42 protein-coding genes and 1 riboswitch (1 of these 43 running past the window's edge) are annotated in these 57,671 nt (G+C 41.9%); of the genes, 17 read left to right on the forward strand and 25 right to left on the reverse strand.

Going from position 1 to position 57,671, the window contains the following annotated elements:
- Nucleotides 1-987: 987 nt before the first annotated feature.
- The 8 genes from A4G13_RS04115 to A4G13_RS04150 form a co-directional block, all read right to left on the reverse strand.
- A complete protein-coding gene (locus A4G13_RS04115) occupies nucleotides 988-2,118 on the reverse strand; it encodes a cation diffusion facilitator family transporter (protein ID WP_157847500.1) in 1,131 nt (376 codons plus the stop codon).
- 114 nt (nucleotides 2,119-2,232) lie between these two features.
- Nucleotides 2,233-2,517: a DUF1294 domain-containing protein gene (locus A4G13_RS04120; protein WP_090653885.1), complete on the reverse strand. Its 285-nt coding sequence runs from the start codon at nucleotides 2,515-2,517 to the stop codon at nucleotides 2,233-2,235.
- Nucleotides 2,517-3,779 (reverse strand): serine hydroxymethyltransferase, encoded by a 1,263-nt coding sequence (gene glyA, locus A4G13_RS04125; RefSeq protein ID WP_011200469.1) that lies wholly within the window; start codon nucleotides 3,777-3,779, stop codon nucleotides 2,517-2,519. The genes A4G13_RS04120 and glyA overlap by 1 nt, the downstream gene beginning before the upstream one ends.
- Nucleotides 3,780-4,076: 297 nt before the next feature.
- Entirely contained in the window at nucleotides 4,077-5,366 is a 1,290-nt protein-coding gene (gene purD, locus A4G13_RS04130) for a phosphoribosylamine--glycine ligase (protein WP_090653888.1), read from the reverse strand.
- 299 nt (nucleotides 5,367-5,665) lie between these two features.
- Nucleotides 5,666-7,264 carry a bifunctional phosphoribosylaminoimidazolecarboxamide formyltransferase/IMP cyclohydrolase gene (gene purH, locus A4G13_RS04135; RefSeq protein ID WP_090653890.1) on the reverse strand — a complete coding sequence of 533 codons (1,599 nt, stop codon included), beginning with the start codon at nucleotides 7,262-7,264 and terminating at the stop codon, nucleotides 5,666-5,668.
- A gap of 196 nt (nucleotides 7,265-7,460) precedes the next feature.
- Entirely contained in the window at nucleotides 7,461-7,949 is a 489-nt protein-coding gene (locus A4G13_RS04140; protein ID WP_083754311.1) for a YbaK/prolyl-tRNA synthetase associated domain-containing protein, read from the reverse strand.
- Nucleotides 7,950-8,557: 608 nt separating this feature from the next.
- Complete coding sequence (locus A4G13_RS04145; protein ID WP_090653892.1) at nucleotides 8,558-10,270, reverse strand: protein-disulfide reductase DsbD; 1,713 nt, start codon at nucleotides 10,268-10,270, stop codon at nucleotides 8,558-8,560.
- A gap of 107 nt (nucleotides 10,271-10,377) precedes the next feature.
- Nucleotides 10,378-10,926, reverse strand: a complete 549-nt coding sequence (locus tag A4G13_RS04150; protein WP_011200474.1) for a TetR/AcrR family transcriptional regulator — start codon at nucleotides 10,924-10,926, stop codon at nucleotides 10,378-10,380.
- A 145-nt stretch (nucleotides 10,927-11,071) separates the two neighbouring features.
- On the opposite strand from A4G13_RS04150, the gene A4G13_RS04155 reads away from it, so the two are divergent.
- The 4 genes from A4G13_RS04155 (at nucleotide 11,072) to A4G13_RS04170 (ending at nucleotide 17,424) form a co-directional block, all read left to right on the forward strand.
- Nucleotides 11,072-12,052, forward strand: coding sequence for an HlyD family secretion protein (locus A4G13_RS04155; protein ID WP_011200475.1), 981 nt, complete (start codon nucleotides 11,072-11,074; stop codon nucleotides 12,050-12,052).
- 2 nt (nucleotides 12,053-12,054) lie between these two features.
- Nucleotides 12,055-14,790 carry a ribosome-associated ATPase/putative transporter RbbA gene (gene rbbA, locus A4G13_RS04160; protein WP_090653895.1) on the forward strand — a complete coding sequence of 912 codons (2,736 nt, stop codon included), beginning with the start codon at nucleotides 12,055-12,057 and terminating at the stop codon, nucleotides 14,788-14,790.
- 1 nt (nucleotide 14,791) lies between these two features.
- Complete coding sequence (locus A4G13_RS04165) at nucleotides 14,792-15,916, forward strand: ABC transporter permease (RefSeq protein ID WP_090653896.1); 1,125 nt, start codon at nucleotides 14,792-14,794, stop codon at nucleotides 15,914-15,916.
- A 104-nt stretch (nucleotides 15,917-16,020) separates the two neighbouring features.
- Entirely contained in the window at nucleotides 16,021-17,424 is a 1,404-nt protein-coding gene (locus tag A4G13_RS04170) for an efflux transporter outer membrane subunit (RefSeq protein ID WP_090653898.1), read from the forward strand.
- Nucleotides 17,425-17,463: 39 nt separating this feature from the next.
- Here the strand turns inward: A4G13_RS04170 and glnD are convergent, their stop codons facing one another.
- Together glnD and map are read right to left on the reverse strand one after the other, a co-directional pair.
- Entirely contained in the window at nucleotides 17,464-20,040 is a 2,577-nt protein-coding gene (gene glnD / locus A4G13_RS04175; RefSeq protein ID WP_090653900.1) for a bifunctional uridylyltransferase/uridylyl-removing protein GlnD, read from the reverse strand.
- A 205-nt stretch (nucleotides 20,041-20,245) separates the two neighbouring features.
- A complete protein-coding gene (map, locus tag A4G13_RS04180) occupies nucleotides 20,246-21,058 on the reverse strand; it encodes a type I methionyl aminopeptidase (protein WP_090653902.1) in 813 nt (270 codons plus the stop codon).
- A 177-nt stretch (nucleotides 21,059-21,235) separates the two neighbouring features.
- Here map and erpA point away from each other — a divergent pair, with 177 nt between their 5' ends.
- The 4 genes from erpA to mrcB all read left to right on the forward strand — a co-directional run bounded on the left by erpA (nucleotide 21,236) and on the right by mrcB (nucleotide 26,075).
- Nucleotides 21,236-21,577 (forward strand): iron-sulfur cluster insertion protein ErpA, encoded by a 342-nt coding sequence (gene erpA / locus A4G13_RS04185; protein WP_011200481.1) that lies wholly within the window; start codon nucleotides 21,236-21,238, stop codon nucleotides 21,575-21,577.
- Nucleotides 21,578-21,579: 2 nt separating this feature from the next.
- Nucleotides 21,580-21,948 (forward strand): YacL family protein, encoded by a 369-nt coding sequence (locus A4G13_RS04190; RefSeq protein WP_090653904.1) that lies wholly within the window; start codon nucleotides 21,580-21,582, stop codon nucleotides 21,946-21,948.
- 230 nt (nucleotides 21,949-22,178) lie between these two features.
- Nucleotides 22,179-23,543, forward strand: a complete 1,365-nt coding sequence (locus tag A4G13_RS04195; protein ID WP_090653906.1) for an L-serine ammonia-lyase — start codon at nucleotides 22,179-22,181, stop codon at nucleotides 23,541-23,543.
- A gap of 192 nt (nucleotides 23,544-23,735) precedes the next feature.
- A complete protein-coding gene (gene mrcB, locus A4G13_RS04200; protein WP_090653907.1) occupies nucleotides 23,736-26,075 on the forward strand; it encodes a penicillin-binding protein 1B in 2,340 nt (779 codons plus the stop codon).
- Between the two features lie 65 nt (nucleotides 26,076-26,140).
- Here the strand turns inward: mrcB and A4G13_RS04205 are convergent, their stop codons facing one another.
- Nucleotides 26,141-26,752, reverse strand: a complete 612-nt coding sequence (locus A4G13_RS04205) for a riboflavin synthase subunit alpha (RefSeq protein ID WP_090653909.1) — start codon at nucleotides 26,750-26,752, stop codon at nucleotides 26,141-26,143.
- A gap of 75 nt (nucleotides 26,753-26,827) precedes the next feature.
- On the opposite strand from A4G13_RS04205, the gene A4G13_RS04210 reads away from it, so the two are divergent.
- The 3 genes from A4G13_RS04210 (at nucleotide 26,828) to A4G13_RS04220 (ending at nucleotide 32,387) form a co-directional block, all read left to right on the forward strand.
- Nucleotides 26,828-28,225 carry an MATE family efflux transporter gene (locus A4G13_RS04210; RefSeq protein WP_011200488.1) on the forward strand — a complete coding sequence of 466 codons (1,398 nt, stop codon included), beginning with the start codon at nucleotides 26,828-26,830 and terminating at the stop codon, nucleotides 28,223-28,225.
- 185 nt (nucleotides 28,226-28,410) lie between these two features.
- The gene (locus tag A4G13_RS04215; protein ID WP_090653911.1) at nucleotides 28,411-30,552 is read left to right on the forward strand and encodes a TonB-dependent receptor; all 2,142 of its coding nucleotides are present in this window, start codon (nucleotides 28,411-28,413) and stop codon (nucleotides 30,550-30,552) included.
- Between the two features lie 59 nt (nucleotides 30,553-30,611).
- Entirely contained in the window at nucleotides 30,612-32,387 is a 1,776-nt protein-coding gene (locus A4G13_RS04220; RefSeq protein ID WP_090653913.1) for an ABC transporter ATP-binding protein/permease, read from the forward strand.
- Between the two features lie 48 nt (nucleotides 32,388-32,435).
- Here A4G13_RS04220 and cra read toward each other — a convergent pair whose 3' ends face one another.
- From cra to A4G13_RS04240, 4 genes are all read right to left on the reverse strand, one after another.
- On the reverse strand, nucleotides 32,436-33,428 hold the full coding sequence (gene cra, locus A4G13_RS04225) for a catabolite repressor/activator (RefSeq protein ID WP_090653915.1): 993 nt from the start codon (nucleotides 33,426-33,428) through the stop codon (nucleotides 32,436-32,438).
- A gap of 214 nt (nucleotides 33,429-33,642) precedes the next feature.
- On the reverse strand, nucleotides 33,643-34,134 hold the full coding sequence (gene ilvN, locus A4G13_RS04230; RefSeq protein ID WP_011200492.1) for an acetolactate synthase small subunit: 492 nt from the start codon (nucleotides 34,132-34,134) through the stop codon (nucleotides 33,643-33,645).
- A gap of 1 nt (nucleotide 34,135) precedes the next feature.
- A complete protein-coding gene (locus A4G13_RS04235; protein WP_090653916.1) occupies nucleotides 34,136-35,854 on the reverse strand; it encodes an acetolactate synthase 3 large subunit in 1,719 nt (572 codons plus the stop codon).
- 269 nt (nucleotides 35,855-36,123) lie between these two features.
- A complete protein-coding gene (locus A4G13_RS04240; RefSeq protein WP_090653919.1) occupies nucleotides 36,124-37,662 on the reverse strand; it encodes a Na+/H+ antiporter NhaC family protein in 1,539 nt (512 codons plus the stop codon).
- A gap of 88 nt (nucleotides 37,663-37,750) precedes the next feature.
- Nucleotides 37,751-37,928: riboswitch (Lysine riboswitch) on the reverse strand.
- A gap of 279 nt (nucleotides 37,929-38,207) precedes the next feature.
- On the opposite strand from A4G13_RS04240, the gene A4G13_RS04245 reads away from it, so the two are divergent.
- Together A4G13_RS04245 and purU are read left to right on the forward strand one after the other, a co-directional pair.
- Nucleotides 38,208-38,612 carry an H-NS family histone-like protein gene (locus A4G13_RS04245; RefSeq protein ID WP_090653921.1) on the forward strand — a complete coding sequence of 135 codons (405 nt, stop codon included), beginning with the start codon at nucleotides 38,208-38,210 and terminating at the stop codon, nucleotides 38,610-38,612.
- 29 nt (nucleotides 38,613-38,641) lie between these two features.
- Entirely contained in the window at nucleotides 38,642-39,481 is an 840-nt protein-coding gene (gene purU / locus A4G13_RS04250; RefSeq protein ID WP_011200497.1) for a formyltetrahydrofolate deformylase, read from the forward strand.
- A 43-nt stretch (nucleotides 39,482-39,524) separates the two neighbouring features.
- Here purU and hemA read toward each other — a convergent pair whose 3' ends face one another.
- The 5 genes from hemA to A4G13_RS04275 all read right to left on the reverse strand — a co-directional run bounded on the left by hemA (nucleotide 39,525) and on the right by A4G13_RS04275 (nucleotide 44,140).
- Nucleotides 39,525-40,859, reverse strand: a complete 1,335-nt coding sequence (gene hemA / locus A4G13_RS04255) for a glutamyl-tRNA reductase (protein ID WP_090653923.1) — start codon at nucleotides 40,857-40,859, stop codon at nucleotides 39,525-39,527.
- A gap of 196 nt (nucleotides 40,860-41,055) precedes the next feature.
- Nucleotides 41,056-42,522, reverse strand: a complete 1,467-nt coding sequence (locus A4G13_RS04260; protein ID WP_243739743.1) for a peptide ABC transporter substrate-binding protein — start codon at nucleotides 42,520-42,522, stop codon at nucleotides 41,056-41,058.
- Between the two features lie 228 nt (nucleotides 42,523-42,750).
- Nucleotides 42,751-43,212 (reverse strand): outer membrane lipoprotein, encoded by a 462-nt coding sequence (locus A4G13_RS04265; RefSeq protein ID WP_011200500.1) that lies wholly within the window; start codon nucleotides 43,210-43,212, stop codon nucleotides 42,751-42,753.
- A gap of 20 nt (nucleotides 43,213-43,232) precedes the next feature.
- Complete coding sequence (locus A4G13_RS04270) at nucleotides 43,233-43,565, reverse strand: hypothetical protein (protein WP_090653927.1); 333 nt, start codon at nucleotides 43,563-43,565, stop codon at nucleotides 43,233-43,235.
- Nucleotides 43,566-43,567: 2 nt separating this feature from the next.
- Entirely contained in the window at nucleotides 43,568-44,140 is a 573-nt protein-coding gene (locus A4G13_RS04275) for a VOC family protein (protein ID WP_041640200.1), read from the reverse strand.
- A 116-nt stretch (nucleotides 44,141-44,256) separates the two neighbouring features.
- Here A4G13_RS04275 and argS point away from each other — a divergent pair, with 116 nt between their 5' ends.
- From argS to A4G13_RS04290, 3 genes are all read left to right on the forward strand, one after another.
- Nucleotides 44,257-45,987 carry an arginine--tRNA ligase gene (argS, locus tag A4G13_RS04280; protein ID WP_090653929.1) on the forward strand — a complete coding sequence of 577 codons (1,731 nt, stop codon included), beginning with the start codon at nucleotides 44,257-44,259 and terminating at the stop codon, nucleotides 45,985-45,987.
- 143 nt (nucleotides 45,988-46,130) lie between these two features.
- The gene (locus A4G13_RS04285) at nucleotides 46,131-47,057 is read left to right on the forward strand and encodes an RsiV family protein (protein WP_011200505.1); all 927 of its coding nucleotides are present in this window, start codon (nucleotides 46,131-46,133) and stop codon (nucleotides 47,055-47,057) included.
- A gap of 19 nt (nucleotides 47,058-47,076) precedes the next feature.
- Nucleotides 47,077-48,081 (forward strand): DUF3298 and DUF4163 domain-containing protein, encoded by a 1,005-nt coding sequence (locus tag A4G13_RS04290; protein WP_050738259.1) that lies wholly within the window; start codon nucleotides 47,077-47,079, stop codon nucleotides 48,079-48,081.
- A 73-nt stretch (nucleotides 48,082-48,154) separates the two neighbouring features.
- Here A4G13_RS04290 and A4G13_RS04295 read toward each other — a convergent pair whose 3' ends face one another.
- The 5 genes from A4G13_RS04295 to A4G13_RS04315 form a co-directional block, all read right to left on the reverse strand.
- Complete coding sequence (locus A4G13_RS04295; RefSeq protein WP_041640202.1) at nucleotides 48,155-48,712, reverse strand: NlpC/P60 family protein; 558 nt, start codon at nucleotides 48,710-48,712, stop codon at nucleotides 48,155-48,157.
- Between the two features lie 191 nt (nucleotides 48,713-48,903).
- Nucleotides 48,904-50,331 carry a dihydrolipoyl dehydrogenase gene (gene lpdA / locus A4G13_RS04300; protein ID WP_090653931.1) on the reverse strand — a complete coding sequence of 476 codons (1,428 nt, stop codon included), beginning with the start codon at nucleotides 50,329-50,331 and terminating at the stop codon, nucleotides 48,904-48,906.
- Between the two features lie 131 nt (nucleotides 50,332-50,462).
- Nucleotides 50,463-52,346 carry a pyruvate dehydrogenase complex dihydrolipoyllysine-residue acetyltransferase gene (gene aceF, locus A4G13_RS04305; RefSeq protein ID WP_090653933.1) on the reverse strand — a complete coding sequence of 628 codons (1,884 nt, stop codon included), beginning with the start codon at nucleotides 52,344-52,346 and terminating at the stop codon, nucleotides 50,463-50,465.
- A gap of 125 nt (nucleotides 52,347-52,471) precedes the next feature.
- Nucleotides 52,472-55,123 carry a pyruvate dehydrogenase (acetyl-transferring), homodimeric type gene (aceE, locus tag A4G13_RS04310; RefSeq protein ID WP_090653935.1) on the reverse strand — a complete coding sequence of 884 codons (2,652 nt, stop codon included), beginning with the start codon at nucleotides 55,121-55,123 and terminating at the stop codon, nucleotides 52,472-52,474.
- Nucleotides 55,124-55,635: 512 nt separating this feature from the next.
- A complete protein-coding gene (locus A4G13_RS04315; protein ID WP_090653937.1) occupies nucleotides 55,636-56,733 on the reverse strand; it encodes a porin in 1,098 nt (365 codons plus the stop codon).
- 402 nt (nucleotides 56,734-57,135) lie between these two features.
- Here A4G13_RS04315 and tehB point away from each other — a divergent pair, with 402 nt between their 5' ends.
- Nucleotides 57,136-57,671, forward strand: partial view of an SAM-dependent methyltransferase TehB gene (gene tehB / locus A4G13_RS04320; protein ID WP_090653939.1) — the 5' portion only. Its footprint extends 328 nt past the window's final position; 536 of the gene's 864 nt are visible here — the first part of the coding sequence; it begins with the start codon at nucleotides 57,136-57,138; its stop codon lies off the right edge, out of view.

Genomic DNA, 57,671 nt, shown 5'->3' on the forward strand with positions numbered 1-57,671 from the left:
TCATCGGCTTTGCGGGGCGTATTATGCGGATATAATCCAGCTTCGTCAACTACTTTTTTCAAAAAATTCAATTTTTTGCATCATTCGCATAGAGATTAAACGATTTGATTCAAATTTAGACTTATTTAACCGTTTACATATGGAAAGATATGTCATTTCACCGAAAAAACAATAAATTAAATTAACTTAAAAAGATTCTAACCTGTTGAATTTTATTTAAATCATTTGAGAAAAAATAAAATTATCATCTTGTAAAAATTATGAATAAAAAATCGAAAATTTTTCAAAGAATTGCAAGTTAACGGAAATGTGCGGAAATTTGTAAAAATAAGCTGAAGAAAACCGAATAATCCTTCCTTAGACAATCCAATTAACTTCAGCCGGTTTGAGTAATAAATGTATATCCGTTTATAATATCACTCGAAATATTTCGTTATCTTTTTGTATTTAATAGCAATTATTTTTGATAATCCGTTACATAAAATATCCAAACAACATTGTTTGCTTTGTTCAGGCTATTAAATGATTCCCTTGCTTAAAAGACAATCGAGATATTGATAAAATTTAGTTGCCGCTATGACTATAAAATCAAATTTTTGATATAAAAACCTAAATTTCCTTCCTTTTGTCAGTCATCCGGCACAACTAAATTTTTTAGAACAAAATCCGTTTATTCTATCTTTCCATGCATTGTGTGACTAATCCCTTAGAATCTAGTCCCTTAGATAGTTAAACAATGCGCACACGCAAAAAAATTTGGTATTAAGAAAGCCGGAGAATGATATATTCAAAATATATTTTTGAAAATAGTTATTATTTATAAATGTGATAATCATCACAAAAAATAAACTTTTTATATTTGTTCGAACGGAAATACGTTTTTAAGTAATCCTAATTTTTCTTTAATCAAAACACAAAAAAGCGAGCCTTTCTGCCCGCTCTTATCAATTAATTTATTAGCATTATGTTACATTCTTTAAGAAAAAACTAAGCGCAGGCGGTTACAAGACCCGTTGAACTAAAATCGGGATCAACCACAATGCTAAACTCAAATTCCGAATAGTCTTTTTTAATTCGCTGAATAATTTCTTCTTTCAAACTCTCTACATTTTTAGTTTCAAAATCAAAAATCAAATCAAAGGTGACTTGTTTTAATTCTCTGTCCACATAAAAGGCATGAAACTCTAAAATTTCCTGATAACTGTGTAAAATACGCAGTAAATCGGCTTTCAATTTTGCTACATAAGGTTCCGAATCATTTGCCGCATAAACGCCGATAGTCATTTCAATACTGAAATCTCTCATAATATCCGCTTTTATACTACGCGTTAGGCGATGAATTTCCCGTGCGGTCATATCGTCAGGCACTTCAATATGCACTGAACCGATAATTTCTGTCGGACCGTAATTGTGCAAAATCAAATCATAAGCGCCGACAACCCCCTGATAACGGCGGATATGGCATTTTATTTTTGACGTAAGCGCTTCATCGGCTCTGACACCGATAATGTTGTCTAAAGTTTCCTTTAAGCGGTCAAAGCCGGATTTCATAATACCTAATGCGATAACAGCCCCAAGAAACGCGTCAATGGTGATATTCCAGAAAAAACTTAAAATAGCGCAAAATAACGTACCTATGGCTAATACACTGTCAAATAAGGCTTCCGTACCGGATGCGATTAAGGCTTGTGAACCAAGCTCTTCACCGGAATTTTTAACAAATCGTCCTAACCCATATTTGACGACAATACCGATGCTGATAATAACAATTGCGGTAATATTATAGTTTGTTTCTTCCGGCGTAATAATTTTCGCAATGGACTCTTTTAAGGCTGTTGCCCCAGCAAGAAAGATAATGGCGCCGATAACAATTGCCGTGATATATTCGATCCGTCCGTAGCCGTAAGGATGTTTTTTATCCGGTGCCCGAGTAGCTAATTTGGTACCTACAATAGTCACCAACGAAGATAAAGAATCACTTAAATTGTTTAACGCATCAAGCATTACGGCTAAGGAATTAGTGAAAAAACCAATTGTGACCTTTACCGCAACAAGGATGATGTTGGTGAAGATGCTAATAAAACTAACATTGATAATTTGACGACTTCTACTAACCACATTAAACCCCATATAAAGATTATTTTCCGTTATTCTAACAAAGTATAAATGATAAGTATTCCTATTAATTTGAATGGTTATTACTATTTAAGCAAGAAAACAAAACTTAAAGAACTAGTGTGAATTTATTCGAATCAAAAAAACGACCGGCAAAATTACGATAAAAAGTACCGCACTTAGCATAACCGCCGCATGAAACCGCCAGTTTTTCGTCTTATGACGAAAATGCACCATACCTAAATGAATACCGATAAAACCGCCCATAAAACAAAAACTGAAAAATAAAATTTCCTCTATTCGCCATTCCTTGTTTTTTGCCCGTTTTTTATCAATTTTCATCAAAAAATAAGCGGCGATATTTACCGCCGCTAAATAAATAACTAAAACGTTGATAACCATTAGTCGCCGTAAACCGGTAAGCGTTTGCAAATTTCCAATACTTTCGCTCTGGTTTCCGCAATCACTTGGTCATAGTTGTCTTTACCGATGCTTTCTAACACATCGCACATCCAGCCAGCTAAAGTTGAGGCGTCAGCTTCATTGAAACCGCGACGGGTAATAGACGGAGACCCCACGCGAATCCCAGAAGTGATAAATGGTTTTTGCGGGTCGTTCGGCACAGAGTTTTTATTTACCGTAATATTTGCCTCTCCCAGCGCCGCATCCGCCGCTTTACCCGTCAAGCCTTGTTTTACAAAACTTACCAGAAATAAATGGTTTTCGGTACCCTTTGATACCACTTCAAAACCGCGTTGTTTAAATACTTCAACCATGGCTTTTGCATTTTTTAACACTTGAGCCTGATAAGCTTTAAATTCCGGTTGTAACGCTTCTTTGAAACATACAGCTTTTGCCGCGATCACATGCATTAACGGACCGCCTTGGTTTGCCGGAAATACGGAACTGTTTAGTTTTTTGTAGATTTCTTCATCTCCGCAGGCTGATAAAATCAAACCGCCGCGGGGACCTGCTAATGTTTTATGGGTTGTAGTAGTAACCACATGAGCGTGAGGTAACGGATTCGGATATAAGCCGGCTGCGATTAAACCCGCGACATGTGCCATATCAACGAACAAATATGCACCCACTTCGTCCGCGATTTCACGCATTTTTGCCCAATCCACCACTTGAGAATAAGCGGAGAAACCTGCAACGATCATTTTCGGTTTACTTTCCAGCGCTTTTACACGCACATCTTCATAATCAATTAAACCTTCGGCCGTAATGCCGTAAAGCACCGAATTATAAATTTTACCGGAAAAGCTGACTTTCGCACCATGAGTTAAGTGACCGCCGTGCGCAAGATCCATACCTAAAATAGTATCGCCGGCATTTAATAGCGCACCGTAAACTGCCGCATTCGCTTGCGATCCCGAATGAGGCTGTACATTGGCATAATCCGCACCGAATAATTCTTTTGCGCGGTCAATCGCTAATTGCTCCACGATATCGACATATTCACAACCACCGTAATAACGTTTGCCCGGATAACCTTCCGCATATTTATTTGTTAATTGAGAACCTTGCGCTTCCATTACCGCTTTCGTTACATAGTTTTCAGAAGCGATTAATTCAATATGTTCTTCCTGACGACGATTCTCATTTTGGATCGCGTCCCATAATACTGGGTCAAATTCTGCAATACTGTGGTTTTGTAACATGAGTGTTTCCTTCTAGATCTTAGGGATGTAAAACCTTTGCGATTTTACATTATTCTTGTGTTTAACGTTAGCAAAAAAATTTTTTGCGATGAAATTAATTGAGCGAAAATAAAAACTGAAGTTTATTAACAATTCCGTTTCAAGCAAACCGAATTATATTCTTTAGCTATAATTTATTGTTGCATTAGCCGTATTTTTGTCCCTTTGCAGGTAGCCAATGAAACTAATACTAACCGTTTTCATAATATTTCCATAAAAATGACCGCACTTTGCACTGAAAAAAGTGCGGTCAAAATTTTAACCGTTTTGCTCTCTTGCCACGGCACGGTAACCGATATCGCGACGATAGAAACGCCCCGTCCAGTTCACCTGTTCTGCCAGTTTTAACGCTTTTTGCTGCGCGCTCAGAACGGAATTTCCTAACGCGGTCACACAAAGCACACGGCCGCCGTTAGTGACTAATTTACCCTCTTTTTCCGCAACGCCCGCCAGGAATACTTTTTCATCTTGGCTTGCTTGAACCGGAATACCGCTGATTTCATCGCCTTTGCGATAATCGCCCGGATAACCTTCTGCGGCTAACACGATACCCAGTGCCGCTTGCGGATCCCATTCCGATTTGATTTGGTCCAATTCCCCTTTACAGGCTTTCAGGCAAAGCTCCACCAAATCCGATTGCATGCGCATCATAATCGGCTGGGTTTCAGGGTCGCCGAAACGGCAGTTGAATTCGATCACTTTCGGTTGTCCGTTTTTATCGATCATCAAGCCCGCATATAGGAAACCTTTGTATACATTATTTTCCGCCGCCATTCCGCGCACGGTAGGATAAATAATTTGTTCCATTACCCGCTGATGAATTTCCTGCGTGACTACCGGTGCCGGAGAATAAGCTCCCATACCGCCGGTATTCAAGCCTTTGTCCCCCTCGCCCACACGTTTGTGGTCCTGCGAGGTTGCCATAGGTTCTACATTTTTGCCGTCTACCATTACGATAAAGCTGGCTTCTTCGCCGTCCAGAAATTCTTCAATCACTACTCGACTGCCCGCCTCGCCGAAAGCATTACCGGAAAGCATATCCTTCACCGCCGCTTCCGCTTCGGCTAAGGTCATTGCCACAATCACGCCTTTTCCCGCAGCCAAACCGTCCGCTTTAATCACAATAGGAGCACCTTTTTCACGCAGATATGCCAATGCCGGCTCCACTTCGGTAAAGTTTTGATATTCCGCAGTAGGAACGTTGTGACGAGCCAGAAAATCTTTGGTAAAGGCTTTGGAACCCTCCAATTGTGCCGCGGACTGACGCGGCCCGAAAATGGTTAAGCCCGCTTGTTCGAACGCGTCCACCACGCCGACCACCAAAGGCGCTTCAGGCCCCACAATGGTTAAACCCACATTATTGTCTTGGGCAAACTTCACTAAGGCCGGCACATCCGTTGCGGAAACATCGACATTTTCCACCGCACTTTCACGAGCCGTCCCCGCATTCCCCGGTGCCACAAATACTTTACTTGCCAATGGAGATTGTGCCGCTTTCCAAGCCAAGGCATGTTCACGACCGCCGTTTCCGATGATAAGAATGTTCATTTTTGTATCCTTTTTATAGTTCGAAATTAATTTCGAGCTTCAATAAATCATTTTTCGTCCGATGGACAACCTACTTTCTTTTGCGTTTCCGTCACTTTTCTTTTAGTAACGCTCAAAAATAAGTCCCCCGTCTGAAGCGCCTGAACGACTTGTGATTTTTAGGCAAATTTGTACTGTTTGAGCGAAGCGAGTTGACAAATTTGCCGTTTAAAAAATCACAACAAAGTTCAGTTCAGCGGTGAAGTCGGGGTATGTTCTTTGGTTACTTTCTTGCACAAGCAAGAAAGTAACAAAACACCTTAATGTCTAAAATGTCTCATTTTAGTTAAAACCATCACCATATTATGTTCATCCGCCGCGTCAATCACTTCTTGGTCGCGCATTGAACCGCCCGGGTGGATAACGCATTCGATTCCCACTTCGGCGGCGGCGTCGATGCCGTCACGGAACGGGAAGAAGGCGTCAGATGCCATCACGCAGCCTTTCACTTCAAGGCCTTCGTCCTGTGCCTTGATACCGGCGATTTTTGCCGAATAGACTCGACTCATTTGGCCTGCGCCGATACCGATGGTTTGATTGTTTTTAGCATACACGATAGCGTTGGATTTCACGAATTTCGCCACTTTCCAGCAGAACAGCATATCTTCCAATTCCTGTTTGGTCGGTTTACGTTTGCTCACCACTTCCAAATCATCAATACTCACAGCCCCTAAATCCGCATCCTGTACTAATAAACCGCCGTTTACCCGTTTAACATCTAGGCGTGCCTGCGGTTTGATCAGTTCGCCGCATGCCAATAAACGTACGTTTTTCTTACGTTTCACCACTTCTACCGCAGCAGCGGAAACCGTCGGCGCAATAATCACTTCCACAAATTGACGATCCACGATAGCCGTTGCCGTCGCTTCGTCTAATTCTCGGTTGAAGGCGATAATACCGCCGAATGCGGAAGTCGGGTCGGTTTGGTAGGCACGATTGTAAGCTTCCAACACATCTTTACCTAAGGCTACGCCGCACGGATTGGCATGTTTCACAATCACGCAAGCCGGCTCGTCAAAACTTTTTACACATTCCAACGCTGCGTCGGTATCAGCGATATTGTTGTAAGAAAGGGCTTTACCTTGTAGTTGTTTGGCGGTAGATACGGAGGCTTCTTTAACCTCTTTTTCTACATAAAATGCCGCATTTTGATGACTGTTTTCACCGTAACGCATGGTTTGTTTGCGGATAAAGTTGAGATTTAAAGTACGCGGGAATTGACCGCACTTCGCATCTTTGTCTTCTTCCTCGGCGGCAAAATACGGTTTCACCAGTTGACCGAAGTAATTGGCAATCATGGAATCATATTGTGCCGTATGTTCGAAGGCGCGAATGGCTAAATCGAAACGGGTTTCCAGCGTTAAGCTGTTTTGATTTTGATCCATTTCCGCCAAAATCATATGGAAATCCGCATTATTCACCACGATAGCTACATCTTTGTGGTTTTTCGCAGCAGAACGCACCATGGTCGGCCCGCCGATGTCGATATTTTCCACCGCATCTTCAAGGGTGCAATTCGGTTTTGCCACGGTTTGCGCAAAAGGATAAAGATTCACAACCACCATATCGATACCTTCGATACCGTGTTTTTGCATCACTTCATCATCGGTACCGCGACGGCCTAAAATCCCGCCGTGTACTTTCGGGTGTAAGGTTTTCACCCGGCCGTCCATCATTTCGGGAAACCCGGTATAATCCGACACTTCCGTCACCGGCAAACCGCTGTCTGCCAATAATTTGGCGGTGCCGCCGGTTGATAATAATTTAACACCACGTTGCACCAGGCCTTGTGCGAATTCCACAATACCGGTTTTGTCAGACACGCTTAATAAGGCTTGACGGATAGGACGAATTTGCATTGATAATTTCCTTTAAATTTAAAGATAAATAAAAACGGAAATATTATAACGCAAACGTTTGCGCTTATACAGAAAAATATTCGTTTCAGATAAAATTTATTGACGAACAAACCTTGTCTTTCACTCCTTCCCATTATGAAAACACAGAAAAATCATGAAGTTGAATCAGGGGCTGTTGATCTTTTATAAACAGATCCTAGTTTTCAGTGGCAAATTCAATTAATTGCGGATTGGCTATACGTTGATAATCCTGTGTATTCAACAACAAAGAACGCTCTAAAGTACCGGCGTTAAACGCCAACTCTTCATAGATCCCAAATAAACCGGGATCCGCCACTAACTTTAGCTTTTCATGAAAACTGAAAGGCGGAATAGCGCCGAATACGCAATCGGTCAGTTCATGCACCTCGGCAGGGCTTGCCAAAGAAGCGCGCGTACCGCCTAATGCAAGGGCGATTTTTTGCAAATCGGCTTTTTTATTTGCCGGCAATATTGCCAGAACATGTTGTTTTATGCCGTTTCCTTTCACCACGCAAAGCAATGCTTTAGCTCCCTGTCCCAATTCCGTGCCTCTCATTTTAGCCACTTCTTCCGATTTACCGGCACGAGGGTGTTCAATAACCCGGAATGAAGCCCGGTTCTCCGTTAAAAGTGCGGTCAATTTTTCAAAAGTTTTTTCAGACATATTTACATCCATAATAAAAAACGGAGTAAGACCACTCCATTCAACTAGATCTTGCCGTTATTCTAGCAAATTAGAAAAAATTAAAACCGATAAAAATAACCGACGCAGAAATTTTACGCAAAAAAAAAAAGCCTGCTAATTAAGCAGGCAAATTGTAAGGAAATTTAGATTTTGTAATATAGGGGTTCTATATTATCTAATGTTGTCAAGACAAGGGGAATCTCAACAACGGAATGGAGTTTACTTCAAGTTTTTTTTTCATACAAGCTTACTAAAAAGAAAAAGTATTTTTACTAATAGTTAAAAATAAACTTTACTGAAAGGATTTTGTTCCCTCTTTTTGTTGATTATTTGTGAAATTTTCTTTTCTAAAACGGTTTTTTATTAAAAACAAAATTTCCTTTGAAGCTAGGTCGTAAAAGGGCTAATGACACTTACCAAGTTAATCGTTTGCGTACCTTGAAAAATCTGATGAAGATAAAATATCGACAAAATTTAAAATAAAAAAACAGCACGATTTTTAACAAAATTCATGCTGTTTAAAACTCATCCAACCACTTAAAATTTACAATTTTTCGTGTTTGCAACTGAAAAAAACAGTTAACTCTTCATAAATACTTTTCAATTAATGAAAGAAATTGCTTTGCATTTAAAAAGCCGGTAATACGGGAGTTAACAATTTCATTCCCCTGCCGGTCAAAGAAAATAATCGTCGGCAAACCCAATACGGATAGTTTTTCCATTAATTCGGCATTTTCAGGGCTATTTTTAGTCATATCCACCTGAAGCAATAAAACCTGTTCAAACTTATGTTTAACATCGGGATGAGAAAAAGTATATTTTTCAAATTCTTTGCAAGCTACACACCAATCGGCATAAAGATCCAACATGGCAATGGCTTTAGGATTACTGGTTAACGCCTGCTTTAGTTGCGCATAGTTATTGATCTGCTTAAAACGCGTCGAAGATGAAATTTCCGATTTTTCCACCGCACTTTGAGGATTACCAGCAGGAGCCGAATAATCACCCCAGATAAAATTCTGCAACGGACGAACGGCAATCATCGCTAAAATAAGAAATAAAATCCGCAGCGACCGGCCTAATTTTCCTTTTGGCATAGAAAATGAAAGCCAGGCAAAAAAACTCACCGTCAACAATGACCAAAGCAGATTTTCCCACATACCCGGCAGTACCCGAGCAAGCAGAAATACAGGTAATGCAAGCAATACAAAGCCGAAAGCGGTTTTTACTTTTTCCATCCATGCGCCGGATTTCGGTAGAATCCGATTACCGAATACCGTGATGAGTACCAAAGGCATCCCCATACCAAGGGCTAACAAATAAAGGGTAATAGCACCGAAAAATAAATCACCGGTTTGCGCCACATAAAGCAAGGCACCGGACAACGGCGCCGAAGTGCACGGCGAGGCTATTAATCCCGCAATCATGCCCATAATAAATACCCCGCCTAAGGCGCCGCTCTGCTGTTTTTGGCTGAATAAAGCTAATTTTGTTTGTAACGAACTAGGTAACTGCAGGTTAAATAAGCCGAACATAGAAAGCGCTAAAAGCACAAAAACAGCGGAAAGCGTCACCAATACATAAGGGCTTTGCAAGGCAACCTGAAACGGCAGCCCGATTGCAGCGACAATCAAGCCAAGCAAAGTGTAGGTCAATGCCATACCTTGTACATAAACAAAACTTAATAATAACGCACGCCCTGTGCTTGCTCGTTTTCCTTGCCCGATAACGATAGCGGACAACAGCGGCAACATCGGCAAAACGCAAGGCGTAAAGGCAAGACCAATGCCCAGCAGAAAGAACCCAAATACCGCATATTTACTTTTTAACAAATTTTGAGACAGGCTGTCCTGAGCCGTCAACGTTTGTGATTCCTGCCCTATAGGCAAGCTAGCTAATTCAAGCACTGTAGTTTCGGGCGGATAACAAAAACCTTTCGTACACCCTTGATAAGTGACTTCCAGCCGACTTGCCGCATTTTGTTCATTAACGGGAACCGCAAGAAATAATTCATGACGAAAAATCTCTGTTTCGCCAAAAAATTCATCCTGATGTTTATCGGCTTGCGGATAGATAATTTCACCGATTTTGCTGTTTTCGCCGGTAATACGCAGTTCTTTTTTATAAAGATAATAATTATCCGCAATTTTCCAGTGTAAGTTTATTTGCGCATCTTGCTTATTTGCCGACAAAATAAAAGCTTCATGAGGCTTTAAAAACTGGGGTTTGCCGGTAAAAAGCCCACTATGCGCAACAAATGTTGTCAAACTTAAAATCAAAAAAAGTAAAAAATTTCTCATTAGCCAAACAATATCAAAAAGGGAAACTAAGCGGGAATTCTAGCATAAGATAATGAATAAAAAAGTGTAATTTCTACGGATAAGCTAAAACGGCCAGGTATTTTTATCTATTTGATAATCAAAAGATTAAATACGGACTCTATATCACCGACAATTACACTCGGATCCGGCAATTCGCCTTTTTCCACAAAATAGCGAATGGTTCCCAGTGAAACAATAGCAAATAAATAACCTTGAAAATCCAGTTCTTCACTGCTTTGAGGCTGCTCTCTTACCGCTTGCTTAATATATTCTTCTTTAATAACCAGCGCTAAATCTTTATATAAATGAATGCGAGGGTTCTCAATTTTACCGATTAAATGAATTAAATCGCGATGTTGCCAAAAAATGGGCACCATTTTTTGCGCAAATTCGGTGGTAGGAATCGAAAATCGGTTTTCAAAGTTTTCCGTTAACAATTGTTTAATCTCATCAACCAGCATAAGCGCGACCGCATGCTTATTTTGAAAATGCTTATAAAAAGTAGAACGGTTAATTTGCGCGCGGTCCAAAATATCCTGTACCACAATATGTTCAAACCCTTTTTCTTCCAATAATTCTAAAAATACGTGCCGAATAAGCCCTAAGGTTTTTGTTATGCGGATATCCTGTTTCAATGCCTGTATTCTCCCTTTCCCTCAAATAACCGACAATTTAGCTAATTTTGTAGGAATAAGCAACATTTTGTCGGTTTTTGATGGTTGAGCTTGACCGCCTTGCTTTTTATAATTCGTAAATCTGTCAGTTTAAAAAGGAATCACCATGAAAGCGAAATATGTTGTTGCCATACTTGCGGCGGTTGCCGTTGCGGGCGGAACCATCTGGTATAACGCTCAATTAAAAGCCGAGAAATTAGCCGGTATTGCCGCTGTCAACGGCCGTTTAGAACTGAAACGACTGGATATTGCCACGCTATATGCGGGGCGGGTGGAAGAAATGTACGTGCAGGAAGGCGATGAAGTGCAACCCGGGCAAAACCTTGCCCGTCTTTCTTCCAGCATCTCACAAACCCAGGTGGACGCCGCCAATGCGCAAAAACAACGGGCGCAGGAAGCCGTCACCCGTGCCGTCGCGCAAATCGATTCCCAGCAGCAACAGCTTAAAGTAGCGAAATTAGAATTGGATAACGCGCAAAAATTGCGCCGTGATAATCTGGTGTCTGCCAGTGAATTAGAACGCCGGCAGGCAAATTATCGTGCAGCGGTAGCGGCGGTAAATACGGCGAAAGCCGCTAAAGCGGAAGCGGATGCCGCCGTGAATCAGGCTCAGGCCCAATTGGAACAGGCCCTATCGCAAAACAGCGACATGCTGATCAAGGCGCCGAAAGCAGGCTGGGTGGAATATCAAATTGCCGAAGTGGGAAACGTACTCGGCATCGGCGGTCGCGTAGTGAGTCTGCTGGATCCCACCGATACTTATATCAATGTGTTCTTAACTTCCGCTCAATCCAATCAGGTCAAGGTGGGCGAAGAGGCGCGCATTGTGGTTGACGGTATGAATGCGGTTTTCCCGGCTAAAATCACCTATGTTGCGGCGGATGCGCAATTTACGCCGAAATCGGTGGAAACCACGGAGGAACGGGCAAAATTAATGTTCAAAGTGAAATTGCAGATTCCCGCCGAAATCGCCCTTCAATACAATAAACTGCTGAAAGGCGGTATGACCGCATTGGGTTATGTGAAATACGGACAAGAGGCGCTATGGCCGGAAAATCTGACCGTGAAACTTCCGCAAGGTGAATAAAGATGGCGGATACATTACTTGCCGTGCAGGTGGATAAGCTTAAACATTGTTACGGAAAAACCACCGCACTTTGCGACCTGTCATTACAGATTCCGCGCGGTAAAATCATCGGCTTGATCGGTCCCGACGGCGTGGGTAAATCCACGCTGTTGTCGCTGATTGCCGGCGTAAAAATTATTCAATCCGGCAGCGTAACCGTCTTCGGTCTCAATGTAGCGGAAAAAAAGGCGCGCGACCTGTTATCCCACAAAATTGCCTTTATGCCGCAGGGTCTGGGTAAAAATCTTTATCTGACTTTATCAATTTATGAAAATATTGATTTTCACGCCCGTCTTTTCGGGCTGCCCAAAGCCCATCGCAAAGCGCGCATCGAACGTCTTTTAAACGCGACCGGTCTGGCGCCCTTTGCGGATCGCGCGGCGGGCAAACTGTCCGGCGGAATGAAACAAAAGCTCAGTCTTTGTTGCGCCTTGGTACACAGTCCCGATTTACTTATTTTAGACGAACCTACCACCGGTGTAGACCCCCTCTCCCGTCGCCAATTCTGGCAATTGGTGGAGGATCTGCGTCGGGAAACGCCGGGCATGACGGTGATCGTCGCGACCGCCTATATTGACGAGGCGGAAGGTTTTGAACAGGTCATTGCCATGGATGACGGCAAGCTGATTGCCTATAAGCCGACCAAACAGCTGATTGCGGAAACCGAAAGCGAAAATCTGGAACAGGCCTATGTAAAATTGCTGCCGGCGGACAAACGCGGGTCGGGGAAGGGCTTGACCATCCCGCCTTTCGAAGTCGATGCGAACGAGCCGCCCGTTATTGTTGCGGAAGGATTAACCAAACGTTTCGGCGATTTTACTTCGGTGGATAATGTCAGTTTTACCATTCCTAAAGGGGAAATCTTCGGCTTTTTGGGTTCCAACGGCTGCGGCAAATCCACCACCATGAAAATGCTCACCGGTTTACTCGACCCTAGCGAAGGTACGGCAACCTTATTGGGACAGCCCATTGACGCCAGCAATATAGATACCCGCAAACGAGTGGGTTATATGTCGCAGGCATTCTCGTTATATGAAGAATTGACGGTACGCGAGAACCTGGAATTGCACGCAAAACTGTTCCAGATTCCGCCGGCACAATGGAATACCTATGTTCATTCCGCCATGGAACAATTCGATCTCGCCGATCTGGCGGATGAAAAACCCTCTTCCCTGCCCTTGGGCATTCGTCAGCGTTTACAACTCGCCGCCGCCTGTTTGCACAAACCCGAACTGTTAATTTTAGACGAACCCACCTCCGGCGTGGATCCTGCGGCACGGGATATGTTCTGGGAATATTTGATTAAACTCTCCCGCGAGGATCGCATCACCATTTTCGTCACCACCCATTTTATGAACGAAGCCGCCCGCTGCGACCGCATTTCCTTTATGCACCGCGGACGCGTACTGGCTGTAGGAACGCCGGAAGAATTACGAACCGGCAAAAATGCAGCGACCCTGGAAGAAGCTTTTATCATTTATCTGGAAGAACAGGCGGACGACATTACCGCGCCAAGCAATGAAACCGGCCAAAGTGCGGTCAAAAATGACGAAGTTTTACCGCCAGCTGAAGGATTATGGACATGGTGGTCTTTAATCTGGACCTTTGCCGTGCGTGAAGGTAAAGAGCTGCTGCGGGATAATATCCGCTTATTCTTTGCTTTTTGCGGACCAATTATTATGTTGATGGCAATGGCGGGCAGCATTTCCTTTGATATTAATCCGTCAAACTTCAAAGTATTGGATCACGATAACAGTTCCGCAAGCCGTAAGTTTGTAGAATACTTCACCGGTTCGCCATATTTCATCAGACAGGCGGATCTTCATTCGGTGGATGAAATCAACCCGGCCCTGCAGACCGGCGAAATCAAATTAGTGATTGAAATCCCGATTGATTTCGGCAAGAAAATGTTAAACGGTCAACAACCTGAAGTGGGGCTGTTTATTGACGGTGCCTTCCCTTCCGTAGCGGAAAATCTAAACGGTTCCGCCTCCGGGGTGATTCGCCAATATATAACGGAAACCCTGAAAGAACAGGGATTTAACCCTCCGTCTAACGCCGCCACCGAGACTCGTTTCGTTTATAATCAGGACTTTAAAAGTGTTTATGCGATAACGCCGGGCATCATTATGCTGGCGATGATTTTAATTCCGGCAATGATGACGGCTCTCGGCGTAGTACGGGAACGGGAAATCGGTTCGATTATGAACTTGTACGGTTCACCGGCCTCCAAACTTCAATTTTTACTGGGCAAACAATTACCCTATATATTACTGTCTTTTCTCAGTTATCTGCTGTTAGTGACGGTATCCATTGTGATCTTTGGCGTCCCCATTAAAGGCTCGATATTTGCGATGTTTTTCGGCTGCTTGATAGGCATTTGCGCTTCAACGGCATTCGGTTTATTCGTTTCCAGTTTTGTCAAATCGCAAGTCGCTGCAATTTTTGCCACCGCCATTATCAGCATTGTACCAGCCATTAATCTGGCGGGGATCTTCTATCCGACTTCTGCGTTGGACGAACATTTGTTAATGGTATCCCAAATATTCCCCGGCGCATGGTTTCAAAATATCAGTCTGGGCGGTTTCACCAAAGGATTGGGATTTGCCGAATTAAGTTCGAATTATCTTCAGCTGGCTATTATCTATGCAATGTATATTAGTCTTGCCGTGCTGTTCTTAAAGAAACAGGAGAAATAAAATGTCACGTTGGTTAAAAAATGTCTTTTTTCTCTGCGGTAAAGAATTCAAAAGTTTATTTAGCGATCTTACTTTGCTGATTTTAATCATATATATGTTTACGGTCGCCTTAGTTACCGTGGCAAATCTGCCGACTACAGAAGTAAAAAATGCCTCTGTCGGGATTGTCGATCATGATCATTCCGCCCTTTCCTATCGTTTAAAAGATGCGTTACTCAAGCCCTATTTCAAAAAAGTCGAACATATTTCACAAGAACAGATTGACGATTTAATGGATAACGGTAATTTTACCTTTATCATCGATATTCCGCCTAATTATCAGCAGGATATCTTAGCCGGTCATAATCCGACCGTTCAAATTTTAATCGATGCTACAGCCATGACCCAGGCCAGTATCGGCTCATCTTATATTACTCAGATTTTTACCGGCGAAGTGAATCGTTTCCTCAAGACGACCAATTCGCCTACGCCGATAAAAACGGCGGTAAATGTGCTGTATAACCCGAATTATTCCAGTAAATGGTTTATGGGAGCGGTTCAGACGGTGGGAAATCTGAATCTGCTCACCATGCTATTGGTCGGTGCCGCGATTATTCGTGAACGCGAGCGCGGCACCATAGAACATCTATTGGTAATGCCCGTGCGTTCCAGTGAAATTGCCGTAGCCAAAGTGCTGGCAAACGGTCTGGTTCTGTTCGTCGTCGCGATGCTCTCGCTCAAATTTGTGGTGCAAGGCTATTTGGCTATTCCCATTACTAATTCGTCTATTTGGTTATTCGGCTTGGGCGTGATTATTTTTATTTTCTCCATCGCCTCGCTGGGTATTTTATTAGCCGTATTTGCCCCCACTATGCCGCAATTCGGCTTACTATGCCTGCCGGTTTATATGGTGATGTATATGCTTTCGGGTACGATGTCTCCCTTAGAAAATATGCCGCAAATCGCCCAATATTTAACCCAGTTTTCGCCGACCACTATTTTAGGTTCTTACGCAAAAGACGTACTGTTCCGGGGCGCCGGTCTGAATATGGTGTGGGACGATTTAGTCAAAATGGCGGCGTTAGGCGCATTATTCTTAGGTATTGCGCTCATGCAATTTAAATCCATGCTTTCCAAACAAGGATAAAAGTGCGGTTAAAAAAACAGTTATTTTTGAATGCCGGCTACGCCGGAAAAAATAATCCGTTATAGGGATGATGAATATTTTCAGCAAATTTTGTAGGATAAATTATGAAATCAATGCATAAACTTTCGCTTATCGCCGTGCTGGTTACTCTTGCAGCCTGCTCAAGCACCAATGTGGATCTCAACTCACAAATTGAAATGCCGGCACAGTTTGAACAAACCGCGCAGGCCACGGGTACCGCTGAGATCACGCAATGGTGGCGCAATTGGAATGATCCCCAATTAACCGCACTGATCGAACAAGGCTTGCAGCAAAACTTAGAGGTCGCCATGGCTAGAAGCCGTTTAGCGGAAGCACAAGCCAATGCGGCTTACACTGATGCGGATTTAGGCCCTTCCGTTTCCGCCAGTGGCAGCGCGAGCGGTTCCCGTGCCAGAGTGGATAATCCCCTGACCGGCGGATCCTCCACCTCTTCCGGCAGCTACCAGTATGCCGCCGTCACCGCAAGCTGGGAATTAGACTTTTTCGGCAAAAAACGAAGCGATCGGGATGCGGCTGAAGCTCAGGCGTTAAGCGCGCAGGATCAGGTGTATGCAGCCCAAATGCTGGTTGCCGGCCAAATTGCCGAAAGCTATTTCAACATCGCCGCCCTGCAGCAACGTCAAGCGGTATTACAACAATATGCGGACGTATTAGGCAAATTAAAAACCTATGTCCAAGGGCGTTTCAACGCCGGCCAGGCCAATGCTAACGACGTATTACAAACGGAAAGCCGTTTAAGCTCAATACAAGCGAATCTGGCGACCTTCGACAGCCAAATTGACAGCAACCGACGGGCCATTGCGATTTTAACCGGCAAACCCGCACAAGGTTTTCGCTTATCCCCGGCGGTCAAAAATCCGTTAATCAACCTGCCGGCGGCACCTGCGGGCGTATTACCGGGCGAAGTACTCGCCCGTCGTCCGGATTTGCATTCTTACCGAAACCAGGTACAAGCGGCGGCGGCAAAATTAGCCAGCGCCAAAGCGGATCTGTATCCGAGATTTGACATTCAATTTATGGGCGGCACGGGTCGCATTGATGTGAATTCCGATATTTCCGAATTAAAAGGCTGGGCGGGCTTGGTCAGCGGCGGAATCAGCCTGCCGATATTCACCAACGGACGAATCCAAGCCAATATTGATGCGGCGGACGCCCGCTTAAAAACCGCATTATTGCAATATGACAAAGCGCTTATCCAAGCCCTTGCCGACGTAGATAACAGCTATCAGGCACAGTTTGCACTAAACCGCCAAATCCGGCTATTACAAACCGCAGCCGCCCAAACACAAAAAAGTGCGGTCAATGCGGAGAAATTATTTCAATACGGTGAAAAAACCTTAAACAATACCCTTTCCGAACGAATCAACGCCCTGAATGCCCGGGAACAACTGATTCAGGCAAGACTCACCCACGCCAAAAATTTAGTCAGCCTATATAAGGCGCTGGGCGGCGGTTGGGTTAAATAAAAAGTGCGGTCAAAAAATCAAAAATTTTGACCGCACTTTTTAATCTAACCTTGCTTGCAATTTTTCACTAAGCGATTGGCGTTCCCGCTCGCTTAAAGCCTCTCCTTTTGCGTTGGTGAGGATAAAAAAATCCTGAGCTTTTTCGCCTATTGTGGTGATTTTGGCATTTTGAATACTTAAATTCAGTTCACTGAACACAAGACTTACATCTGCCAATAGCCCGGCTTTATCCAAAGTGAAAAGCTCCATTTCCGTGTGGGTCGTTTTTTCCGTATTTAGAAATCGTACTTCCGTTTTTACATTAAAATGCTGTAATTTATGATTTTCCGAACCCTGTAACTTTGGCAGTTCGTTTGAGTTTAGTGAGTTTATAATTGCTTTTTCCAGCACTCTTCTTCTATCAAATTTAAGTAACGAACCATCCAATTCCGTTACAATAAAACTATCGAAGGCATAACCGTCTAAGCTGGTAATAATTTGTGCGTCATGAATACTGAGTTTTTTGTTGCCGATAGCGGCGACAACTTTTAAGAATAAATTCGGCCGGTCTTTGCAATAAATGAATACTTCCGTTCCGCCGGCGGAAAAGCGATTACTGATTTTAACCAAAAGTTCGGTTTCAACGCCGGCAAGCAATACCGCATGCCAGGCAAGTTCTTTCGGCGTATTGCGTAAAAAATAATCGCCCGGGCACCGTTTCCAAAGGGATTGAACATCTTCCGTAAAGCCTTGAGACTGCAATATTTCCAGCGCTAATGCCTTATTCTGTTCTTCCTGTTCCTGATTGTCTAAAAGATTATCCATGCCCTGATTGAATTGCTGGTTGGTATATTGATAAAGGCTGGCGAATAAAGAACGCTTCCAACTGTTCCATAAGGTGGTATTGGTTGCACAAATATCGGCGACCGTTAAACAAACGAGATAATTCAGCCGCACTTGATTTTGCACTTCGGCGGCAAAATTCATTACTACTTCAGGGTCATGAATATCCCGCCGTTGCGCCGTAACCGACATAAATAAATGCTGTTTTACCAGCCATTTCATAGTCTCTATTTCACGGCAATCAAAACCGTGCTGTGCTGCAAAGCGGCCCACGTCAACCGCGCCAAGATCCGCATGATTACCACCCCGCCCTTTGGCAATATCATGAAATAAGGCGGCAATATAGATCAATGCCCGATCCGGTAAGGAAGGGAATAATTTTACGCAAAGCGGATGGGCTTCCGCCGTTTCTTCCGACAGGAATGTCTCTAATTTGGCTAAAACCCGCATGGTATGTTCATCTACGGTGTAGATATGGAATAAATCAAATTGCATTAATCCTTCAATGCCTTTCCATTCCGGAATATAAGCGGTCAACACGCCGTATTTGTGCATGGGAATTAGCGCCCGCTCTATCCCTCTTGGTTGAGTGAGTAAGCGTAAAAATTTTTCCCGGGCGGCAGGCAATTCCGATAAATAACCGTTCAATTGCCCTAAAGCCAAATGCAGGAGGCGCAACGTAGAGGAATGCAGTTCCGCTTGGGAATGAATAATTAAATGGCTGAATAAATCCAAAATAGTATCGGGCTGTTGAACAAAACAATCCTCACGCACAAGAAAAATGGCGTTATTGATCATTTGGAAATTATCATCAAGAACCTGGCATTCTTCTTCTCCATTCTCATCCACAAAATGTTCTTTATAATGCTTGGCGAGAATATCGCTGGCTAAAGAAATCGCCTGTAAGGATTGGAAAAAGGCTTTCATCATGGTTTCCACCCCTTGATTTCCCTCCCCCTGATAACCGAGCAATTCGCTGACTTTCACTTGTCGGTCGAACAAAAGGCGATTATCGTAGCGTTTTAAAATCAGGTGTAAAGCGAACCGCACTTTAAACAGAAATTGCTGATTTCGTTCCAGTTCCGCATATTCTTCCGGGTAAATAAAGCCGGATTGCAGGATTTCCTCAAGGCTTAAGGCATTAGAATGGCGCAGAGCAATCCAGTAAATCAAATGCAGATCGCGCAATCCGCCGGGGTTGTATTTGATATCGGGTTCAAGGTTGTAGCTGGTATTGTTATAACGTTGATAACGTTGTTTTTTTTCTTTAATTTTGGCTTCAAAAAATGTTTTCCGCGGCCAGAAATCCTCCCGTCCGACAATAGAACTTAATTTATCGAATAAGGCTTCATTACCCGTCAACAAGCGGCTTTCAAGCAAATTGGTAGCGATAGTAATATCCGCTCTGCCTTGGCTATCGCAATCTTCAAGAGTTCTGACGCTTGCCCCCACATCAAACCCGCAATCCCACACAAACTGAATAAACTCTTCTACTTTTTTCGCTAAATCCGCCGGCATTGGTTGTTCCGTTAAAATCAGAAAATCCAAATCCGATAACGGAAAAATTTCTCGCCGCCCGTAACCGCCTACGGCAATCAGCGCCAGATCCGTCACTTCATGTAATGAAAACTGTCGCCAAAGCCGAATAAGAAAATTATCACAAAACAAAGTGCGGTGAGAAATCAACGAATTTACATCGGCTTGAGCGAAATTTTCCAATTCCGTTTGTTTAAGTTGCTCTTTTTGTTGTTTGATAAGGCCGGGCGTTAATAGACCTTCGACAGACTGGAACATAAAAAATCTCAATATAACTGACTGAATAATGAAATTATTATGACCGATCAAAAAAGGAAAATCACCTAAAAATACGACTTTTTCGACCGCACTTTCAATGACTTATTAGGAGGGTCTGTTTATTATAGACAGGCCCTAAGTTAAACGAACTAAGGCGGGCTATGAACCCGCCTTTGCAATAGAAAGGTTAAACTATAGCAGAAAATTAAGCTTCGGCATTGACCATAATACGGGAAATACGCCCTTCCTTTTCTTCTTCTTCACGAATGGTCATTACTTCGCAACCGGTTTCGGTTACCACTAATTCATGTTCGAATTGTGCGGAATGACTGCGGTCTTTCGTTTTCACCGTCCAGCCGTCGCCCATTAAGCGCACCTCTTTTTTACCCGCGTTAACCATCGGTTCAATAGTGAACACCATGCCCGGTTTTAACACCACACCGCCGTCGTCACCGAAATAATGCAATACTTGCGGTTCCGTATGATATTGATCGCCGATTCCGTGACCGCAATATTCACGCACCACGGAAAAGCCCTGTTTTTCCACATATTGCTGAATGGCTTTGCCGATTTGGTTCAAACGCACACCGGCTCTTACCGCGCGAATTCCCACATAAAGGGCTTCTTGAGTCACTTCGCATAGTAATTTGCTGCGAACGGAGGTTTCGCCGCCAACGATATACATTTTTGAGTTGTCGCCGTAATAACCGTCTTTAATCACGGTAACGTCCAAATTTAAAATATCACCGTTCTTTAAAATTTTATCTTCGCTCGGAATACCGTGACAAACGACGTCATTCAATGAAATACAGGTCGCTTTAGGAAAACCGTGATAACCCACATTAGCAGGCGTTGCACCCTGAACCCGCTCGATATATTCATGGCAAATACGGTCTAATTCGCCGGTAGATACGCCTTCTTTAATATAAGGTTCAATCATCACTAAAATATCTGACGCCAATTTACAAGCAATACGGATTTTTTCTAATTCTGCTTCTGTTCTTAATGGAATTGCCATTATCTCTCTCTTTTATAAATTTATTGTCAAAAAATGTACGCATATGATAACACTTTTTATTTGCAGCCTCCATATTTTAAAAATCGGCAATATCTATAGATTTTTTGGTTGAACGAATTAGTCGGTTATTAGATAATAGCCGATCATTTAGGAACGATTTCAGTTTAGGATAAAATTATGACAGATATGACAATACCTCTTACTTTTACTGACGCTGCGGCAAAAAAAGTAAAAAATTTAATTATTGAAGAAGAAAATCAGGATCTTAAATTACGCGTCTATATTACCGGCGGCGGTTGCAGCGGCTTCCAGTACGGCTTTACTTTTGACGAAAAAGTCAATGACGGCGATTTAACCATTGAAAACGACGGCGTTAAGCTGGTTATCGACCCGATGAGCTTACAATATCTTATCGGCGGTACCGTGGATTATACGGAAGGTCTGGAAGGTTCGCGCTTTGTTGTGCACAACCCGAATGCCACAACGACTTGCGGCTGCGGCTCCTCCTTCAGCATTTAGTTATGGACTTCCAATTCACCCGTTATTTAGGTTCCGTCGAGGCAAAATGTTCCATGGGGCATGAAGCGGTGGCGAACTGGTTTAACAGCGAAGTGCGGTCTGATTCTCAGAAAATTTACACCGCACTTTCCGTTCTCGCGCAAGCAAAAAAGCAATCCTATGAGCAGGAAATTCGTTTAATCGGTGCGGAATACAGCCTTTTCATTAATGCCGATGAGGTTATGGTTAAAGCCAATAATCTGGATATGACGGACAGTTCCGAGCAAGATTTGGAAAAAGATTTTCATTATTATGATGAAGAAAGCATCGCTTTTTGCGGGCTTGAAGATTTCGAAAACTTCTTAACTTCCTATTTGAATTTTATCGCTTAAAATTTCACCGCACTTTTGCTGAAAAACAATTTTCGCAGAAAAGTACCGGCAATGCGCATTTATCAAGGCAAAATCAGTAATATTTTTGCAACTGTGATGGGATAATCGCAATTTCTGCGGTTACCTATGGACTATTTCAAAATTTAGTCTAAAATCTCGCGTTTCTATAGAATCTGTTTATCCCTTTAACGTGAATAAGATAAAAAGGATAAAATAATGAGAATCAAAATATGATTAGTGTATTTGATATGTTTAAAGTCGGCATCGGTCCCTCAAGTTCGCATACGGTAGGCCCGATGAAAGCGGGTAAACAGTTTATCGATGATTTAATTACACAAGGGAACATTGGAAAAATCACCCGAATTCATGCCGATGTGTACGGTTCGCTTTCCATGACGGGGCTCGGGCACAATACGGATATTGCCATTATTATGGGGCTTGCGGGCTACCTTCCGCATAATGTAGACATCGACAGCATTGCCGATTTCATTTCCCGGGTAAAACAGACCGCACTTTTACCTGTTGCCGGAGGTTCGTATACGGTCAACTTCCATTTCAAACAGGATATGCAGTTCCATGATTCCTTTTTATCTCTCCATGAAAACGGCATGACATTAACCGCATTTATGAATGATGAAATCGCTTATCGCCAAACCTATTATTCCATTGGCGGCGGTTTTATTGTTGACGAAGCGCATTTTAATCAAGCGCAAAATGAAGAAGTACCGGTGCCTTATCCTTATAACAATGCGGCGGATATTCTCCGCCATTGCCATGATACCGGGCTGCCGATTTCCACCGTAGTTTTCCGAAACGAAGTGGCATTGCACGGCAAAGAATCCGTCGAACATCATTTATCCCTGATTTGGCAAACCATGCAGGATTGCATTAAACACGGACTAAAAACCGAAGGCTTATTGCCCGGCCCGTTAAAAGTGAGCCGCAGGGCACCCGCATTACATCGTTTATTACAGGCGAACAGTAATCTGAATAATGATCCGATGCAGGTTATCGACTGGATCAATATGTTCGCCCTTGCCGTTAATGAAGAAAATGCGGCGGGCGGGCGCGTTGTTACCGCACCGACGAACGGCGCCTGCGGTATCGTGCCGGCGGTACTTTCTTATTATGAAAAATTTATCTCGCCGCTAAATGCCGAAACCGTCGAACGTTATTTATTGGTTTGCAGTGTAATCGGTTCTCTTTACAAAATGAATGCCTCAATTTCAGGTGCCGAAGTGGGTTGTCAAGGCGAAGTGGGCGTTGCCTGTTCCATGGCGGCAGCCGGCTTAACCGAAATTTTAGGCGGAAATCCCGAACAAGTATGTATTGCTGCGGAAATTGCTATGGAACACAATTTAGGTTTGACCTGCGACCCCGTTGGCGGGCAGGTTCAAGTACCTTGCATCGAGCGTAACGCCATTGCCTCCGTAAAAGCCATCAATGCCGCTCGCATGGCGCTACGCCGAAGCACTAATCCGCGCGTAACTTTAGATAAAGTCATCGAAACCATGTACGAAACCGGCAAAGATATGAATGCAAAATATCGGGAAACTTCAAAAGGCGGGTTGGCAATTAAAGTGGTATGTAGCTGACAAATCCCCGCACCGCTTTAAATAATCCGGGCGTTTCCCGCTAAAATTTCACAAAAACGTACCGCACTTTTACTGATAGTTCACGGATAAAAGTGCGGTACGCTTTTTCAAAATTTCATATCTTTAGCGTTTTCTTTATTAATTCTATGATAGAATTTCTTTCGATATTTTTATGAGAAACGGGTCAATAGAATGTCAACCGAGCAAGACAAATCCGCACAAAACAATACATCGAACAAACCGGCTAAAACCCTGCAAAATAAAAAACGCCGTTTTACCCTTTTTATGGCAAAACTGGCATTTACCGGCGCTTGTTTAATCGGCGCCTACGGTATTTATTTAGACGGGCAAATCCGTTCAAAAATGGACGGCCAAATTTGGCGTTTGCCCGCTGAAGTTTACAGCCGCATTGAGAGTATTCGTTTAGAAGATAATTGGTCGTTGGACAAAATTAAGCAAACCTTATTGGAAAACGATTATCGTCAAACCACTCTGGTTGCCGCGCCCGGCGATTTCAAAATTGAAGATAACAGCATTGTGTTGATTCGCCGCGCCTTTCCGTTTCCCGAGCAAGCAGAAGCGCAACGGGTTTTCCGCCTGCGCTTTACGGACAACAAACTTAGTGTAATTGAAGATTTAATCAATCTAAAAGCGATTAATGAATTCAAATTATCGCCTAAATTAATCGCCATGCTGCAATCCGAGAAAGAAGAGCGTCTTGCGATTCCGCTGCAAAACTATCCTCGTTTATTAATTGATGCGCTACTTCTCACTGAAGACCGCAATTTTTATCAGCACGAAGGTATTAGCCCGCTCGGTATGGCCCGCGCTATGATTACGAATATTCGCGCCGGTCATACGGTGCAAGGCGGCAGTACGCTCACCCAGCAGTTAGTAAAAAACCTTTTTTTAACCAACGAACGTTCTATTTCCCGCAAAATTCACGAAGCCTTGATGGCTATTTTGTTAGACTTTCGTTACGATAAAAACACCATTTTGGAAACCTACCTTAATGAAATTTATTTAGGACAGAGCGGTGATATTCAAATTCACGGATTCGAATTAGCCAGCCATTTTTATTTCGGTTTGCCTATTAGAGAAATCAGTCTTGATCAAATTGCCTTACTTGTGGGTATGGTTAAAGGCCCGTCTTTATACAATCCTTGGCGTAACCCCGGCTACGCGTTGGAGCGTCGCAATGTGGTATTGCGCTTGTTACTGGAGCATAAAATCATCGGGCAGGAACTTTACGATATGTTGAGCAAGCGTCCGTTAGGCGTGCAGGAAAAAGGAAAAATCACAAGAAATTATCCGTCTTTTATTCAAACCTTGCAGGCGGAACTGCGGGATAATCTGGGCGAAAACCGTGAAAATAAATTACTAGGCGCCCGTATTTTTACCACCTTGGATCCTAAACAACAACGTGCGGCGGAACAGGCGGTAGTGAAAGCAACCGGCGAATTACAGCTCAAAACAAAAAATCCCGATTTACAGGCGGCCATGATTATTGCCGATTATAAAAGCGGGCAGATTTTGGCTATTGTCGGCGGCACGCAAATTCAATATGCCGGCTTTAACCGCGCGTTTATGGCGAAACGACAAATCGGTTCATTGGTAAAACCTTCGGTTTATTTAGCCGCACTTTCCGAACCGGATAAATTCCGTTTGAACACACCGTTAAATAACCGCCCGATCACTATCACCATTAAAGGCAGTCCGCCTTGGTCGCCACGCAATTATGACAATCGTTTCAGCGGTTCGGTGATGTTAATTGATGCCTTGGCCCGCTCTTTAAATGTGCCAACCGTTAACCTGGGTATGAAAACAGGGCTTAAAAAAGTAATCGAAACCCAGCAGGCAATGGGCTGGGATAAAGTCAATATCCCTAAAGTACCCTCTATGTTACTGGGTTCGTTGCAAGTATCGCCTTATGATGTAACAAAGTTGTATCAGACCATTGCCAATAACGGCGGCAAGGTTCGGTTAACAACAATTCAAAGCATTACGGACAGACAAGGTAACCTGCTTTATCACCATGATAACAATGCCGAACAAGTAGTGCCGGAAGAAGCCGCTTATCAAACGCTGTATGCCATGCAACAGGTAGTAGATCGAGGCACCGCGCGTAGTTTAATGGAAAACTTCGGACAATATCATTTGGCCGGTAAAACAGGTACGACGAATGACGCCCGTGATACTTGGTATGTGGGCATTGACGGGCAAAACCTTGCGACGGTTTGGGTCGGTCGCGATGATAACGGCGAAACCAAACTCACCGGTGCAAGCGGCGCGCTTTATCTTTATAAAGATTATTTAACAAGAGTACCGGTTAAAACCTTAAAGTTAACTAAACCCAAAGGTATTAAATTCGTCGGCATTAACAGCTATGGCGGTTGGAATTGCGATAATCCGATCCGCACCATTCCGGTCTGGGCGGGAAAAGATCAGGTTTTCTGTGCGCCGACACCAAAACCCGCACCGGTTGAACAAGCTCAACCTGCGGTAGTTGAAGAAGCCGCGCCGGCTCAATAAATCTTATATAATCTATACAAAAAGTGCGGTAAATTTTACCGCACTTTTGCTATTTAAACCGAAAATCAAACCTTACTTGCCAAATAACGTTCCACCGTATCCACAATGGCCTGGGTTTGCGGGTCAATTTCAATATTCACTTTCGAGCCGATTTTGCGCTGCCCGATTAAAGTACGGTGAATAGTTTCCGGAATTAAATTCACACAAAACTTATTATCTTTCACTTCACCGATGGTTAAACTGATTCCGTCCACCGCAATAAAACCTTTGGTCAGGATATATTTCATTACCTCATTCGTCGGCAGTTTAAACCAAAGCTGCAGGTTATTTTCCGAAGGAATAATTTCGACGACTTCGGCAGTGCAGTAAACATGCCCGGAAAGAAGATGACCGCCGATCTCCGAACCCATTTTCATTGCCCGTTCGATATTAACGAAATCCCCTTCCTTCACATCACCGAGATTGGTGATTCTCAGGGTTTCCGTCATTAAATCGAAGCTCACAAGATCACCCTTAATATCGGTGACGGTTAAACAAACGCCATTATGCGCTACCGATGCGCCGATTTCTAAATCCGCTAATAATTTCTGTGGCATTTTAATAATGTGTGTTCTAAAATTCCGTTTGGAAATAATTGACTGAATTTGCGCAGTCCCCTGAACAATACCTGTAAACATAATTTTCTCCAATAAGAATTGCAGATCCGACTATCTGCAAAATTTTATCTATTATAAAGTAAAATATTCACATTTATGCAAAAAATTACTCATTGGCAAGAATATAAAATAGAAGCCAAAAGCCTGATTCTCCTTTCTTTACCGATTTTATTAGCACAAATTGCACAAAATTCAATGGGGCTGGTAGATACCATTATGGCCGGGCGTGTTAGCGCGGCGGATATGGCGGCAATTTCTGTAGGCGCATCAATTTGGATGCCGTTGGTGCTGTTCGGGCAGGGTTTGCTCCTTGCGCTACCACCGACAATTTCTTATCTGAACGGTTCGGCGCAGCGTCACCGCATTGCCCATCAGGTCAGACAAGGTATTTGGATTATTTTGTTCTCAATTGTTCCCCTCGCATTGCTGATTTATCACAGTGATACGGTCATTAACCGAATGGGCATGGAAGAACACTTAGCACAAATTACCATTAAATACCTCCACGCCATGCTGTTTGGCTTGCCCGCCTATTTGTTGCTGGTTAATTTTCGCTGTTTAAACGACGGTTTGGCAAAAACCAAACCGGCAATGATTATTACCCTGATCGGTTTACTGCTGAATATTCCGCTGAATTACATTTTCATCTACGGGAAATTGGGCGTGCCTGCCTTTGGTGCGGTCGGTTGCGGAATCGCCACTACTATCGTGAATTGGATTATGTGCATATTGATGATAAGTTACACAAAATCCGCACGCAACCAGCGGGATTTAAAAGTATTTGAAAACATTATTGAATTACCTAACCCGGCGACTCTGAAAAAACTGTTTAAATTAGGTTTGCCTATTGCAATTGCGATATGTAGCGAGGTGGCGCTTTTCGCTCTAACCTCTTTGCTGCTTTCACCATTAGGTACGAATGCGGTTGCAAGCCACCAAATTGCGTTAAATACCAGTTCGTTTATTTTTATGCTGCCGATGTCTTTAGGTATGGCAACGACTATTCTGGTCGGACAAAGCCTTGGTGAACGCTCGCCGTTGAAAGCTAAGGATATCAGTTATGTCGCCCTGTTTATAGGTTTAGCCACTGCAACCCTAACGGCATTTTTAACTGTCGTTTTACGTTACCAAATCGCCGGTATTTTTGTTAAGGATACGGAAGTTATCTCCCTTGCGGCTTCCCTTTTATTGCTCAATGCCCTTTATCAGTTTTCCGATGCGGTACAAGTGGTAGTGGGCGGCGCATTGCGCGGTTATAAAGATACCAAAGCGATTTTATACATCACATTATTCTGCTACTGGGTGTTAGGTATGCCTATTGGTTATATTTTATCAAGAACGGATTTAATAACCGCCCACATGGGACCTACGGGATTCTGGATAGCTTTTGTGGTAAGCCTCACGGTAGCGGCCGTTTTGTTATTTTACCGGATGTATAAAATTCAAAAACAATCCGATGAACAATTATTAACGAAACTGGAAAAATTGAAATAATCTGATTTTAGGGCGTAATCATACGCCTTGTTTTTCATATGAACCCGCCGATTAATCTAAATAAAAATAATTCTTATTGTATAAGATAAGGATTTTCTATATACTTTCCGCAATTTTTATCGCATAAATTTGCGTATCTATTTTTTATCAATACCCTAATAATCTTAAATAATCTAAGGTTTCTTATGAATTTTAAATTTAACTTAATTTATACCGCACTTTTCAGCGGGCTTGCTTTTTCGTCCTATGCAACTGAAACGAATCAGGAAGTAAATACCGAATTAGAACAAATTAACGTCGCTACCGAATTAGAAAAAGCAAAAGCTGCCGGCAATAAACAAAAGGACATTGTGAATTTAAGTTTATTAGGCCGTCAACCCGCCTTTACCTCACCTATTTCCGTGGTGAATTATGACGAAAAAGCCTTTGAAGACAAGCAACCCCGTAATGTAGTGGATGCCATTGCAAAAACCGATGCTTCCGTAATGAATTTTGGCGGCGAAACCAATACGCTTTCGGGAATTTATGTGCGCGGCTTGCAGCTTGATGCGCGCCAAATCAGCGTAAACGGCTTAGCCGGCCTTTATTCCACTTACAACTCGCCGACCGCCGCAGTCAGCTCGGCACAATTAATTAAAGGCGCATCAACCGCCACAACAGGTATGGATCCTGAAGGTTCCGCCGGTTCAGCTATGAATATTGAAACCAAACACGCAACGGATAATCCGATTAATAAAATCGGTTTTGGCTGGTTCAGTAACAACCGTTTGCAGGAATCTTTTGATTTTGGCCGCCGATTCGGCGAAAACAATGCCTGGGGTGTACGTGTTAACGGTAAATATCGTGACGGCGATACCGCCCGCCACGGATATGACGAGATTAATAAGGAATTTGCCGTTGCCGCAGACTACCGCGGCGATAAATTTCGCGCAGCCATAGACTATATGTACGCCAAACGCGCCACCAACGGCGGACGTGCGCGTGTACAGGATATTCAAAATCTTGATTTTGCCATGCCGAAAGCGCCGGACGGAAAAATTAATTTAATTCCGAACTGGTCAGGACAAACTACCGAAGATCAAACCGTTATGGGTACCTTTGAGTATGATTTGCCTTATAACATGATGTTGTCCGGCGGACTTGGCCATATGGAATCTAAATATTACGGTTCTTTTACCCAATTAACCATGAAAAATACCGACGGTGATTACAGTGCCGCAAATTCTACCTTAATTGATTATCGCACCCGCACCACAAGCGCAAACTTAAAGCTGCAAGGCGAGTTTGAAACAGGTTCGATTTACCATATGTGGAATACTTCCTTTGATATAGTCGAACGTCAGCGCGATTTCGATAACAATCCGAGCAAAAAACGAACCGGTAAATTCAGCACTAATATTTATAATCCCGTCTTTATCAGTACACCTGAGCAAGACGGTCTGGCTCAGGAAACGGATGTTAAATTAAAAAGTTATAGCTGGGCATTAGCGGATACCGCCGGCTTCTTTGACAATAGTCTGCGTTTAACCCTTGGCGGTCGTTTCCAATGGATAAAACAGCACAATTATAAAAACGATAGCAAAGGCGATAAAAACCGCTTTAGCCCGATGGTCACGCTGGCTTATGTGCCGAATCCTGATTTAGTGTTCTACGGTAACTATCTGGAGGATTTAGAGCCGGGTTATGTGGATGAAGACGGCAATATGGCAAAACCGGTAGTAAGCCGCCAGATTGAACTTGGCGTGCGTAAAAACTGGGGAGATTTATTCACCACTACCGCCAGCATTTACCAAATTCGTCGCCCGGGTACTGTCACGACTAATTTAGCTAAAACAGTCGGCGAAGAACAGGGTGAAGAACGCAATCGCGGTATCGAATTTAATATTTATGCCAGCCTGTTTAACAACACAGTACGCCCAAGCTTAGGCATTACCTATAACAAAGGGGAATTAATCGACTATTCCACTTATGCCGGCGCAATTAAAACCGGAACCCAAGTCGCAAGCCCTAGAATTATCAGTAAAGCCAATATCGACTGGGATACGCCGTTTATTGAGAATCTGACCTTAAACGCCGCTCTGCAGTATTACGGCAAATCCTATCAGGATATTGATAAAAAATATAAACTACCCGCTTACACAACAGTGGATCTGGGAGCGAAATATCTGATTAAGCTCAATGAAACTCAAACTCTGACGTTACGTGCGGCGGTAGAAAATGTATTCGACAAAAACTACTGGCAGGTACAACGCGGCAAATATGACCGCAGTTTTGCCGTGGTGGGTATGCCCCGTACTTACTGGCTAACCGCAGAATATACATTCTAATTATCACCGCCAATCTAAGGGCAGTTCACTGCCCTTTTGTCTTATTCGGAAAACAATGCATGAACTGGCAAACAGAATTAAATAACAGTTTTTCATGGCTGATTACCACCCTCATTTGGGTGTCTTTGGCATTCACTTTTTTTGCTTTATTACTAAGAAAAACGGATTTTGGTGAGAAATTCTGGTTAGTAACCAAACCCTGTATTGAGCAATCCAATAAATTTAAAACCATCGGGCTGATACTATTTCTATTTTTATTGATCTTATTGGAAGTACGCATCAGCGTCTTAAACTCCTTTTTCTATAATGGGTTATATAGCGCGTTGCAAGATAAAAAAGCCGATGCCTTTTGGTTTTTCGCCACAATTAACGCCATGCTGGTAGGCTTTAAAATCATCCATTCCATTATAAATTACCTAATTCGTCAGATATTTGAAATCCGCTGGCTGGAAAAATTCAACGACGACATGCTCAGCCGCTGGCTTGATCATAAAAATTATTATCGGCTGAAATATGAAAAAGATCTGCCCGATAATATTGACCAACGTATCGAACAAGATGCCCGCGAATTTATTACCGGGACCGTGGATCTAGTGGATGGTATTTTAGGTGCCATTGTTTCCATTATTGAATTCACCATTATTCTATGGGGGCTTTCCGGCTTGCTTGTATTATTTGATATCAGCATTCCAAAAGGCGTCGTATTTTTTATTTATACCTTTATCATTATTGCCACTGCCCTTTCCGTCTGGATTGGCTATCCACTGATTAAATTGAATTTCAATAAAGAAAAACTGAACGGTGATTACCGTTATTCTTTAATCCGTATCCGGGATAATGCGGAAAGTATTGCCTTTTACGACGGCGAGCAAAAGGAACGCCAATATTTAAACGAAATATTTAAAGCCATCATAAAAAACCGTTGGGCAATCGTGCGGCAAATGCTGGGGCTGGACGGTTTTAACACTGGGGTAACGCAAATCGCTATGATTTTACCCCTAATGTTACAGGCACCGCGATTTTTCGCCGGGCAAGCCACATTAGGAGATATGCACCAAACAGTACAAGCCTTTAATCGCTTAATGCGCGCCCTTTCGTTTTTCCGTTTGTTTTACGAACAATTCACGCTTTATCAAGCGCGGCTGAACCGTTTGTATGGTTTTATGGGGAAATTAAACGAACTGGACACCCATTTAATCCCGAATCCTATTGAATGCAGCCAGCGCGTTGCTTTAGAGAATTTCGGTTTAAAAGATGCAAAAGGCAATGTGCTGTTCGAGGGAATTAATTTAGAACTTTCCGCCGGCGACGCATTACTGATTCAAGGCGCTTCCGGCACCGGAAAAACCACTCTTTTAAAAGCCATTGCCGGTATTTATCCTTTTGAAACCGTCGGGCGTTCAAAACGTCCGTGCAACGGCAAAATTTTATTCTTACCGCAGCGCCCTTATATGCCGCAAGGTTCATTACGCGAAGCGATTTGTTATCCCAACATTGACCCTCACCATCCCGAACTTGAAAGTTATATGTTGAAATGCCATTTGGATAAATACATTTTCGCCCTCGATCAGGAAAATGACTGGCAGGCGATTCTTTCCCCGGGAGAACTGCAACGGGTGGCGTTTATCCGGATTTTCCTGACTAAACCGGATGTGGTTTTTCTGGATGAAACCACATCCGCTCTGGACGAGCCGACGGAACATAGTTTATACAGCAAGATCCGACAGGCGTTGCCGGGCATGATTATACTGAGTGTCGGGCATCGCTGCACATTACAACAATTCCACACCAAACATTTGGTTATCGGGCTCGACAAATCCAGCCGGACAATATAAAAAAACTGCGGTAATTTTTACCGCAGTTTTTATCAATGGAAAATAGGTTTATTGCCAGTTATGGTAAGCCAATCTACGCTGAATAACGGGATGAAGCTGTTTTAATTTTTTAATGCGCATTTTGTGCAGCGCCAAATCCAACAACGCCTGCACTACCTTACTGTGATCCTGCACGCTGCACACAATTTTATTTTCCAGTAACTCAAGCATTTCATGCCACCCGAAGGTGGCAATCACCAAATCTTTCAGAAAAGCTTCATTGCGTTTAATAAAAGACATCAATAGACCCTGCAATAAAGTCAATGACGTGGAGAAAATAGCATCAGGTACGATTCCGTTCTTCTCAATCCATTCGCTCACTAATTGCTCGGCATTTTCCTTACGGAATTGGCTCGCATAAAGATAATCAACCTGCAGCTGCTTTTTGCCCAGCGCCTGTTTAAATCCTTCCTCGCGGGCTTTACTCATCGGTAATTCAGGCAATGCGCCTAAAAATAAAATACGTTGATAATCCGCTTTATCAAACAAAGACACGGCAAGCTCATAGGCATCATGTTTATCGTCGGTAAGTACGTTATCTACCCCCTCGGAATCAATATGGCGATCAAAACCGATAATCGGAATGGCGTTATTTTGCTGATAATAATGATTATCCGCCGGCAATACGGTGGAAACGAACAACGCGTCAACCTGACGCTGAAACAGATGTTTCGCACATTCAAGTTCATTTGCCACATTATCGTTAGAACAGGTGATCAATAGCTGGTAGCCATTCTCACGACAGGATTTTTCCAGCTGATTAGCAATTTTGGCATAACTTAAATTTTCAAAATCCGGGATAATCAAACCGATAGTGTTGCTCTTGCCCGCTCGTAACCCCGCCGCCATGGCATTGGGCTTAAAGTCATATTCTTTTATTAAGGCTTGCACTTTTTCTATGGTTTTGTCACTGACCCGGTATTGTTTAGCTTTGCCGTTAACCACATAACTGGCGGTAGTGCGAGAAACACCCGCCAATTTTGCCAATTCTTCTAACTTCATTATTTTATCCTTAAAACGTGAAACTGCTGAAACGATTATAGCACCTGAATGTTAAATATTTAGTACGGAATTATAAATATTTGATCTAGTTCTCACTAATTATTGATGAAGTCATATTTTTTATGACAATTTGCAACCGGGTGGCAGGTTGAAAGGTGAAGAAAAAGAAAAAAGTGCGGTAAATTTTACCGCACTTTTAGTAAAGAAGAGAAACTTATAGACAGTTTTTCTCGCCGCGAGACAAACTGATTAAGCCCGAACGTACAATCTCAATAATTGTAGTCTCTTCTTTTACCGCGCTAACAAAGGCGTTTAATTTGTCCTTTGTACCGGCTAATTGAATCGTATAGGATTTGGTTGTTACATCTACAATCTGACCGCGGAAAATATCCGTTAAACGTTTAATTTCATCACGGGTCGAACCGGTAGCGCGCAATTTCAATAACATGACTTCACGCTCAACATGTTCGCAATCACTTAAATTAATGACTTTAAACACATCCACCAATTTGTGTAATTGTTTTTCGATTTGCTCCAATATCGCTTCATCTCCCGAGGCTTCGATAGTCATACGTGACAAAGTCGGATCATCGGTCGGCGCTACGGTTAAACTTTCGATATTGAATGCACGTTGAGAAAATAAAGCAACCACACGAGATAATGCACCCGATTCATTTTCTAGTAATACTGATAAAATTCTACGCATATTATTTCTCCGCTGGTTTACCTAAAAGCATTTCATTCATTCCGCCGCCTGTAATTTGCATCGGATATACATTTTCCGTGGCATCCACAAGTACATCGACAAACACTAATTTATCTTTAACCGCAAAGGCTTGAGTCAGTTTTTCCTCTAACTCGTCTGCCGTATTGATTTGAATCCCTACATGACCGTAAGCTTCCGCCAATTTGGCAAAATCAGGTAACGAATTCATATAAACCTGTGAATGACGGCCCGAATAAATCAAATCCTGCCATTGTTTTACCATGCCTAAGAAGCGATTGTTCAGACTTACAATCACAATCGGCGTACCATATTGTTTTGCGGTTGAAAGCTCTTGAATATTCATTTGAATACTACCGTCACCGGTAATACACACAACCCGGCTGTCCGGATGGGCGAATTTCGTCCCGATCGCCGCCGGCAAACCGAATCCCATTGTACCTGCGCCGCCGGAATTGATCCAATGACGAGGCTTATCAAACGGATAATGCAATGCGGCAAACATTTGGTGCTGGCCTACATCGGAAGCAATATAAGCCTCACCTTTGGTTAAACGATAAATCGCTTCAACCACGGCTTGCGGTTTAATCGCTTGAGAAGTGCGGTCGAATTCCAGACATTTTTTCGCCTTCCATTCATCAATTTGTTTCCACCATTCCGTTAAATCCGATTGTGATTTTGATAAATTGTCATCTTCCAGTAAAGATAAAAATTCGGTTAATACATTATCCACGCTACCTACAATCGGAATATCCGCCGCGATATTTTTAGAAATGGATGTCGGGTCGATATCCACGTGGATCACTTTTGCATGCGGACAATATTTCTCTACATTATTGGTGGTACGGTCGTCAAAACGTACGCCGATACCTAAAATTAAATCCGCATTGTGCATTGCCATGTTGGCTTGGTAAGTTCCGTGCATACCCAGCATACCGAGGAATTGTTTATCCGTGCCGGGATAACCGCCCAACCCCATTAATGAGGAAGTCACCGGCAAATTAAGCAACTGGGCAAATTGGGTTAATTTTTCGCTGCTGTTGCCGATAATTACACCGCCGCCGATAAATAATACCGGTTTTTTCGCCACCAATAACGCTTTCAACGCTTTTTTGATTTGGCCTTTGTGTCCTTGTACATTCGGGTTATAAGAACGCAAGCTTACTTCTTTCGGATATTCGTAAGTATATTTATTGGCAGGGTTGACCACATCTTTCGGAATATCAATAACTACCGGACCCGGGCGACCGGAAGACGCAATATAAAACGCTTTTTTAATGGTTTCCGGAATATCTTCCGCACGTTTAACCATAAAACTGTGTTTAACAACCGGACGGGTTAAGCCGATAGTGTCACATTCCTGGAAAGCATCGGTACCGATTAAATTGGAACGCACCTGACCGGTAATAATAACGAGAGGCACCGAATCGGTATAAGCGGTTAAAATACCTGTTACCGCGTTAGTTGAACCCGGGCCTGAAGTCACTAATACGCACCCCACCTCACCGGTTGAACGGGCGTAACCGTCCGCCATGTGCACCGCGGCTTGTTCATGACGAACCAGTACGTGTTCGATTCCGCCTAAAGTATGAATCGCGTCATAAATGTCTAAAACCGAACCGCCCGGATAGCCGAACAAATATTTAACGCCTTGATCACGCAATGACTGCACAACCATTTCCGCACCAGATAATTTTTTCATTTTCACCTCTCAAATACCCATAGAAGGAAGTTGATTACTATGGATAAATTACTTATCAATGGAAACAGTTTACCGATCCGAAACGGATTGTCTATCAATTTTTACTTAAATTACATCAATAAAAACAGAATAAAATTCTAATTTAATTAAAATTTTAGAATTTTATAAATTAAAAATAATAAAATATAAAAAAAATGCGACTTTATGTCGCATTTTATAAAATATACAAAATTAAATTTTTATTTAAATTTATGACTAAGATCACGCTTTTAACGTTTTTTAGTGATGAAAATCAGCAAAAATAACGCCATGCCCGTAGTGATAAAGCCAAATAATGGTGTTTCAGTAAAACCGACCACTAAATAACCCAGAATTGTGGCCGTGGCAACAAGTAAGGCATAAGGTAATTGTGTCGTTACATGATCCATATGATTACATTTTGCCCCGGTCGACGACAAAATGGTGGTATCCGATACCGGAGAACAATGGTCTCCGCACACGGCTCCCGCCATTACGGCAGATAAACAAGGCAATAGTAATTCCGGAGCGGCATTAACCGCAATTGCCGCCGCTATCGGCAACATAATACCGAAGGTTCCCCAGCTGGTACCGGTGGAAAATGCCATCGCAGCGCCTAAAACAAATAATAAAGCCGGCAATAATGCGGGCGTTAAGTTGCCTGAAATCAAACTTGATAAATATTTACCGGTCTGCATATCGCCGACCACTTTGTTGATTGTCCAGGCAAAACATAAGATCAAAATTGCGCCTACCATAGATTTCATGCCTGCGATAACCGCTTTGGCATAATTGCCGGAAGATAATTTTTTTGCCAATACAATCAAAATTGTGGAAATAAGAACCGCAGTCATACCACCGACAACTAAAGAAATTCCGACGGTTGTATTCTCAAAAGCGCCTAATACGCTGAATTCTTTACCGTCAGCCAATAGTGCCTGATTACCGGTATGCATCATCATTGTAACAGTGCCGATAATCAATCCCACAATCGGCAATACGAGATTTCTAACCTGCCCCTGAACTGCCGAATTAGTTTCTTGCACATTGTTGGCTTGTTCCATAGCTAATTTTTCATGATGCGCCATAGGCCCGATATCAAATGAAAAATAAGCGACGATAAACACCATAACAATAGAAAAAATCGCATAGAAATTCATCGCACTCATGGTCATAAAAGCGCCAATCGGCGTATAACCGGTAATAGAATGTTCGGCTAATAATCCCGCAACTAAAGTAATAATATAAGCCCCCCAGCTTGAAACGGGCATTAAAACGCACATCGGTGCCGCCGTGGAATCAAGAATATAGGCTAATTTCGGGCGGGATACATGGAATTTATCGGTAACGGGGCGTGCAATCGCACCTACCGCAAGGCTGTGGAAATAATCGTCAATAAAGGTAATAAAGACTAAACACGCCGCCATAATTTTAGCGCCCCGACGGCCTTTAATACGTTTTTGCGCCCATTCCGCAAATGCCTGATTACTACCGGAAACACTTAAAAGTGCGGTTAAAATTCCCAGCAATAATAAAAAAACAAGAATATTTACATTATTATCATTTAATACGAAATGGTTTTCTTCATCAAAATTAAAAATTAATGAAGTCACACTGTCAAATAAATAACTAACCCCTTGTGCGAGACTTCCGTTAGATAACATTAATGAACCGACAATGATCCCGACACTTAACGAAAGCAATACTTTACGAGTAAAAATCGCTAATGTGAGGGCTAAAATCGGTGGTAGAATTGACCAAAGAGAAGTCGAAAAATCTGCAAGTTGCATTGGTTTACCTAAAATAATATTTATTAGGAAGAGCTACTTAGATTAAATAATCAATGATTAAGGCAGGTAAAATACAGAAAGAAACCGACCCACGAGTAGCGCTCCATAGTTAATCAAAAATGACTATGGCAGTAACGTTCCTTTCGGTGACGTTACCAACCAGTTAAGATGACGCTTAACTGATTTCGGCAAATATTCCTTTCAATTTCCTTCATTGTTATCCACTCTGGAAAAATACTTATAATATTCGCACCTCTACATGTGTAGGGACTGTAAAGATTACAATAAGACAATGAAATTGCCAAGAATAATTAGCTAATAAAATGTAGATTCCGTTTATCTTTGTTTATTATTTGAGCTATAACCTGTTTTTTAACGAGTAATAGATCTTATTATTTCACGAGTAATTTATTATAAATAATAAAGTCCGTGTACTAGCTCTAATTAATTTTACATTTACGATTTTTTTAATTTCCTATATATTATAGAACCTGGCTAATTTAGCTTCATATTTTTTAATTAAATAACATTTAAGGATAATAAAAATGAATGAAGTCATTAAAACATTAAATAATCTGCGTCGTTTACGTTCTATGGCAAAAGAATTATCCATAGAACAATTAGAAAACATAATTGAAAAGTTTCAACTTGTTATAGAGGAAAAAAAAGCGGAAGAATTAGAAATTAAACGCTTAGAAGAAGAACGTAAAAATCGTCTTGAAAAATATCGCGAATTATTAAAAGAAGACGGTATTACCGCAGACGAATTAGCACAAATCCTTGCCGGGAAAAACAATACCGTGAAAGCAAAAAGAGCGCCGTTATCCGCCAAATACAAATATATCAATGAAAACGGCGAACAAAAAACCTGGACCGGTCAAGGGCGTATGCCAAAAGCAATTCAACTTCAATTAAATGCAGGTAAAAGTTTATCTGATTTTGCTATTTAATTTATTAACTTTGCCGTAAACACACCAATATGATCGAAAAGAAAATTCTCCTTACCGATTGCCCTGACGATAAAGGATTAATCGCTAAAATTACAAACATTTGTTATAAACACCAACTTAATATTCTGCATAATAATGAATTTGTAGATTTTGAAACAAAACATTTTTTTATGCGTAGTGAATTAGAAGGTATTTTTAATGAAGCGACATTACGTGCCGATTTAGAATTCAGTCTTCCCGAAGGCGCTAATTTCCGCTTAATTGATGCACAAAAAAGAAAACGGGTCGTTATTCTGGTAACAAAAGAAGCCCATTGTATCGGCGATATTTTGATGAAAAACTATTACGGCGGCCTGGATGTAGAAATTGCGGCGGTGGTCGGTAATCATGAGACTTTAAAAGAATTGGTCGAACGTTTCGATATCCCGTTCCATTGCGTGAGCCACGAAGGCTTGACCCGAGTGGAACATGACAAGCTATTAGCGGAAAAAATTGATGAATACGCACCGGACTTTATCGTTTTAGCAAAATATATGCGTGTATTAAACCCTGACTTTGTTGCCCGCTATCCAAATCGCGTAGTGAATATTCACCATTCGTTTTTGCCTGCATTCATCGGCGCCAAACCTTATCAGCAAGCCTATGAACGCGGTGTAAAAATTATCGGCGCTACCGCCCATTTTATTAATAATGAATTGGACCAAGGCCCGATTATTATGCAAAACGTCATTAATATCGATCACACCTATTCCGCAGATGCGATGATGAAAGCCGGACGCGACGTAGAAAAAACCGTACTGAGCCGAGCGCTGGACTTGGTTTTACATGATCGTGTTTTCGTCTATAAAAATAAAACTATCGTACTGTAAAAAACACAAAAAAAGTGAGCTTAAAAACTCACTTTTTTATTTTCTATTTCTGCGGATTCCGCTCTTTTTTATCCGCAATGCCTAAGGCCGATGAAAAGCTGCGTAATCCTTGAATACTGCCCTGTTTCATCATGGTTTGCATAGCCTGAGTAGGCGAATGAATCAGTTTATTCATTAATTTATAGCTCAACTCCTGCAATACCGTTTCAGGATCTTCGTTTTGTCCGATAGCCTGCACCGCTTTTTCTAATAAATCTTGTCGAATTTGTTCCGCACTTTCACGATAGGTACGGATTAAATTAGAAAACTGATGAACCTTCATCCACTCAAAGAAATCCGACGCTTCCGCATCAATAATAGTCTCCGCTTCTTTTGAGGCCTTTTCCCGCTCGGAAAGATTACGCTGGATAATACTGTGCAAATCATCTACGGTATAATGATAAACGCCGTCCAGTTTTTCCACGCGTTCGTCCACATCACGCGGCACAGCAATATCCACAATCAGCATCGGCGCATTACGGCGTTTTTGTTGAGCCTGTTTGACCATTTCAGCAGTAATTAAAACTATCGGGCTGCCCGTCGAGCTAATCACAATATCCGCCTGATTCAAACCATCCTGCAACTGTTGCAAAGACAACACCTGAATATATTTATTATGCTCTAATTTTTCAACCAATAACTCGGCTCTTGCCAAAGTGCGGTTAGAAATCATCAATTTTTTCACACCGTGACGTAACAAATGGCGCGCCACCAATTCAATGGTTTCACCGGCACCGACGAGGAGAATATTGAGATCTTTCAGTCCTTCAAAAATCTGACGGGCCAAACTGCAAGCCGCATAGGCAACGGATACCGCGCTATTGCCGATATTCGTTTCAGTACGTACGCGTTTTGCCACGGAAAAGGTTTTTTGAAACAGGCGAGAGAATTCGCTGGACATCGGCATATGCTGCGCCTGACAGTAATCTTCCGAGTATTGATAGGCTTGCTTCACCTGACCGAGAATTTGCGGTTCGCCTAAAACTAAAGAGTCCAATCCGCAGGAAACCCGCATTAAATGGTTAACCGCACTTTGATTTTGTTTGATATATAAACAATTTCTTAATTCATCGACATCTAATTGATGCACATCGGCAAACCATTGAATACATTGTTCCAGCCAACGTTGATTTTCTTGATCAGTTTCAGGAGAAATATGTTTATTGTGCAAATAAATTTCAGTCCGATTACAGGTTGATAAAATAACCTCGCTTTGCGCCAATTCGGATTGAGCGATTTGTTGAAAGGCTAAATCCCGCTTTTCAGGAGAAAAAGCGACCTTTTCGCGCAATGCCACACTCGCTGTTTTATGGTTAATACCTAGAACTAAAATTGTCATGTAAGAAAATCACTCAACTTTATTTTGCCGATTAGCCGCCAACCGACAAAATGCCCGCATAAAAAATTTTTAAAATAAAAACCCTGTCATTTTAATCAATTACAACAAGCCGGGCAAATGTAACTCATCTAAATTTTGACGAATACATCTTTCGGGTTATCCCTTGAGAACAAATTTTAAGCACAATAATAAAACCTTAATTTTTCTGCCGCATCGGTTTGCGTGAAAGATCTTTACTGTAAATCACTTCAGTGGGATTATGAATGTCGAATCCTTGTAACGTCGGATTTAAGTATACCGCTTTTGCATATTGAAAAATCGGCAAAAACAAATGTTCTTGGCGAGAAATAAGCAATACTTGCCGATAAAGCTCGTTTCGTTCCGGTTCAGAAATTGTCTGCTGCGCTTTTTCAAGCAGTTTATCCACCCTTTCCTGGCTGAATCCGGTTTTATTATCCGGATTTTTTGAATAAAGCAAATTTAAAAATGCCGAAGGATCATTATAATCCGCACACCAACCCGAACGAATAATCTGAAAATCACCTTTTGCACGCTTTTCCTGCAACTGTGACCAATTCACAGGCTCCATTTTTACCGAAATCAAATCCGATTGAGACCAACTACGCGCAAGACGGTTTGCAATATTCGGGTGTATACCCTCCTGTTCATAAGTTAATTTAAATTGCAACGGATTCTTCTCTGAAAAATCAGCCTGTTGCAGAATTTGCTCCACTACCGTCGCTTGCCAGCTTTCATCCGATTCAAATTCCATATTACGCGGCACAAAATAACTGACGGCAAAACCGGATAACCCGCTGTCCCGTACAATATTATGAGAAGAAATCATAGAATTTAGCGCATTTCTTACCGCAGTTTTTGCCAGATTCGGATCCTTTAAATTAAATTCATAAAAATACGTACATAATTTAGGGAAATTTACGACATTTTCCATTTTGATTTGACGAAAATCAGTGACTAAATCTACCTTTTTCACATCCGTATTGTCGGCTAATTTTTGGTAATGCACCTGTGGAAAACTAACCTTTTCGGCATTCCAATAAAATTCATTTTTTACCAGCGAAATTGTATCCGCCTTTTGTCCTGTCAATTTATATGCGCCATTACTGATAAGCTCTCCCTTATTTGAATTTCCGCCGGAATAAGCCGGCAATAGTGCAATATGCGCCAGCATTTCAGGCAAATAAGAGATGGGTTTATCAAGACTGATTTGTAGATGATATTCATCCTGCGCTTTAATGCCTAATTGAGAAATATCTGATTTGCCTTCCAAAATTTCTTGTGCCTGATCTATATGAATAAAGGCAAGATATTGTCGCAATGGTGAAGAAGATAAGGCTAATAACTTCCAGGCTTGAGCAAAATCCTCAGCGGTCACGGCCTCGCCGTTTGACCATTTGGCATCCTGACGTAAAGTAAAAATCCAGGTTTTGTTATCTTTGGTTTCCCAACTTTCCGCTACTGCCGGTTGAATATTGCCGTGAATATCAAAAATAACCAAGCCTTCAAAAAGGTCTCGCATAAAATCCGCTTGTTCGCTTGATTTTATATCGCGAATATTCAGTACTAAATCCGAATATACTCCCCGGCTCAATATGTGTTGTTCCGGCACTGTTTCAGTCTGTATTTGCTTGGTTGATGTCATACTTTCTGCGGGCTGCTCGGAGACGGATTGTTTGGTATCGGAGAGCAAATCCTTAATTCGATCACACCCAACCGAACTCAAAAAACAGCAAAAAATGACCGCACTTTTTGCTACTAAAGAAAACTTTCCCGAAAATAATGAAGATCTCATTTTATTACTCATAACAAACCAAACAATAAAGGCTTTTGATATTACACCAAAAGCCTTTAAAGATCTTAAAAATTCTAATTAAATTGCAGATACGTTAAGTGTTGAACCGCCAACGATACGAACTCGAGCGCCGGCTTTCAAAGAAGCATCCGCTTTTTGAACAACAACGATTTCTTTACCGTCGTCTTTCTTAATTACAAGCTCTAACGCATCAACCTGGCTTACTTTTTCTTCGATTTTGCTACCTGCAACCGCACCGGCTATCGCACCGACTGCACTTGCCACCGCACGGCCAGAACCGCCGCCGATAGTTGAGCCTGTAATGCCGCCTAACACGCCGCCGCCTACGGTTCCGATAACGCCTTGGTTATTAGCCTGGATTTTTACCGGACGAGCCGAAACAATCGTACCGTAACTGATTGAACGCGCTTCTTTCGATTGCGCACCGGTATAAACATCACCACTGTACACGTCAGTGTTCGCGCAACCGGTTAAACCTAAACTAACTAAAACTGCTAGTGCTAATGTCATTTTTTTCATAATTTTTAACCTTTAAAAAATTAACGAATGATACCTGTTCTAGATAACCAAGATCTTGAAACCGATCTTGAAATATTTCGAATATTTTTTGTACCGTCTTCAGCTGTCGATACTCGAACGCAAGTGCCGACAGGCAAATCCGAATCATAAGGTTGAGTAATTACAAGATTTTCAACCTTGCCTTCCTTTCCGTCACAATTATTATAGCGAACGGTTAATTTAAGATTTGAACCTTCATATTGGCTAAATAAAATCTCGCCGGCATAACCATCATCATATTGTTTTTGGCTGCCGGAACAAGCCGTTAACCCCAAACCGACTATCATAGCAATTGTCAGAGTAACTTTTTTCATATTCACGAAACCTTAATAATATTTTTGATATTAAACGGGTGGACTTTTATACAAACATGGTTTTGCGATTTATCTGCAAAGCTCACGGCTATTGACGGATTCGGCAACTGTTCGCCATCAACTTTAGGTTCATCCACTTTGATAGTTAAATTGCCCGATTGGTTCCATAAAAATTGTTGTTGAACCCGCTCTACCCATTCAATTGATGATTCATTAGGCAAAAACGGTATAACAAACTCAATGTGCTCCCAGGATTCAACGGGATAATGCTTATTTTTAGGAAACGGCAATTCAATAATAAAGACCCGCTGCCCCATAAATAACAGCGGTTGCTCTAATTCGATTAAATAAATGGCCCGTCCGTTAACAAGATTATTGCTCAAAATTTTACCGTAGTTTAACAAAGTTGTCAGCCAACTTTTCGCTTTATCCTCGGTATTTACACGAATTGACAAATGATCAATTTCATACAAAGATAAATCCACTTTCATCTCTTGAGCCAGCGTTGCGATTTTTTGCTCAAAATCTGAAAATTCCCCATAATTTGCCGGCAAATGCTCAAATAACGAATGTATTTGGTTAAATTTTTGCATTTTTTCTCGCTTTATCTTTTCCAACTAGCTAAAGCACGTTATCATAACGGATTATTTTTTGAAATCAAATAACATAAAAAAATATAGGTAATAGGACAGTGAATATTCAATGGATTTTATCGGACAAAATTAAACGGGCAATGATTGCGGCGGGAGCAGAACAAAATGCGGAACCTCTTGTTCGTCAATCGGGCAAACCGCAATTCGGCGACTATCAAGCCAACGGAATTATGGGGGCGGCTAAAAAATTGGGTTTAAATCCCCGCGAATTTGCCCAAAAAGTATTAGAGCAAGTGGATTTATCAGACATTGCTGAAAAAACCGAAATAGCAGGTCCCGGTTTTATTAATATCTTTTTAAATAAAAACTGGGTGGCGCAACAGGCGGATACCGCTTTAAACGCGCCCAATTTCGGTATTAAAACCGCGCATCCGCAAACAGTAGTGATTGATTATTCTTCGCCGAACGTCGCTAAAGAAATGCACGTGGGCCATTTGCGTTCGACAATTATCGGTGATGCGGTAGCGCGGGCATTAGAATTTATGGGCAATCACGTTATCCGCGCAAATCATGTGGGCGACTGGGGAACGCAATTCGGTATGCTTATCGCCTATTTGGAAAAAATGGAAAACGAGCATGCGGACGCCATGCAGTTAAGCGATTTAGAAGCCTTTTATCGCGCGGCAAAAGAAACTTACGACAATGATGAAGAATTTGCCGTGAAAGCGCGCAGTTACGTAGTGAAGTTGCAAAGCGGCGATGAATATTGCCGTACTATGTGGAAAAAATTAGTTGATATGACCATGCAACAAAATCAACGTAACTATGAACGCTTAAACGTTACGCTTACGGAAAAAGACGTAATGGGTGAAAGCCTGTATAACCCGATGTTGCCCGCCATAGTGGAAGATCTGAAAAAACAAGGGCTTGCCGTGGAAGACGATGGCGCGCTTGTTGTTTATCTTGATGAGTTCAAAAATAAAGACGGCGATCCGATGGGCGTTATCGTTCAGAAAAAAGACGGCGGCTTCCTTTACACCACCACCGATATTGCCGCGGCAAAATATCGTTACCATACTCTACACGCCGATCGCGCATTAGTCTTCTCCGATACGCGCCAGAGCCAGCATATGCAACAAGCCTGGTTGATTACCCGTAAGGCTGGCTATGTGCCGGATTCATTCAGCCTTGAACACCATAACTTCGGTATGATGCTGGGTAAAGACGGCAAACCCTTTAAAACCCGTTCGGGCGGCACGGTAAAATTAGCGGATCTGCTGGATGAAGCGGTGGAACGCGCTACCCTGTTAATTAATGAAAAAAATACCGCGCTTTCCGAACAGGAAAAAGCGGCGGTAATTGAAGCGGTGGCGATCGGCTCGGTAAAATATGCCGACTTATCCAAAAACCGAACCACCGACTATGTATTCGACTGGGATAACATGCTGAGTTTTGAAGGGAATACGGCACCTTATATGCAATACGCCTATACCCGTATTCGTTCTATCTTCAACAAAACTGACGTAAATCCGACCGCACTTTCAGCCGCACATATTGAAATCCGCAATGACAAAGAACGCGCGCTGGCGATTAAATTATTACAATTTGAAGAAGCGGTACAAACCGTAGCTAAAGACGGCACACCGCATATTTTATGTAACTATTTGTATGAATTAGCCGGTGTATTCTCAAGTTTCTATGAACACTGCCCGATTTTAAATGCGGAAGAACCTGTTAAATTAAGCCGCCTGAAATTGGCTAAATTGACGGAAAAAACGTTAAAACAGGGATTGGATTTACTCGGCATTAAAACCGTCGAAAAAATGTAATTTCCGACCGCACTTTTTTATCGTCAAGGCAAGCAATTATAAACGCTTGCCTTGTTTATTTAGCGCTTCCACAAGCGCTAAGACAGGCATATAATACTCACGAATTTCACTCCTATCCTAAGCTGTAATCCCAAGGAACAACCATGAATAAAGCTTTACTTCCCGTTCTTGTCTCTTCAATTTTTATGCTCTCTGCCTGCAATGAAGAAAAAAACATAGAATTGGCGGCTCAATTACAACATTATCAGCAACAAGTTGACCAATTAAAAACCGAATTAGAAAACGCCAATAATAAATTAACCCAAACGCAAAATGAATTAACTGCTCAACAGCAAGCTTTCCCCGCATTAAAAACTACGGAAGAAAAAATTTTTACCCGCAACGAAGAAATTAGCTTTACGGAAAACCGACCGACCGGCAGCGGTATTATTAATTATTACATTGATACGGTAAAAACCAGTATTCCCTGGCTGGATAAACTGCTTATCAGCCAAGCGATTGACATATTAAATCAGGATGCCGAACCTAAAGATAAACTAACAATCAACGATTCCGATTCGGATCAACAAAAAGCGGTGCTGACTGAAAAGCTGGAAAACAATTATCAACGGGATTTGGACATTCTTACCGCCAATAAACTGCCAGGTATCGATTATATTATTGAAACGAGCTATCTCGGTCAGCGCGAAAATCTAGTCAGTTTTTCACTATTTCGTCATGCCTATTATGGCGGTGAACGTAGCAGTTTTTACACTCGTTATCTGAATATCGATAGTGAAACGCAGTCTATTATCCGTTTAAGTGACGTTATTCCGCCGGTAAAACAAAAAGAATTAAAAGAATTGTTGTGGAATAGCTACGCAAATGCGCTTGGCAATAATAAACCCTATATAAAAAAACAGAATTTTTATATTGCAAAAGACTTTTATTTCACGCCTGACGGTATGAATTTTGTTTATAGTCCTTCCTCGATTGCCCCATTCTCTGCCGGAGAAATTACATTACAACTTTACTGGAATGAAATTAATACGCTAATTAATGGTCAATATATATGGCATGACATTAAATAATAGACCCAGGAGTTTAATCATGAGTAAAACCACGCTTAGCTTGCTAATTTCCGCCACGTTATTACTTTCTGCCTGTAATGATGAAGAAGTCCGTAGCTTAAAAGAACAACTACAAACCAGCCGGCAGCAAATTGCACAACTGCAAGCAGAATTACAGCAAACCAATGCGACTTCAACCATAAAGGCGGATTCGGCACAACCTGAAGCGGCAATTTCACCCACTGAAGATACGGCGATTCAAGGTAAAATTATTCAAGATGAAATTCCTACCCTGTATGTAAAACCGGTGACGGTATTTGATAAAACGGAAAAATTTAATTTTAACGTTAGTAAAAAACCTAAAAACAATGAACCGCTCTATGAAGAAAGCCACATTCATTATGCAATGCATACGGTAGAAACGGGAATCGAATGGCTGGATTCTCTGCTTTATCAAAATTTAATGGCGGATATCACCATTGAAGATGCCGACAAGCAAAAAGAGTTTGAGTCGATTCCAAATGCAAAAGACCGCTATGCGGCATTTATCGAATACTTTTATAACAACGCCTTGCCCGAAATTAAAAACGGTACTACTTTAGGCTCGGATTATTACATTAATTTGGATTATGTCGGTCAAAGAGAAAATATTCTTACTTTTAAAGTGGCAAATTACATGTATGACGGCGGTGCACATGGTATGTACAGCACCGATTACATTAATATTGATAGCCGAAAAAAAGCCGTTATCGACTTAAATACGTTGGTAAATAAAGATAAACAGAACCAATTAAAAGAATTACTGTGGAAATCATATCTCGCTTATACTAATAACGATAATTCAGACATACCGTTTACCGAAAAACAGGATTTCGATATCTCACAACAATTCTATTTCAGCTCTGAAGGCGTAAATTTCGTTTATCCGCCTTATGCCCTAGGCTCCTTTGCGGAAGGCGAAATAACCTTATCTATCAGCTGGTCTGACGCTAAAAACATCATTAATAAAGACTATCTTCGAGAAGGTTTTACTATACAGGAGTAAAACCAAACGAAATAAAGCAAAAAGTGCGGTAAATTTTACCGCACTTTTTTTGTATTTGAGTGAATTTTAAAAATTATAAAACCCGACGTGATTGCGTATAGGTTCTTGACCAGTAACCGTCGTCTAACGAGCTAATTGTTACGCCTTCTTTTGTACTGGAATGCATAAAGCGGTTACCGCCCAAATACACGCCTACATGACGATTACCTCGGAAAAAAACTAAATCGCCTTGCTTCAATTCGCTTTTCTGAATTTTCTTACCGACGGAACGCTGTTCGGATGTGGAGCGCGGTAAATCAATACCAAACGCAGTGGAAAAGGCTTCTTGCATAAATGCGGAACAATCAATACCGCGTGTTGTCGTACCGCCCAAGCGATAGCGGGTACCTGCCCACGCACTATAGACTTGCATTAATTTCTTATTATTAATCTGCGCATTTTTGGTTGAATGAATTGAATTGGAACGCACATCATATTGTGGTTTATTGGTTTTTAAAGAACCGATTAATTCGGTTAACTGAGTATCATTTGTTTCATCCGCCGAGGGATAAACTGCGGCATCCAGCCTGGAAGAGTTAGAGCAAGCGGTCATTACCAGCGCTGCCGTAACTAGCAAAAATTTCTTAATCATCATACTAAAATTGGTTACTTAAACTATAAACGGGATAATCCTACCTAAATTACGCACCAATTACCAGCTTTAATTCATATTTATGCAAATTTATCTGTATTTTTGTGAATAAAATCACATTTTTATGCATTTTATTCAATAAAAAAGCCTTTCTATTAATATAAGAAAGGCTTTTAAGCTATTAAGCGATATTATTTTTTCTTCGCTTTCGGATTTGGCAAGTCTGTCACAGACCCTTCGAATACCTCTGCGGCAAGACCGACAGATTCATGTAAAGTCGGGTGAGCATGAATAGTTAAAGCGATATCTTCCGCGTCACATCCCATCTCGATAGCAAGGCCGATTTCGCCTAACAATTCACCGGCATTTGTACCTACAATCGCACCACCTAAAATACGATGTGAATCTTTATCGAAAATCAGTTTGGTCATACCGTCCGCACAATCCGACGCGATTGCACGACCGGAGGCGGCCCACGGGAATGTCGCCACTTCGTAATTTAAGTTTTCCGCTTTACATTCTTTCTCCGTTTTACCGACCCAAGCCACTTCAGGTTCGGTATAAGCAATTGACGGAATCACTTTCGGATCGAAATAATGTTTTTTACCTGCGATAACTTCAGCGGCAACATGACCTTCATGCACACCTTTATGAGCAAGCATAGGTTGACCGACAATATCACCAATCGCAAAAATATGCGGTACATTGGTACGCATTTGTTTATCAACATTGATAAAACCGCGATCAGTTACTTCGATACCCGCTTTTTCGGCACCGATTAATTTACCGTTCGGCGTACGACCGATAGCAACCAACACCGCATCATAAACTCGGGTTTCAACCTTACCGTCTTTGGCTTCCATGGAAACATGAATACCGTCTTCTTTCGCTTCCACCGTAGTTACTTTTGTTTCTAACAATAAATTGAATTTTTGTTCGATACGTTTAGTAAAGATTTTAACAATATCTTTATCCGCAGCAGGAATCACTTGATCAAACATTTCAACCACATCAATTTGCGAACCTAATGCGCTATAAACGGTACCCATTTCTAAACCGATGATACCGCCGCCCATAACCAATAAGTTTTTCGGCACTTCACGCAATGCAAGGGCATCAGTTGAATCCCAAACTCGCGGATCTTCATGAGGAATAAACGGTAATTGAACCGGTCGGGAACCCGCTGCAATAATAGCGTTATCGAATTTAATCGTGGTCGGGTTACCTTCGCGATCTTTAGCCACTAAAGTATGGCTGTCGGCAAATTCCGCCAAACCTTCGACAACAGTAACCTTACGCATTTTCGCCATGCCCGCTAAGCCGCCGGTTAAACGGCCTACTACTGCATTTTTGCCTTCGCGTACTTTATCTAAATCAATAGTAGGTTCGCCAAAAACAATGCCGTGATGTTCCACATGTTTTGCATCTTCAATCACTTTTGCTACATGTAATAACGCTTTAGAAGGGATACAACCAACATTTAAACACACACCGCCTAAAGTCGAATAACGTTCGACCAATACGGTTTCAAGACCAAGGTCCGCACAACGGAACGCCGAAGAATAACCTGCAGGGCCTGCACCAAGCACCACAACTTGAGTTTTAATTTCTTTGCTCATATTTTTACCTATATAAGAGCAGGCTGATTTGCCCGCCAAAGTAACTGGTAAACAGAGGGAATTCCCTCTTTACGAAAATCTGCAAGTGCGGTCAAAATTTTGAAAATTTCCACCGCACTTTTCTCATTCGACTACATCACTAGACGACGTAAATCGGATAATACACCATTAATATAACTAATAAAACGCGCACCGTCCGCACCGTCAATTACACGGTGGTCGAAAGATAACGATAACGGCAACATTAAGCGAGGCATGAACTCTTTGCCGTTCCATACCGGCGCCATTTCGGATTTAGATACGCCTAAAATCGCTACTTCCGGCGCATTTACAATCGGTGCGAAGTGGGTTGTACCCAAACCGCCGATACTTGAAATGGTAAAACAGCCGCCTTGCATATCCGATGCGGTTAATTTACCGTCACGGGCTTTTTTCGACACTTCCATTAATTCGCGGGAAAGTTCGATAATGCCTTTTTTGTTCACGTCTTTAAATACAGGCACCACTAAGCCGTTTGGCGTATCCACGGCAACACCGATGTTTACATATTTTTTCAATGTTAATCGTTGACCGTCTTCGGAAATCGAGCTGTTGAAACGCGGATAGGCTTCTAATGCTTTCGCCGCCGCTTTCATAATAAATACCACCGGAGTAATTTTCACACCCAGTTTTTGTTTTTCCGCTAACACATTTTGTTCTTTACGGAATGCTTCTAAATCGGTGATATCCGCACGATCAAAATGGGTAACATGAGGAATCATCACCCAGTTACGGTGTAAATTCGCGCCTGAAATTTTATTAATACGGGTTAATTCAATTTCTTCCACTTCACCGAATTTACTGAAATCAACTTTCGGCCATGGTAATAAACCTAAGCCGGCACCGCTTGCCGCACCGGTTGATGCAGTCGCACCGCTTTCAAGAGCTTTAAGCGCGTTTTTCACATATTCCTGAACGTCTTCTTTTAAGATACGACCTTTACGCCCCGTACCTTTTACTTTATCCAGATTTACGCCGAATTCACGGGCTAAACGACGAACAACCGGCGTTGCATGCGCATAGCTTGCGCTAGTCGCAATTGAATCCTGATTCACAGGAGCAAGAGATTGTGCCGGAGCCGCTTGTGGCGCAGGTGCCACTGGAGCCGATGCCGCTTGAGCCGGTGCCGCCGCTTGAACTGCAGGCGCGCTACCCGCCACGTCAAAACGCATAATCAATGAACCGGTAGAAACTTTGTCACCGGATTTCACTAAAATTTCTTTTACCACGCCGGCAAACGGCGCAGGTACTTCCATTGACGCTTTGTCGCCTTCCACCGTAATTAATGACTGTTCTTCCGCAACGCTGTCACCGACTTTAACCATAATCTCGGTAACATTCACTTCGTCACCGCCGATATCCGGTACATTTACATCCTGAACGGCACTTGCCGCCGGAGCCGCTTGAACAGTGGTCGCAGGTGTTTCAGCCGCAGGCGCACCACCGCCCGCTACTTCAAATTTCATGATAAGCGAACCGGTAGAAACCTTATCGCCTTCTTTGATTAAAATTTCTTTCACCACACCCGCTTGTGGTGCAGGCACTTCCATTGAGGCTTTATCGCCTTCAACATTGATAATTGATTGTTCTTCCGCAACGCTGTCGCCGACCTTAACCATAATCTCGGTAACATTTACTTCGTCGGAACCGATATCAGGCACATGAATTTCGATCACAGCGCTTGTAGTTGGTGCCGCCGCAGGCTCTACCGCCGCCGCTTGAGGTGCAGAGGCAGGTGCGGAATCCGCTGATTCTAAAACAAACATAGGTGAACCGGTTGTAACCTTGTCACCTACTTTCACTAAAATTTCTTTTACTACGCCCGCTTCCGGAGACGGCACTTCCATTGAGGCTTTGTCGCCTTCAACATTGATGATTGATTGTTCTTCTGTAACTGTATCACCAACTTTCACCATTACTTCGGTAACGGTAACTTCATCAGCACCAATATCTGGAATTTGAATTTGTTTTGACATATTTATCATCCTTCGTAAGGTGGGCATGTTTGCCCACCATAAAATTTGATGTGTCGATCAAATTAAAAATATGAGTTTTTTGACCGCACTTTGGTGGGCTTACAAGCCCACCCTACCATCTATAATTATGCGTATAACGGGTTAATACGATCTACATCTAAACCGAATTTCGCAATAGCATCGGCAACAACTTGTTTTTCCAGTTTGCCTTGTTTTGCTAATTCGTTTAATGCGGCAACCACGACATAATGCGCATCCACTTCAAAGTGTTCACGCAAGTTTTCACGGCTGTCCGAACGACCGAAACCGTCAGTACCCAACACGTGATAGCTTTGTGCGGGAATAAACGCACGAACCTGTTCCGCATAAAGTTTCATGTAGTCGGTTGCGGCAACCGCAGGTTTATCGCTCATTACTTGCGCAATATAAGGAACACGTTGTGTTTCTGTCGGATGTAATAAATTCCAACGAGCCACGTCGGCACCTTCACGCGCCACTTCAGTAAATGAAGGCACACTGAATACATCGGAAGCGATACCATAGTCATCGGCAAGAATTTGAGCCGCTTGACGAACGTGACGTAAAATCGCACCGGAACCCATCAATTGGATTGCCGCTTCGCCTTTACCTACGGTTTCGAATTTATAGATACCTTTGCGGATACCCTCTTCAACACCTGCAGGCATTGCCGGCTGATCATAAGTTTCGTTTAATGTGGTGATGTAATAGAACACGTCTTCTTGTTTTTCACCATACATACGGTTAATACCGTCCTGCATAATTACCGCAACTTCGAAAGCGAATGCCGGGTCATAAGATACGCAGTTAGGAATAACGCCGGCTTGAATATGGCTATGACCGTCCTCATGTTGTAAGCCTTCACCGTTTAAGGTAGTACGACCGGAAGTACCGCCGATCATGAAACCGCGCGCTAATTGGTCGCCCGCCGCCCACATCATATCGCCCACACGTTGGAAACCAAACATTGAGTAATAAATGAAGAATGGGATCATCGGTAAATTATTTACAGAGTAAGAGGTTGCCGCCGCTAACCAAGAAGCGGTCGCACCTAACTCATTGATACCTTCTTGCAATACCTGACCGTCTTTCGCTTCGCGATAGTAAGCCACTAATTCTTTATCCGAAGGTACATAGTTTTGACCGTGCGGATTATAGATACCCACTTGACGGAATAAACCTTCCATACCGAAAGTCCGAGCCTCGTCGGCAATGATCGGCACAATTTGTTTACCGATATCTTTATTTTTCAATAAGGTATTTAATACGCGAACAAACGCCATTGTGGTTGAAATCGCACGAGGTTGCTCTTCTAATAATTGAGAGAAATCTTCTAATGCGGGTACTTTAAACTCAGTCGTAAATTTAGGCAGACGAGCCGGTACATAACCGTTTAATGCGGCACGGCGTTCATGTAAATATTTGCTTTCTTCCGAATCCGGCGCAAAAGTAATATATTCATAATTATCAATTTGCTCATCAGTAAGCGGAAGATCAAAGTGGTTACGGAAGCTCTTAAGGCTTGCGTGAGACATTTTTTTAGTTTGGTGCGCAGTATTTTTACTTTCCGCTTCAGGAATTTTATAACCTTTTACCATTTGCGCTAAAATAACTACCGGTTTATCGGATTTTTTCGCGCGGGCAAGTGCGGCAAACATTTTTTCCGTATCATGACCGCCACGACGTAACGCCCAGATTTCATCATCAGTCATATCCGCAACTAATGCGGCGGTTTCAGGATAACGACCGAAGAAATGTTCACGAATATAAGCGCCGTTTTTTGATTTGAAGGTTAAATAATCACCGTCCACAACTTCCATCATTAACTTCGTTAATTTACCTGAAGTGTCTTTTGCAAATAACTTATCCCAGCCGGTCGCCCACATGACTTTAATTACTTCCCAACCGGCACCGAAGAATAAACCTTCTAATTCCTGAACAATTTTACCGTTACCGTTAACCGGACCGTCTAAACGTTGTAAGTTACAGCTGATAACGAAAATTAAGTTATCCAAACCTTCGCGAGCGGCTAAGGTTAACGCGCCTTTTGACTCGATTTCATCCATTTCGCCGTCGCCTAAGAATGCGTAAACGGTTTGATCCGTCGTATCTTTTAAGCCGCGGTTATTTAAATATTTTAAGAAACGCGCATTATAAATGGCATTAACAGGACCTAAACCCATAGATACTGTTGAAAATTGCCAGAAATCAGGCATTAATTTAGGATGCGGATAAGAAGAAAGCCCGTTAGCTTTCGCTTCCTGACGGAAATTATCCATTTGTTCCTGAGAGATGCGGCCTTCAACAAAAGCTCGAGCATAAATACCAGGCGCGGCATGGCCTTGGAAAAAGACTAGGTCACCACCATTTTTCTCGGTTGCGGCTTTAAAGAAATGATTGAAGCAAACTTCATAAATACTTGCCGCAGATTGATAAGTTGAAATATGACCGCCTAATTCGAGGTCTTTTTTCTGCGCACGTAAAACCATCATTAAAGCATTCCAGCGAATTGCTGAGCGGACACGACGTTCGATAGAAAGGTTACCAGGATACGGAGGTTGCTCTGAAGGCGGAATCGTATTCACATATTCTGTCGTCGCACCCGTTGGCAGAGCAACGGATTTGCTGCGAGCGTGTTGCATTAACTCTTCAATAATAAACTGAGCTCTTTCTACACCTTCTTCACGAATAATAGAATCGATCGCCAATAACCAATCACTGGTTTCGATTGGATCTACGTCATTAATCATTTGTGACATAGTCTTTTCCTTTTAAGTTAGTTAATAGTTATGTTTATTCACCTTCAATAACAACCCAAAGGCAAATCTAAACACGGCTTGGAGCTTGAGATAATTTTGACCTTATTTATATTAACCAAATAATTTAGATTAAACCATGTGCAAAAGGACAAAAAACTCAATTAAATTTTTAAAATGCATAGTCAAATTAAGACTTTACATTTTTTTAACAAATCAAGTAAATTTTATTAAATTTTTTGAGAAAAAGATAGCAAAAATTCTAAATTCTGCCGAAGAAATAATCATTTGTTACGAAAAAGTACGATCTAGATCAATTTTTAAAATTGAAATGTTACAAACATCTAAATCATTATTATTTTGTTAGTTGGAAGGCTTTTATTATCCGATAATTGCAGCACAACATTTGATTTGTTGTGATGCCAAGCATGCCGTGAAAATTTATATCACCGGAAAATAGAAAAAACAAAACCCGAGCAATGCCCGGGTTTTATCAGGAATATCTAACCTAAAGATTAGAAGAATACACGTAAACCTACACCGAATGTGTTGTCTTTTTCAGTTTCTGCATTTGCAAATTTAGTACGTGTATGTGCATATTCAATGTAAGGCACTACATTTTTATGTAATCTATAGTCGATACCAGCTGTATATTGATTTCGAATCGCTGCAGTATAATCGGCATCATCCGCTTTAGCATCTAAACGTTCCCATTGAACATATAAGCGTGATTCAGGGATAACACGATAACCTGCGTCTAATAAGATATAATTACCTTTAGCATCATCTACAATACCTGCCTCTCTCGCTAAGCTTACTTGACCTACTGTACCAAAGTAACCTGTTTCAAATTTAGTACGATAGTTAACATAACTTAAAGCTGCATCGAACGGACCATAGTTATATCCTGCGTGTAAACCCCATTGAGTTTTCTTCACGCCGGTTTCAGAACCGAAACCTTCATAACGGTCTTGGCTATATAATGCTTTTAAGTTGTAAGCATGTTCACCAATTGCATTGTGATAGAATAAAACCGCGGCATAACCATTTTTATAGTTACCATCATTTGTAACATCTAGTTTATCAGAATCACCGAATAGGTAATCTAAACCGAAGCTAAATCCGTTCCATTCCGCTGATTTGAATTTTACAGATTTATCGGAACGAGTTGTTAATGGGCTTAATGAAGCACTTGTATAATATGCGGCATCGTCTAAGAAGTCATCAGAGTTAGTATTTTGACGACCGAAGCTTAACGCACCGATATCTACATGTTTAATACCTGCATATAATTCACGAGTTGTCGGATCACCAAAATCACTGTCTGAACCTTTTTGTGCAGTTTTATACGCTTCTTCTTCGAAACGGATTTGATAGCCGGCAAATGCTGATAAGCCGTTACCTAAATCTTGGCTTGCTTTAACATAAACACGTGAACCGTCATTTTTTAAGTCGCCGCGGTTGTCATCGCCAACACGACCTAAAAACGCGCGGAATGAACCGCTTAATTCTACTTTAGCACCGTCTTGTTCATAAACGGTTGCTGCTGTTGCTGGAACTGCCATAGCTGCTGTTGTTGCCGCTACTGCTAATGCTACTAATGTCTTTTTCATAATTTAATTCCTTTTCAGAATTTGTTTATTATTCAGATTGAACTTTCTCGAAAATGAAAAGTCAAACCTTGCTCTCTAAGCGGTTAAGATCTTGCCAAAGAATATTTTATCCGTCAATAGCGTTTTTCTCATCAAATTACAAATTAGTGACCCAGATCACAGTTTTATGTGAAACTTTTCCAAATTTTGAAATACATTTATAATTCAAAAACTTATATATATCAACAAGATAAACTGCCGACTTATAGCATTTAGCTGAATCGTAAAAGCTGGACAAAAATCGTACAAAAAATACGCAAACGATTTCCTTTATTTTATTTATTTGCCCTGCTTGCATGGATTAATAAAATAACCTACTATATTTATCAACTATTTTATATTGTTATTTAAAGGACAAAAATGATGAAATCCGAGCTTATTTGCTATAAAAAATTGCCTGTTTGGAACAAAAATTCACTGCCGAAAATGTTTCAGGAAAAACACAATACCAAAGCAGGCACTTGGGGAAAATTAACGGTTTTACAAGGTAAATTAAAATTCTATACGCTGGATGAAGACGGCTCTATAGTAAACGAACATATTTTCTCCGCTAATACGGATACCCCTTTTGTTGAGCCGCAACAATGGCACAAAGTTGAAGCGCTTTCCGACGATTTAGAATGCTATTTGGAATTTTATTGCACAAAAGAAGATTATTTCGGCAAAAAATATAATATGACGGCAACCCACAGCGATGTACTGAAAACCGCTAAAATAATTACACCCTGTAAAGTGCTGGATTTAGGTTGCGGTCACGGACGAAATTCGCTTTATTTGGCACTGAAAGGCTATGATGTGACATCTTGGGATCATAATGCAGCCAGTATTGCCTTTTTAGCCGATACCGCCGCGAAAGAAAATCTGCAAATTCAGACCGCAGTTTACGATATAAACAATGC

Origin of the sequence: Basfia succiniciproducens (assembly GCF_011455875.1) — a bacterium.
GTDB lineage: Bacteria > Pseudomonadota > Gammaproteobacteria > Enterobacterales > Pasteurellaceae > Basfia > Basfia succiniciproducens.

What these genes read in the sequence shown, in the direction of transcription:
- ilvN (WP_011200492.1), bottom strand. Translation starts at nt 34,134, where the DNA reads ATGCGTAGAATTTTATCAGTATTACTAGAAAATGAATCGGGTGCATTA.
- A4G13_RS04295 (WP_041640202.1), bottom strand. Translation starts at nt 48,712, where the DNA reads ATGATTAAGAAATTTTTGCTAGTTACGGCAGCGCTGGTAATGACCGCT.
- A4G13_RS04210 (WP_011200488.1), top strand. Translation starts at nt 26,828, where the DNA reads ATGCAAAAAATTACTCATTGGCAAGAATATAAAATAGAAGCCAAAAGC.
- A4G13_RS04265 (WP_011200500.1), bottom strand. Translation starts at nt 43,212, where the DNA reads ATGAAAAAAATGACATTAGCACTAGCAGTTTTAGTTAGTTTAGGTTTA.
- aceE (WP_090653935.1), bottom strand. Translation starts at nt 55,123, where the DNA reads ATGTCACAAATGATTAATGACGTAGATCCAATCGAAACCAGTGATTGG.
- hemA (WP_090653923.1), bottom strand. Translation starts at nt 40,859, where the DNA reads ATGACAATTTTAGTTCTAGGTATTAACCATAAAACAGCGAGTGTGGCA.
- A4G13_RS04170 (WP_090653898.1), top strand. Translation starts at nt 16,021, where the DNA reads ATGAAATCAATGCATAAACTTTCGCTTATCGCCGTGCTGGTTACTCTT.
- purU (WP_011200497.1), top strand. Translation starts at nt 38,642, where the DNA reads ATGATCGAAAAGAAAATTCTCCTTACCGATTGCCCTGACGATAAAGGA.
- rbbA (WP_090653895.1), top strand. Translation starts at nt 12,055, where the DNA reads ATGGCGGATACATTACTTGCCGTGCAGGTGGATAAGCTTAAACATTGT.
- purD (WP_090653888.1), bottom strand. Translation starts at nt 5,366, where the DNA reads ATGAACATTCTTATCATCGGAAACGGCGGTCGTGAACATGCCTTGGCT.
- A4G13_RS04260 (WP_243739743.1), bottom strand. Translation starts at nt 42,522, where the DNA reads ATGACATCAACCAAGCAAATACAGACTGAAACAGTGCCGGAACAACAC.
- aceF (WP_090653933.1), bottom strand. Translation starts at nt 52,346, where the DNA reads ATGTCAAAACAAATTCAAATTCCAGATATTGGTGCTGATGAAGTTACC.
- A4G13_RS04285 (WP_011200505.1), top strand. Translation starts at nt 46,131, where the DNA reads ATGAATAAAGCTTTACTTCCCGTTCTTGTCTCTTCAATTTTTATGCTC.
- A4G13_RS04145 (WP_090653892.1), bottom strand. Translation starts at nt 10,270, where the DNA reads ATGAGAAATTTTTTACTTTTTTTGATTTTAAGTTTGACAACATTTGTT.
- lpdA (WP_090653931.1), bottom strand. Translation starts at nt 50,331, where the DNA reads ATGAGCAAAGAAATTAAAACTCAAGTTGTGGTGCTTGGTGCAGGCCCT.
- A4G13_RS04165 (WP_090653896.1), top strand. Translation starts at nt 14,792, where the DNA reads ATGTCACGTTGGTTAAAAAATGTCTTTTTTCTCTGCGGTAAAGAATTC.
- cra (WP_090653915.1), bottom strand. Translation starts at nt 33,428, where the DNA reads ATGAAGTTAGAAGAATTGGCAAAATTGGCGGGTGTTTCTCGCACTACC.
- A4G13_RS04205 (WP_090653909.1), bottom strand. Translation starts at nt 26,752, where the DNA reads ATGTTTACAGGTATTGTTCAGGGGACTGCGCAAATTCAGTCAATTATT.
- glnD (WP_090653900.1), bottom strand. Translation starts at nt 20,040, where the DNA reads ATGTTCCAGTCTGTCGAAGGTCTATTAACGCCCGGCCTTATCAAACAA.
- A4G13_RS04190 (WP_090653904.1), top strand. Translation starts at nt 21,580, where the DNA reads ATGGACTTCCAATTCACCCGTTATTTAGGTTCCGTCGAGGCAAAATGT.
- A4G13_RS04220 (WP_090653913.1), top strand. Translation starts at nt 30,612, where the DNA reads ATGAACTGGCAAACAGAATTAAATAACAGTTTTTCATGGCTGATTACC.
- A4G13_RS04155 (WP_011200475.1), top strand. Translation starts at nt 11,072, where the DNA reads ATGAAAGCGAAATATGTTGTTGCCATACTTGCGGCGGTTGCCGTTGCG.
- erpA (WP_011200481.1), top strand. Translation starts at nt 21,236, where the DNA reads ATGACAGATATGACAATACCTCTTACTTTTACTGACGCTGCGGCAAAA.
- A4G13_RS04240 (WP_090653919.1), bottom strand. Translation starts at nt 37,662, where the DNA reads ATGCAACTTGCAGATTTTTCGACTTCTCTTTGGTCAATTCTACCACCG.
- A4G13_RS04245 (WP_090653921.1), top strand. Translation starts at nt 38,208, where the DNA reads ATGAATGAAGTCATTAAAACATTAAATAATCTGCGTCGTTTACGTTCT.
- glyA (WP_011200469.1), bottom strand. Translation starts at nt 3,779, where the DNA reads ATGTTACAAAACCACAGTATTGCAGAATTTGACCCAGTATTATGGGAC.
- A4G13_RS04315 (WP_090653937.1), bottom strand. Translation starts at nt 56,733, where the DNA reads ATGAAAAAGACATTAGTAGCATTAGCAGTAGCGGCAACAACAGCAGCT.
- A4G13_RS04235 (WP_090653916.1), bottom strand. Translation starts at nt 35,854, where the DNA reads ATGAAAAAATTATCTGGTGCGGAAATGGTTGTGCAGTCATTGCGTGAT.
- A4G13_RS04195 (WP_090653906.1), top strand. Translation starts at nt 22,179, where the DNA reads ATGATTAGTGTATTTGATATGTTTAAAGTCGGCATCGGTCCCTCAAGT.
- A4G13_RS04140 (WP_083754311.1), bottom strand. Translation starts at nt 7,949, where the DNA reads ATGTCTGAAAAAACTTTTGAAAAATTGACCGCACTTTTAACGGAGAAC.
- map (WP_090653902.1), bottom strand. Translation starts at nt 21,058, where the DNA reads ATGGCAATTCCATTAAGAACAGAAGCAGAATTAGAAAAAATCCGTATT.
- purH (WP_090653890.1), bottom strand. Translation starts at nt 7,264, where the DNA reads ATGCAAATTCGTCCTATCCGTCAAGCCTTATTAAGCGTGTCTGACAAA.
- A4G13_RS04290 (WP_050738259.1), top strand. Translation starts at nt 47,077, where the DNA reads ATGAGTAAAACCACGCTTAGCTTGCTAATTTCCGCCACGTTATTACTT.
- A4G13_RS04215 (WP_090653911.1), top strand. Translation starts at nt 28,411, where the DNA reads ATGAATTTTAAATTTAACTTAATTTATACCGCACTTTTCAGCGGGCTT.
- A4G13_RS04120 (WP_090653885.1), bottom strand. Translation starts at nt 2,517, where the DNA reads ATGGTTATCAACGTTTTAGTTATTTATTTAGCGGCGGTAAATATCGCC.
- A4G13_RS04270 (WP_090653927.1), bottom strand. Translation starts at nt 43,565, where the DNA reads ATGAAAAAAGTTACTCTGACAATTGCTATGATAGTCGGTTTGGGGTTA.
- mrcB (WP_090653907.1), top strand. Translation starts at nt 23,736, where the DNA reads ATGTCAACCGAGCAAGACAAATCCGCACAAAACAATACATCGAACAAA.